We start from the raw sequence: 53855 nt of genomic DNA, 5'->3' as shown, positions 1-53855 counted from the left end.
ACGCGGGAGGCATCACCAGCGACGCCGCCCATCCGATCCTGCGGTGCCGGAGCTGCATGTGGCGCTGGCCCTGCCCGACATTTCGAGCGATGTCGGAGTCGTTCGGCACCTCCAGGGACACGACAGAGCCGGAGTTCCCCGAAAGCGCCTGAGTGGTGGCAGGGGGCGGTCAGCTGGTGACCAAGGGGAGCCGGATCTCGAACCGGCACCCTGGCCCGTCGTTGACCACCCCGATCACCCCGTCGTGCGCCTCCACGATCCCCTGCGCGATGGCGAGCCCCAGGCCCGCCCCACCGTCAGCAGTGGGCGTACGAGCGGCCTCCCCCCGGAAGGCGACCTCGAACACCCGGGGCAGGTCCTCCTCAGGAATCCCCCCGCAACAGTCCGCGACCGACAGACAAGCCATCCCCTCCTCGTCCACCCCGGCCCGCAGCACCACGGTCCGGTCCGACGGCGTGTGCCGGATGGCGTTGACCACGAGGTTGCGCAGGGCCCGCCCCAACGCCCCCGCGTCGGCCTCCACCGGCAGGGACGCCGACGCCTCACCCGTCAGGACCACACCCTTGGCCCTGGCCAGCGGCTCGGCCCCGGCGACGGTGTCGGCCACGAGGTCGGCCAGCCCGATGCGCGAACGCGACAGCCGCAGTGCCCCCGCGTGGATCCGCGACAGCTCGAACAGGTCGTCCACCATCCCCGAGAGCCGTTCCACCTCCAGCTTGATCTGCCCGTGGTAGCGCGCGACCGTGACCGGATCGGACACCACCCCGTCCTCCAGGGCCTCGACCATGGCCCGCATCCCGGCCAGCGGCGTACGAAGATCGTGGCTCACCCAGGCGACGAGCTCCCGCCGCGCCCCTTCGAGGGCCCGTTCCCGCGCGTACGCCTCCTCCAAGGTGTTCGCGATGGTCTGGAGCTCGGCCGGCAGCCCCTGGGGCGCGGTGAACGGCACGGCGCGCACGGCGTCCACCAGCCGCCGGCTCTCCGCGACCACCCGCCTGGCCAGCACGAACGCCACCCCGAGCCCCACCAGCCCGCCCACGGCCACCACGCTCAGCACGAAGTCCTTGACGGGCCCCTCAATGATCATCTTCATGATGATCGCCACGACCCCGGCCAGCGTGGCCGCCACGGCGACCACCACGACCACGGCCATCATCACCCCGATGGACCTGGTGCGCAGCCGCCACATCACCCCGATGCCCAGCAGCGCGATCACGAGCCCGAGCCCGGCCGCCACCGCGACGACCATGGGCAGCTCACCGGGCCGAGGCATCAGGAACCGCCCTCCATCGGCTCATACCGGTAGCCGACCCCCCACACTGTGACAATCCTCCGCGGCTCGGTCGGATCCGGCTCTATCTTCTCCCGCAGCCGCCTGACGTGCACGGTCACGGTGGAGGAGTCGCCGAACGACCACCCCCACACCTGGTTCAGCAGCGCGGAGCGGCTGAAAGCCTGCCGCGGATTGCGCATGAGGTGCGCCAGCAGGTCGAACTCCCGCGCCGTCAGCATCACCTCGTCCCCCCGCAGCCGGACCTCGTGGGCCCCCACGTCCACCACCAGATCCCCGTCACGCAGCACCCCGGTGCCGCCGGTGACGGACGCCCCCCGCGCCCGCCGCAGCACCGACTGCACGCGCAGCGCGAGCTCGCGCGGGCTGAACGGCTTGGTGACGTAGTCGTCGGCCCCCGTCTCCAGCCCGACCACCCGGTCGATCTCCTCGCCGAGCGCGGTCAGCATGATCACCGGTACGGGCCAGCGCTCCCTGAGCTTCCTGCACACCTGCAGCCCGTCGAGCTTGGGCAGCATCAGGTCCAGCACCATGAGGTCGGGCGGATGGGCCAGCGCCCTGCGCAGCGCCTCCACCCCGTCGCCGACGCACTCGACCTCGTGACCGTCGCGCTCCAGATAGCGCGCGACGACCTCGGAAACGGTCGGATCATCATCGACCACCAGGATGCGCGTGTTCACGCCTTCACGGTACGACTGAGGAACAGGTAAGTGTCATGTACGTCATTGCTTCGTAAGCCTCGCGGATCATGTCCGGAGGACGTACGGTGGCTGCATGGGTAGAGTCGTGATGCTCGTGCTGGGGACCCTGCTGGGTCTCTTCGTGCTGTTCAATTTCCTGCTGCCGATGCTGGCAGGCCTGATCAAGATCGCTCTGATCATCGGGGTGATCGCTCTGCTCGTCTTCGTCGCGGTCACCGTGGTGGGCAAGTCCTCCCGATCGCATTGACGTTCTTCCTGTTCGACCCGTGGCTGGTCGGGATCACCATGCTGGCGATCCTGCTGCTGGCCACGTGGGCAGCCACGCTCCTGCCCACCCTCAGTGGGGAGCCGCCGAGCTTTCCGCTGAGTTACGCGCGCCGTACGGCCTTCCAGCGGCAGCGCGACCCCGACGCGGCCGGCCGCTCGCGTCCACGAGCCCCTTAGGCATGCCCCGCTTCATCGTCAAGCGGGGCTCCTCGTACGAGTGAGCCCTTTTTCCTCGTCTCACTCGAAGTAGGGCTCATGATCGATTCTCTTGTCACGTTCGTCATCAGCATGTCCGGCGGCAGCGCCGCGCTCGGCATCGTGCTGTTCACCCTGGCCGTACGCCTCCTGCTGCTGCCCCTGAACGTCCGCCAGTCCCGGAGCATGAAGATCCGCCAGCGGCTCGCCCCCAAGCTGCGCGAGCTGCAGAAGCGCCATGCGCGCAACCCCGAGCGTCTGGCCAAGGAGACCTCCGCGCTCTTCGCCAAGGAAGGCACTTCGCCGTTCGCCGGGTTCCTGCCGATGCTGGCGCAGCTTCCGTTCATGTGGCTGATGTTCCGGGTGGCCACGCATCCGACCGCGCTGGCCGGACAGACCCTTTTCGGCGCTCCGCTGGGTCAGCAGGTCGCCGGGGTAGTGGCCAATTTCGGTCTGGTCAGCGTGCCGGTTTTGGTCTTTGTATTGGTCATCGCGCTGGTCGCGGTGGTGGCATGGTTCTCCGCCAGGAACATCAAGGTGACCGACGACCAGCCGGACTGGATGAAGCGGCTCCTGCCGTGGATGCCGTACGGCTCCGTGCTCGCCGCGCTGGTGATGCCGCTCGCGGCCGGGCTCTACCTGCTCGTGTCCACGGCATGGGCCACGAGCGAGCGGGCGGTGCTGGCTAGCCGGCCTCTCTGAGGGCTGTGACCTGCCCGTTCATCGACGCACGAGGAGCGGGCAGGATGGCCCACACCGTGGTCGTGTCACCGTCGTGCCGGACCCCCCAGCTCTCCGCCACGTACTCCACGATGCCGAGCCCCCGGCCCCCGAGCGACGACAGGGTCGGGCGGCCGGCGCGCGGCTCGGTCGCCGCACCCCCGTCGCTCACCGCCACTTCGATGTGATCGTCACTCCGCAACCACGCCACTCTCACCATCCCCGACGGAAGGGGATGCGCGTGCCTCAGCGCGTTGCTCAGCAGCTCGCTCACCACGAGCACCGCGTCGTCGATCGCCGCCGAAAAAACCCCGCTGTCCTGCAGCTCAGTGCTCAGGCGCTGGCGGGCAACGGCGACGCTGGACGGCGCGTACGGCAGCAGCACCACGCTTGACACACCCACCTCCCCGTTCCCTGTGCCCCCCGCGGGAACACTCCCCGGTACGACCGAAATGCCCCGTTACTCGATCCCAGAAACCGCATCTCGATCACAGCTTGTACACATTGGACGATAGATCAGCTCAACTGTGACCACCTCGTTACCGCCTCGGTGTGTCGTATCCGATAGTGGAAACTACGCACCGAAAGAGGCTCGTGCTTATGGCCTCACTTCGTGAGGCGGCTCGCTCGCAGCTCAAGACGCATTCGTGTGCCGCCTCCGGGTCTCGGATGCGCGCTCACGTCTCCGCCTTGGGCCCTGGCGAGGCTGCGGACTATGTAGAGACCGAGCCCCACTCCACCAAACCGTCTCCGGTCGCCGCTGTCCACCTGGACGAACCTCTCAAAGATCCTCTCTCGGTCAGTCGGGGCGATACCGACCCCTTCATCGTCCACGACCACGACGACGTTGTCGGCCTCGGGCCAGGCCTCCACGCTGATCAAGCCGCCCTTGGGCGAGTACTTGAACGCGTTCTCCAGCAGCTGCCCCAGCACGATGTCCGTGGCCAGCGCGTCCCCCAGGACGTTCGGCAGCCCGTCCTGGATGGCCACCTCGACCCGGTGCTTGTCCGACAGCGCGGGCAGCCCGAGCGTGGCCGCGTCGATCCGCTCGGCCAGGTCGAACTCCTCGATCCGCACCTTGAGCTCGTCCGCCCCCGCCCTGGCCCCGAGCAGCAGGTGGTCCATGAGCTCGCCCAGCGACCTGGACCGCTCGGCGATCGTGTGCACGGCCGAGCGGCGTTCGGGGTCGCTCATCTTGTCCCAGCGCCGGTCGAGCGTGCTGGCGAACCCCCGCACGATCGTGATCGGCGTACGCAGCTCGTGGCTGGTTGTGGCCAGGAACAGGTCCTTGGCCTCCTCGAGCTCCTTGGCCGTGGTCACGTCGCGGAAGTCGATGACCACCTCGCCGGTCTCCTCGATCCGCGCGCTCACCACGTCCAGCCACCGCCCGGTCTCCATCTGGAACGTGACCTTCTCGCCCGGCTTGGGCAGCGGGAACGGCGGCGGCCCGCCGATGACGGCCTCGGCCGGGAACGCGGTGAGCTCGGCGGCGGCCGGGTTCCAGCGGACGACCCGCCCCGATCCGTCGAGCACGGCGATGCCGTCGGCGCTGGCGTCGAAGACGGCCTGCTCGTGCGCCCGCTGCCGCACCGCCTCCTGGTAGGCCACCGCGTTGCCGACGGCGATGCCCGCGTGGCCCGCCAGGAGCTCCAGCAGCTCCAGTTCGAGGTGTCCGGGTGTGCTCTGGGCGAACAGCGCGTACAGGGCCCCGTACGGGCGCCCTCCGACGGCGGCCAGGCCCAGCGCGATCGTGTGCAGCCCCTTCAGCCGGGCCCACACCAGGTCCTCGAGCCCGTTCGACTCCAGCATGACGGTCTTGCCGGTGCGTAAGAGCTTGTCGACGAGGCTCGTGCGCAGGTCCGTGGTGGTGCCTCTGATGGCCTCCGGCAGCTGGTACGTGCTGACCAGCCGTAACCGTTCGCCCTCGATCAGCACGAACCCGCCCGCGTCCGCCCCGGTGAGCTCCGTCAGACTGGCCGAGATCCGGTCGAGCACGGCCGACAGCTCCAGCTCCGAGTTGATGTCGCCGACCACGTCGGTGAGCCGGCGCACCAGCCTGGCCCGGCGCGCCATGCGGTCCTTGGCCACCTGGTCGGCCCGCGCGAGGTGGTGCACGCAGACATATCCGGCCACGGCGCTGCCCAGGCGCAGCGCGCTGATGTCGACGCGCACGTCGAGCACGGTCCCGTCGTCGCGTAAACGCTTGGTGCGGACCGACACCTGGCCGCCGGTGCGTACGCGTTCGAGCACGGCGTTGTGCTCGGCGGTCAGCTCGCCCGGCACGATCGGCGCCCGGCGCCCGAGCATCTCCTCCGCCGTCCACCCGAACAGCCGCTCTGCCGCCTCGTTCCAGACCAGAACGCTCTGATCACGGTCGACGACCACGACGGCGTTGGGCGAACCGGCGAGGGCAGCGCGAGCTATCTCGTCGTCACTACCGGCCCATTCGTCCCCCACTCCTCCATAGTGCACGTGGCGTGGTGAGTGCGTCGGGCGATCCGTCCGATACGCTGCGGTCACGGTGATTCTCGGCGGCGGGGAGGCTGGTGGCATGTCGAGCGGCGATCTCGATGCCCTGTTGCGCGTGACCTCCAGCACCTATCGAGGTGAGACACCTCCTGACATCGCGTTCGGCACCTATGACGGCGCCGTCGGCCGGCTGGTGCTCGCGGTCACCGGCAAGGGCATCGCGGCGTGCAGCTTCGAGCCGGAAAACGCCGTGTTCGAGCTGATCACGAGGCACGTGGGCACGTTCATCGGGCCGGATGCGCGCCGGCTCGACCCGGTGCGCAGGGAACTGGACGCCTACTTCTCCGGCCGCCTGCGCGCGTTCACCACGCCCGTCGACCTGACGCTGGCGACGTCCTTCGCCCGCACGGTGCTGCAGAAGACGATGGCGGTCCCGTACGGCACCACCACGACGCTGGAGGAGATCGGCGCGAGCATCGGCAGGCCACGCGCGCTGCGGGCGATCGGCAACGCGCTGGCCTCCAACCCCGTGTGCGTGATCGTGCCGTGCCACCGGGTGGTGCGCGAGGACGGCGCGCTCGGCGACTACGCGGGTGGCGCGGCCGCCAAGCAGCACCTGCTCAACGTCGAAAAGCGCGTGTCGACCAGCCGATCAGCAGGGTGACCAGCCCGGCGACGATGGCCGCGCCGAGCGCCCCGTTCATCCACGGCTGCCGGGTGAAGCCGATGGCGTCGCGCACCCCCTGCCAGAAGCCGTCCCATGGCTTGACCGTGAGCGTGGAGGTCGTCAGCCAGTACGCCACGAAGCCGAGGGCCCACGGCACCAGCCTCGACCAGCGCGAGGGCGCGCGCTCCGCGGTGTTCCAGCTCCGTGAGCCGCCGAGCACGAAGTAGTCCACGGCCAGCACCGCGAACATCGGCACGAAGACCGCCCCGATCACCCCCAGGAACGCCCCGTACGAGTTGACGTCCACGACCAGGGCGATCGCGACGCTCAGCACGCCGATGGCGATGGAGAAGACGCGCCGGTCCACCCGCGGCATCAGGTTCTGCAGCGAGACCGTGGTGGAGTAGACGTTGGCGAAGGACTGGTCGGTCTCGCGCAGCACCAGGATCGCGAAGAACAGCGCGCCCAGCGGCACCGCCACGAACGGGCCGAACACCGACGTCGGATCGGCCGCCACCTTGCCCGCCCCCGCCATGGCCACTGCGAACACGCCCAGGCCCAGGCAGGCCACCTGAGCCAGCGAGTAGCCGCCGACCACACCGGTGAACGCGGACCTGCTCGACCTGGAGTGCCGGGCGAAGTCGGCCGCCATCGGCACCCACGACACCGACAGCGCGATGACGTAGTCCACGGCCGGGGCGAACGCCGTCCAGGACCCGCCCGTGTGCGCGGGCGCCCTGGTCAGGAAGAACCAGGCGAACCACACCATCGACACGATCACGCCGATGGTGACGTACCGCCGCAGCAGCCTGACGGACCCGAGCGGCCAGATCGTGAGCGCGGTGGTCAGCACCCCCGCCGCCACCACCCACACCTGGTACGGCACGGCGCCGAAGATCGCGCTGGCCGCCTTGGCGATCACCCACAGCTCGAAGGCGGCCCAGCCGAGCATCTGGACGATGTTGAGCACCGTGGGGACGTACGAGATCCGCGCCCCGAACAGGCCCCGCAGCAGCACCATCGCGGGCTGCCCCGTCTGGGTGCCGGGGACGGCGGACAGGCCCACCATGGCGGTGCCGATCAGGCTGCCGACCACGGTCGCCAGGAGCGCGGCGGTCAGGCTGAGCGGAGCGTTGCCCAGGGGATTGAGCAGGAGCGACGCTCCGGAGAAGCCCAGGAGGCTGACACCGAGGTTCGCCCAGAGCGCACCCTGGTCGAGCACGCCCAGGGTCTTCGGCGGCCTGCCTTCAAGAGTCAGCGGAACTTCGTCGACGACATGCGTCATCGCACACTCCCTACGCCGGCATTATCCGGACAGGTTCAGGCGGTCGGCAGCGGATCTGTTTGCTGCCCTCTCAGCCCGGCGAACCCCGAGCTCCCGCGACGATCTGCAGTTGGCGCCCTCATCATGCCTTAGTGACGGCAAAACCGCCACAGTGCGCCTTTACGCCACGAACGGCTGCTGCCCGGTCTCGCTCACCATCGGGCGGCGCGCGAACTCCCACGACTGCATGCCGCCGCCGACGTTGACGGCGTCGCGCCCGAGCTGGTTGAGCCAGGCCGCGACCTGCAGGGACCGGCCGCCCACCCGGCAGACGACGTAGACGGTGCGGTCGCCGGGCACCTCGTCGACCCGACCCTGGATCTGGGTCATGGGGATGTGCACGGCCTCCGGGGCGTGCCCCGCGACCCACTCGTCCTGCTCACGGACGTCGAGCAGGTAAGCGTCTGCGGGAACGGCATTGGCCTCGATCTCAGGAACGGTCATGACTCCATCATCTCGCGCCTGGCGTCGTAGGCAGCACGCGCCGCGGCGATCTCCTCCTGGTGCGCCTCCGTCCAGGTGACCAGCGACTTGATGGTCTCGTGCAGCGTGCGGCCGAGCGGCGTGAGCGCGTAGTCCACCCTGGGCGGCACGACGGGGTGGACCGTGCGGCTGACCAGGCCGTCGCGCTCCAGCTGGCGCAGGGTCACGCTGAGCATGCGCTGGCTGACGCCGTCGATCTCGCGGCGGAGCTGGGTGAAGCGCAGGCTCTGGCAGTCGAGCAGGGCGATCACGAGCAGCGACCACTTGTCGGCGATGCGGTCGAGGATCTGGCGTACCTCGCAGTCCTCGCGCGTGTCCCACTGGCGCACGTCGTAGTCGTCGAGCGGTTCCACCGTGTCTTCTTCCATCGGGCTCACTTGAGAAGGCGGGACAGCCGGCGGTCGGCGAGGGGCTTGCCGCCGGTCTGGCAGGTGGGGCAGTACTGCAGCGAGGAGTCCGCGAAGGACACCTCGCGGATCGTGTCGCCGCAGACGTCGCACGGCTGCCCGGTCCGGTTGTGGACCCGCAGTCCCGACTTCTTCTCGGCCTTGAGGTCCTTGGCCGCCAGCCCGTGCGCCCGCTCCACCGCCTCCACCAGGGTGGCGATGATGGCCTCGTGCAGGTCGGCGATCTGCGCGTCCGTCAGCGTGGCCGCGATCTTGAACGGGGACATCTTGGCCGCGTGCAGCACCTCGTCCGAGTACGCGTTCCCGATGCCGGCGATGATCTTCTGGTCGCGCAGCAGCCCCTTGATCTGGGTGCGGTTGCCGCCCACGATGCGCTTGAGCGCGTCGACGGTGAAGGACTCGTCGAGGGGGTCGGGGCCGAGTGCGGCGACGCCGGGGACGTCGTCCGGGTTCTTGGTGACGTAGACGGCCAGGCGCTTCTGCGTCCCCGCCTCCGTCAGCTCGAACCCGGGTGCCAGGCCCTCCTCGTCGGGCGCCAGCCGGACCCGTACCGCGAGCGGACCCTTGCCGGGACGTACGGGCTTCGCGCCCGAAAGGTCGTCGCGCCAGCGCAGCCACCCCGCCCGGGCCAGGTGGATGACCAGGTGGAGGCCGTCGCAGTCGAGGTCGAGGAACTTGCCGTGCCGCGCCACGCCGGTGATGGTCAGCCCGCCGAGCGCGGTCACCGGCGGGTCGAACGTCTTGAGCGCCTGGATGGCCACCACGTCGACCCCCAGGACCGTACGGCCCACGGCCCGCTCGCGCAGGAAATGGGTGAGCGACTCCACTTCGGGAAGTTCCGGCATGTCCCCAGGGTACGTGCGCGTCCGGCCGTCCACAGCCTGTGGACGGCTACGGCACGCTCCAGAAGGCCAGCTCGTGCGCCATCCCCTCGGCGAACAGCTCCTCGGCCCGCGCCGGGTCCGGGCCGACCTCGTCGATCATCTGCGCGATCCGCGCGGTGAGCGCCGCGAACCCCGGATCCGCGTACGTGTCCACCCACGCCCGATATCTCGGCTCAGCAGGCGGATTTTCCGCCAATATCTGCCCGAGACTCGAATATCCCCACATACACGGATAAAGCGCCGCCAGCCCCTCCCCATACGACGCCGCCGACTCCAGCAGGAACGCCGTGTACGCCGCGCACGCCGGCCCCTTCCCCGCCCCCTCCAGATCGGCGCCGAACTCCGCCGACAGCGACCTGTGCAGGCTCAACTCGTCGTGGTACGTGGTGTGCGCCAGGTCCACCAGGTCACCCAGATGCCCGTCGGGCGCCTGCCAGGCCAGCCGCGCGAACACCCGTACGTAGTCGAGCAGGAACAGGTAGTCCTGCTCCAGCCACGACCTGAACACCGGCTCGGGCAGGTCGCCACGCGCGATGCCGGCCACGGTCGGATGCTCGAGCTGCGCCCGCAGCAGCGGGCGGCCGACGGCGTGCAACTTCTCCGAGACACTCATGGCTGGGAGGTTAGTGTCGAAGCATGACTGTGACGATCGCCGAGGAACTGCTGCTGCTCGCCTACAACGACGAGAAGGGCACGCAGCTCGTCGCGGGGACCCAGCTCGACCCGGCCCTCGCCGGCGCGCTCCTCGCCGAGCTGGCCGTCAACGACCGGCTGGAGCTGTCGGACAGGAAGGTGACGGTCAAGGACCCGTCCCCGCTCGGCGACGCCGAGCTGGACGCCACGCTGGCGCGCATCGCCGAGGAGGGCAAGGAGCGCAAGCCGGCCTGGTGGGTCCAGCGGCTGCAGTCGGCCAAGCTGCGCAAGCGCCTGCTCACGAGGCTGGCGGAGTCGGGCGTGCTGACCGAGCAGCGCGGCAAGGTGCTCGGCGTCTTCCCCACGACGCGCTGGCCGGAGGCCAACCCGGACGTGGAGGCCGAGGTCAGGGACCGGGTGATCAGCGCGCTGGCGGGCGCCGACCCGGGCGCCCGCACGGCCGTGCTGATCGCCATCGCGCACGCGGCCAAGCTCGACCGCAAGGCCTTCCCTGGGGCGAGCAGGCAGCGCGTCAAGCAGATCGCGGAGGGCGCCTGGACGGCCGACGCGGTCGCCCAGACCATCGCCGCCATCAACGCGGCCATGATCGCGGCGGTCACCGCGGCGACCGCCGCCGCGACGACCTCCACGACCGGGTGAGCCGCTCCTAGTTGCCGGTGTCGATGACGTCCTTCGGCACCGGCTTGTCCTCCTTCAGGGCGTTGAAGAGGGCCAGCGCCTTGGGCCGGTCCGACTTGATCGCCTCGCCGCCGTCCGAGAGCCGCTCGGTTCCGCCGAACGGGACCACCGTCGTCACGGGGCTGTCGCCCATCGCCAGCCCCAGCGACAGCAGGTCGAAGGCGCCGGTGCCGCCGTCGACCGAGACCGCGTCGGTGGCGCTCATCGCCAGCGGGATCGACGTGAACGGGTTGATCAGCACTCCGGGGCTGGCCGCCTTCTTCACGACCGCGCCCAGGAACTGCCGCTGCCGCTTGGTCCGCTCGAAGTCGGGCAGCGCGCCGCCCTTTCTGGTCCGTACGTAACCCAGGGCCTGGGCGCCGTTGAGCACCTGCGTGCCCTTCTTCAGCTTGAGCCCGGCCTTCGGGTCGTCCACGGCGGCCCGTACGTTGATCTCGACGCCTCCGATGGCGTCCACGATGCCGACGAACCCGGCGAACCCGATCTCCATGTAGTGGTCGATGTGCACGCCGGTGACCGACTCCACGGTGCGGACCAGCAGTTGCGGCCCGCCGTTGTAGGCGGCGTTGAGCTTGTCGCGCCTCTTGCCCGGGATGTCGACGGCCAGGTCACGCGGCAGGCTGACCAGCGTCGGCTTGTCGCTGCCCTCGGGGATGTGCAGCAGCATCATCGAGTCCGTACGGTTCCCGCCGGTCGCCCGGCCCGTGGCGAGCTTCTTGCGCTCGGCGGCCGACAGGCCCTTGCGGCTGTCGGAGCCGACGAGCAGCCAGTTGGTGCCGGGAGTGTCTGCGGGACGGCCCTGATAGTCCTCGAGCACGCCGTCGATGCCGGCGATCCTGGAGTTGATCCAGAAGAACATGCCCACGCCCGCCACCAGCAGCACGACCAGGAGTCCGGCGACGATCTTCAGGATCGTCCCGCCGGACACCCGCCTGCGGGGCTTGCCCGGGTCGGAGGGGCCGCGCTTCGACCGCAGCGGCTGGACCGGGCTGCCGCCGGAGCGAGCTCGGCCGTACACGCGCGAGCGCCCCTGGGGCGGCTCGTCCGGGGCGGAGCCGGGAGAGGCGGCGCCTGACCCCGGATCGGGGTACTGCGGGGCCACAGGCAGCTTGTGCGTGGGCGCACCCGCACCCCCGGCGGGCGCGGACGGGACCTGGTGAGCCGGCGCACCCCCGGCGCGCAGGCCGTCACCTGGCCTCGGCGGCAGCGGGCGGCCGTCGCCTGGCGAGCGCATGGCCCGCGTCCGGTCGTCCTCAGACACTTCGCCTTCTTCCCTTCGATTTGTCATAAACGCTACGTCGAACCCCCCACCAGTGAAGACACTCCGCCAAGGTTTTCCCATGGAAAAGTACGCGGAACCAGGGAAGAGTCACCGCGGAAACATAGATGCCACCAGCATCGTTACGGTTATGGACGACCTCTATCGAAGGGAAGATCGTGTCCGCTCCGGACCCGTGGAGTCTTTGCCCGTGCGCTGGCACGGGTTCCTCTGAGAGCTCACCATGGTGAGCGCCTATCTGGGCCTCCTGGCCCTCATCCTCCTCACGGCGGCAACCGGCTACTTCGTCGCTCAGGAGTTCGCCTTCGTAGCCGCCGACCGCGCCCTGCTCCGCGAGCAGGCGGCGGCGGGCGACCAGGCCGCCGAAAAAGCGCTCCAGGTCACGTCCCGCCTCTCTTTCATGCTCTCCGGCGCCCAGCTCGGCATCACCGTGACCGCGCTGCTGGTCGGCTTCCTGGCCGAGCCCGCGATCGCCACGATCGTACGACCATGGCTGGCGGACACCGGACTGTCCGACACCGTGATCACCGGACTCTCGGTCGCCATCGGCGTCTTCGTGGCGACCGTCGTCCAGATGGTCCTGGGCGAGCTCGCGCCCAAGAACCTGGGCATCGCCAGACCGGAGCCGGTGGCCAAGTTCCTGGCGGGTTCGACCCTGGTCTACCTGGCCGTGGTGGGCCCGGTGGTCAAGCTGTTCGACTCGGCGGCGACCGGCCTGCTCAGGCGCGTGGGCATCGAGCCGGTGGAGGAGGTGGAGCACGGCGCCACGCCGGAGGAGCTCTCCCGCATCATCGAGGAGTCGACCATGGCGGGCGAGCTCCCGCCGAGACTCTCCGACCTGCTCGAACGGGCCCTGGAGTTCGGCGACCGCACGGCGGAGGAGATCATGGTCCCCCGCCCGCGCGTCGTCGTGCTGCGTTCCGAACAGCCCATCTCGGACCTGATCGAGATCATGCGCAGCTGCGGACACTCCCGCTACCCGGTCATCAACGAGGACGGCGACGTCACAGGCGTGACGGGCGTACGCGAGCTCCTCTCTTCGGGTCTGCAGGAGGGCGAGATAGCGAGCATCACCCGCCCCGCCCTGCTGGTCCCGGACTCGGTCCCGCTCCCCGCCGTGCTCGACCGGATGCGCGTGTCCAAGGACGACATCGCCTGCGTCATCGACGAGTACGGCGGCCTGGCCGGCGTGATCACGGTCGAGGACCTGGCTGAAGAGCTGGTCGGCGAGCTGGTCGACGAGAACGACCCGGAGCCCGCCGGCGTGGTGGAGCACCCGGGCGGCATCTGGGAGGTCCCGGGCACGCTGCGGCTGGACGAGGTCGAGCGCGCCACGGGCGTCGCGCTTCCGGAGAGCGACGACTACGACACCCTCGCGGGCCTCGTCCTGGCCAAGCTGGGCAGGATGCCCGACGAGGGCGACACGGTGACGGTGCCGATCGAACAGGACACCGACCCCTTCGCAGAGGACGAGCAGGAACACCTGGCAGAACTGACCGTGATGTCTCTCAACCGCAGAGTGCCCGAATGGGTCCGCGTGGCCCCCGTCCAGCACGCGGAGGTGGCCCGATGACCATGCTCGTCGTCAGCCTCGCGCTGCTGGCCTTCAACGCGCTCTTCGTGGCCGCGGAATTCGCCTTCGTCTCCGCCCGGCGCCACCGCCTGGAGGAGATCGCCTCCCGCAACAACCGCCTGATCAGGCTGGCGGCCAGGTCGGCGGTCGGAGGCACCAAAAAGCTCTCACTGATGTTGGCGGGCGCCCAGCTCGGCATCACGCTGTGCACCCTGGGCCTCGGCCAGGTGACGGAGCCCGCGATCGAGCACGCCCTGGAGCCGGTCTTCGCCGTCCTCGGCGTCCCTGAGGGCCTGCGCATGCCCATCGCGCTGACGATCGCCCTGGCCCTGGTGACCTTCCTCCACATGGTGGTGGGCGAGATGGCGCCGAAGTCGTGGGCCCTGACCCACCCGGAACGCTCGGCCCTGCTGCTGACCGTCCCGTTCCGCGCCTTCACCTGGGTGATGCGCCCGCTCCTGTCGACCCTGAACGGCCTGACCAACCTCATCCTGCGCCTGTTCGGCGTCCAGCCCAGGGACGAGCTGGCCACGACCAGAACCCCCCGCCAGCTGGCCATGCTGGTGGGCGAGTCAGGCCGCATGGGCCTCCTGGACCGCGACGAGCACGACCTCCTGACCCGCGCCCTCCGCCTGGACGACGAGGGCATAGAGCGCCTGATGATCCCAATAAACCAGGCGGTGATGGTCCCACCCCAGGCGAACGCGACAGAGATCAAGGAAGCAGCGGCAAGAAGCGGCCATCTCAGACTCCTGGTAGGCACGCCAGGAAACGTCAGAGGCGCCCTCCACGCAAGAGACGCCCTCCTGAGGCCGGCGAGCAAGGCAGAAGACCTGTGCCGCCCCCTACCGAAGCTGCCTTGCGTGACCCAGGTCCCAGAGGCGGTGACGGCCCTACAGGAGGCCCGAGCCCACCTGGCCCTGGTAACAGCTCAACCTGGCGACGTAATCGGCATGGTGAGCCTCACAGACCTTCTCGGCGAACTCCTGGACACCAGAACCCTGGCGACTGTGACGTAAAACACACCGACAAGCCACCCGAAAGCAGGCTGCAACCAAACGGGCGTACCGTCAAAACACGGCACGCCCGTTACCAACAGGTTCTTGAAAAGAGAGACAGCCCCTCTTGCGATCCAGCAAACACTTCGCCAATGTGGGTCTGCCATGACACAAGACAGACGCAGCGATGGAGGGTCCGGGAGCCCACTCCCGGATAGGGGGGTTCCGGCGGGACTCCCCCGGAAGACGCTGGGGGTCCGGGGGTTATCCCTCGGGAGAAATGACGAGAGGACCCGAGGGAGCAAGCCTGCAAGGCTTGCGACCAAGAGTCCCCAGTCATCGAGTGGGCGAGGAGGGATTTGAACCCTCACGTCCTTTCGGACACACGGACCTGAACCGTGCGCGTCTGCCGTTCCGCCACCCGCCCTTGTGGGTGCGGAAAGAACACTAGCACGGAACAGCCACTGGTACTGAACCCGGATACGATCGCATAAGACACGGGAGCGGAGGAGCTGGGCGCGACAGCCGACGAGCGCCAGGGATGCCGTGACGTGGAACGAGCGGAAACCGGGCGCCGGACGCGTCTGGGGGCCGCGATCATATGCACGGAGGAAGGGAGGTACCCGGTGGGAGTCCTTCAGCGCTTCGAGCGAAGGCTCGAAGGCTTGGTTGAGGGGGCCTTTGCGCGGGCGTTCAAATCTGACCTTCAGCCGGTCGAGGTCGCCAGCGCGGTTCAGCGGGAGATGGATGAGCGTGCGGCGATCGTCGCTCAAGGTCGCACGCTCGTGCCCAACGACTTCGTGGTTGAGCTGTCCACGACCGACAGCGAACGGCTTGAGGTCTACGCCGACAGCATCAGTCACGAGCTGGCCAACCTTGCCAGGGAGTACGCCAAGGAACAGGGCTACTCCTTCGTGGGACCGGTCCGGGTTCGCTTCGAGACCGCCGGCGACCTGGCTGTGGGGCTGTTCCGCATCAGGTCCGGCGTCATCCGCGGCGCGACGGTCGAGCAGGACGAGATTCGCCAGCCGGCGAGCGACCTGCCTCCGTCGAGGCCGAATGCGTTCAACGGGCGGCCGAGGCTGCTCGTCTCCACCCAGGACGACCCGCAGGGCGACCGTTCCTACGAGCTCACCACTCCGGTGACCTTGCTAGGCAGGGGCACCGACTGCGATCTTCGTCTGGTCGACCCGGGTGTCTCGCGGCACCACGCGGAGTTGCGGGTCGAGGGCCAGTTGGTGGTCCTCGTCGATCTCGGGTCCACCAACGGCACTTTCGTCAACGGCCAGCCGGTACGCAGGATCGAGCTCCAGAACGGCACGCGAGTGACGTTGGGGCGTACGACTCTGGTGTTCCGGCGCGATTAGGGGTAGACAAACGGTCCATGTCCGAGCTCACGCTGCTGCTGATCCGGCTCGCCTTCCTGGCGGTGCTGTGGTTCTTCGTCATTGCCGCAGTCGGCGTGATCCGGACTGACTTGTTCGGGTCACGCACGGCTCCCGCGGGTCCACGCAAAGGCGTGAAACCCGCCAAACCGGTGGCCAAGCCCAAGAGCAAAAAGGGCGAGCCACGCCAGCTCATCGTTACCGGTGGCCCCTTGCAGGGCACCACCATTAATCTCACGGAGACGCCCATCACGATTGGCCGGGCCAATGACGCCACGCTGGTAGTCACCGACGACTACGCTTCCAGCCGGCATGCCCGGCTCTTTCCTCAGGACGGTCAATGGATCGTGGAAGATCTTGGGTCCACCAACGGCACGTATCTCGACCGCTCGAAAGTCACCCGCCCGACCCCGGTGCCGCTCGGTGTTCCGATCCGCGTCGGCAAGACAGTCATTGAATTGCGCAAATGACCATCGCACTCCGCTACGCCGCCCGCTCGGACGTCGGCCTCCTCCGCGAAGGGAACGAGGACTCGGCGTACGCTAGCGGCCGCCTGCTCGCCGTCGCAGACGGTATGGGCGGGCACGCACACGGCGAGGTGGCGAGCTCAGTCGCCATCGCCGCCATGGCCTCTCTGGAAGAGGCCCAACAGGGGGGTGACCTGCTCAACGCCATCGAGGCAGCGGTACGCGACGCCAACCGCAAGCTGCACGAAATGGTGGGGCGGGATCCCAGCCTCAAAGGCATGGGCACGACTCTGACGGCCATGCTCTGGCACGGCACCCAGGTCGCTCTGGTGCACGTCGGCGACTCGCGCGCCTACCTGCTCAGACGCGGGGAGCTCTACCAGATCACCCATGACCACACGCTGGTGCAGCAGCTCGTCGACGACGGGCGCATCACGCCGGAAGAGGCGGCCACGCATCCGCAGCGCTCGATCCTGCTGCGCGCGCTCGACGGCAGCGGTGAGGTCGATCCCGACCTGACCCTCCGCGAGGCGCAGATCGGCGACCGCTACCTGCTGTGTTCCGACGGCCTGTCGGGCGTGGTGAGTGCGGAGACGCTGCACGCCACGCTCACCAACATCGACGACCCCGAAGAGGTCGTTCGCCAGCTCATCGACCTGGCGAACAGAGGTGGCGGGCCCGACAACATCACGTGCGTGCTGGCCGACGTGCTGGAGATCACCGATGGGCAGCAGGTGCCCGCCGAGGCCGCCATCGTCGGCGCCGCGGGCATGAACCGGCTGCGCGGCAATCCCCAGGACACCCAGCCGGGGCGAGCCCACGCGGTGACCGCGCCCCAGCCGGTCCTCACCGACGACGACTTCGATGAGCCGGTCGCCGAGGCGCCCCGGCGCAGGCGTCGTCGCGTGTGGCCCGTGCTGGTCACCGTGTTCGGCATAGGCGCCGTCGCCGTCGGCGTCGGCGGCTATTTTGGATATCAGTGGACCCAGGACCAGTTCTTCGTCGGTGCTAGGGGCGACGAAGTGGTCGTGTTCCAGGGGGTCCAGAAAGAGCTGGGCCCCTTCCAGCTCTTCAAGGTCTCCAAAGCCACAGGCCGGCAGCTCTCCAAACTGTCCGATGCCGACCAGGCGCTGATCAAGAGCGGCATTCCGGTCACCAACGTCGACGAAGGCATCACGAAGATCAACGCCTTGAAGTTCGCCCAGGAGGACGACAAGGACAGCGACACCCCCGCCACGACCGCCAGCTCGTCGCCCACGCCATCCGTGAGCGCGACCAAGACGAAGCAACGGTAAATGAGCGAAGTCGCAGAATCCCCCGTACCGATGCCGGCCAAGCGCCGCGTGGCCCAGCTCGTCATGCTGGCCCTCGCGGTGCTGATCATCATGGGCGCCTACGCCAACGTGGGTCTGGCCATGACGGGCGAGGTCCCGGTGGGCATGCTGACGTACGGTCTGAGCCTGGGCGGCCTGATGCTGGCCGCCTATCTGGTGCTCGCCAAGTTCGCCCCGTGGGCCGATCCCTTGATCCTGCCACTGGTGACGCTGGTCAACGGTCTCGGCCTGGTGATGATCTACCGGCTCTCCGTGTCCGACTCGAACCTGCCGTCCGCCAAGCTCGCCTCACCCAGCTCCCAGCTGCTGTGGACGCTCATCGGCATCGTGCTGTTCAGCCTCACCCTGATCTTCCTGCGTGACCATCGTGTCCTGCAGCGGCTGACCTACACCGCGGGCGCCGTGGGCCTGTTCCTGCTGGTCTCACCGCTGATCCCGTTCCTCGGCCAGGAGATCAACGGTGCTCGCATCTGGATCGGCATCCCGGGCCTGGGCCAGCTCCAGCCGGCCGAGTTCGCCAAGCTCGCGCTGGTCATCTTCTTCGCCGGCTACCTGGTGGCCAAGCGGGACGTGCTCGCCCTCGCCGGGCGCCGGCTGCTGTTCATCGACCTGCCGCGGGCCCGCGACCTCGGGCCGGTGCTCATCACCTGGGGCGTCAGCCTGGGCATCCTGGTGATGCAGAAGGACCTGGGCTCCTCGCTGCTCCTGTTCGGCACGTTCATCGCGATGCTCTACATCGCCACCCAGCGCGTCTCCTGGGTCATCATCGGCATTCTGCTCTTCGCGGGCGGCGCGATCCTGGCCGGCACGATCTTCGATCACGTCCACCAGCGCTTCGTGGTCTTTCTCAACCCCGGCGACCCCGAGCTGTTCCGCGCTGTCGGCGGCAGCGAGCAGCTCATGCAGGGCCTGTTCGCCATGGGCTCCGGCGGCATCCTCGGCACCGGGCTCGGCCAAGGGCACCCCGAGCTCATCCCGCTGGCCTTCTCCGACTTCATCTTCAGCGCCACCGGCGAGGAGATCGGCCTGACCGGCCTGATGGCGCTGCTCATGATCTACGCCCTGATGGTCGAGCGCGGCCTGCGCACCTCGCTGGCGGCCCGCGACCCGTTCTCCAAGCTGCTGGCGGGCGGCCTGTCGTTCATCCTGGCCTGGCAGGTCTTCATCATCGTCGGCGGTGTGACGAATCTCATTCCCCTGACCGGCCTGGTCACCCCGTTCATGTCCCAGGGTGGCTCGGCGTTGCTGGCTAACTGGATCCTTATCGCGCTCTTGGTACGCATGTCAGACGCGGCTCGGCGGCCTCCGCCCCAGGCGATCCAGAACGAAGGACTGACGCAGGTGTTCCAGCGATGAACAGCACTCTGAAGCGCGTGGCAGTGGCCTGCCTGGCCATGTTCGCGCTCCTGATGATCAACGTGAACTACCTGCAGGCCGTGAAAGCGGAGGGCCTGCGCGGCGACGCCCGCAACACCCGCAACTTCTACGAGCGCTACGCCATCGAGCGCGGCCGCATCACGGCGGGCGGCAAGGTGCTCGCGCAGTCGGTCGAGACGAAGGACCCCAGGTTCAGGTTCCTCAGGCAATACCCCGAGGCCAAGCTCTACGCCCACGTCACCGGCTTCTTCTCGCCGGAGAGCGAGAGCGCCATCGAGAGGTCCGAGAACCAGCTGCTCAACGGCTCCAGTGCCGACCTGCTGCTGCGGCGGAGCATCGACCTGTTCACCGGCGAGCCGACCAAGGGCGCCAACGTCGATCTCACGATCAACCCCAAGGCGCAGAAGGCGGCCTACGACGCGCTGCGGCAGAGCGGCAAGCGCGGCGCGCTCGTGGCGCTCGACCCGAAGACGGGCGCGATCCTGGCGATGGTCTCGCTGCCCACCTACGACCCGACCGAGCTGTCCGGCACCGACAAGGGCAAGGTCTTCCCCCGCTTCGACGAGTTGGCCAAGGAAAAGGGCCAGCCGCTGCTCAACCGTACGATCGCGCAGACCTACCCGCCCGGCTCGACGTTCAAGGTCGTGACCATGGCGGCCTACCTCGAGGACGACTCCTCGCGCGGGCCGCAGACCAACGTGGACGCGCCGCAGCGGCTGCCCCTGCCCAACACGAACATCAGCCTGCCCAACTACGGAGGCGCGGCCTGCGGCTCCGGCTCGGTCACGCTGACGTACGCGCTGGAGAAGTCCTGCAACACGCCGTTCGGCAAGATCGGCATGGAACTGGGCTACGACAAGATGAAGGAGCAGACCGAGAAGTTCGGCATGGGCCAGCCGCTCGCCGTGCCGATGTCGGTCACCGCCAGCGACTTCGGCCCGGAAGAGGACAAGGCGGCCCTGGCCATGGCCTCGATCGGGCAGCGCAGCAACCGCATGACCCCGATGCAGATGGCCATGATCGCCGCGGGCATCGCCAACGACGGCAAGGTGATGAAGCCGTACCTGGTCAACAAGATCAGCGACGCCAAGGGCGACGCGATCAAGCAGGCCGACCCCGAGGAGCTGTCGGAAGCTGTCAGCTCCGAGACGGCGGGCAAGCTGCGTGAGATGATGGTCAGCGTCGTCCAGAACGGCACCGCAAACCTGGCGCAGGTCCCAGGCGTCCAAGTAGCGGGTAAGACGGGCACCGCGGAGACGGCCGACGGCCAGCCACCGCATGCCTGGTTCATCTCCTTCGCGCCCGCCGAGGACCCGAAGGTGGCCCTCGCGGTCATCGTCGAGTCCGGTGCTGCCAACGTCGGCGCGGAGGCGACCGGCGGCCACACCGCCGCGCCGATCGCAAAGGCCGTGCTGGAGGCGGTGCTGAACAAGTGAGTGACGGTAACCTGCTGGGTCATGCGGCTCCGTAACCGCTATCTCCTGATCTCCCGCATCGCCACGGGCGGTATGGGCGAGGTCTGGCGTGCCCGTGACGAGTTGCTCGGGCGCGAGGTGGCGGTGAAGATCCTGCGCAGCCACATCTACGCCGACCCCACCTTCCGTGAGCGGTTCAGGAACGAGGCGCGCATCACCGCGGCCCTGGCCGACCCGGGAGTGGCGCAGATCTTCGACTACGGCGAGCAGAGCGATCTGGCCTATCTCGTGATGGAGCTGGTGCACGGCGAGCCGCTGTCGGCGATCCTGGCGCGCAACGGCTCCATCGGGCCCGAGGTGACGCTCGACGTGGTGGGCCAGACGGCCAAGGCGCTGCACGCCGCGCACACCGCCGGGATCATCCACCGCGACATCAAGCCGGGAAACCTGCTGGTCACCTCAGAGGGGACCATCAAGGTCACGGACTTCGGCATCGCGCGGGCCCTGGAGGCGGCTCCGGTCACACAGACGGGCACCGTGCTGGGCACCGCCCAGTACGTCAGCCCCGAGCAGGCCCAGGGGTTCCCGCTCACTCCCGCGACCGACCTCTACTCGCTGGGCGTGGTGGCCTACGAGTGCCTGGCCGGGCGCACGCCGTTCCGCGGCGACAGCCAGGTGGCGATCGCGCTGCAGCATCTCAACGAGCACCCGCCGCCCCTCGGGGTGGACGTGCCCGCGCCGGTGCGCGAGCTGGTCATGTCGCTGCTGTCGAAGGACCCCGCGCGGCGCCCGGCCTCGGCGCTGGAGGTGGCCGACCGGGCCTACCTGCTGCGCGAGTCGCTGGCCAGCGTCGAGCAGGGCGCCGACCTCAGCATGCTCACCGATCCGGGAGGCTTCCGGGTACGCGAGCCGGCTCCGGAGGACGAGCAGGAGACGGACCACCTCCACTCGGCCACCACGCCGCAGGCGCCGGCCGTGGGAAAGCGTCACAGGAGGACGCTGGCCCTGGTCGCCACCGCGGGCTGTGCGGCCGCGGTGGGGCTCAGCGCGATCACGTTCGCCGACCGGCAACCGCCGCAGCCGACGCCGGACGTGGCCGAGCCGACGAAATCAGCGGTGTCGCCGCCGGACCGGGCGACGCCCTCGCCCACGAAGAGACGCACCAAGCGGCCTGCCGTGGTTCCGGTGAAGTCACCGAGGCCTATACCCTCACGGTCAGCTACGGTAAGCAAGTCGGCAACTCCCACCAAGAAGCCGACACCGAAACCGACCCCGACCACCCGTACCCCTACACCCACACCGACCCCAACGCCCACCACTACACCCAAAACTCCGACACCCACCGCCTCGCCGGAACCGGGTGATACAAACCCGCCCAAGGAGGAGACGTGATGCGCTATGGGGTCGATGATGGACACCGGCGGCCCCCCGAGCAGGCCGGTACCCAAGATGAACGGTAAGGGACAGTGCAGGAAATGACTCAGCCTCGGCTACTCGGAGGTCGCTACGAGCTCGACGGTGTCGTCGGGCGCGGCGGCATGGCCGAGGTGTATCGTGCCCGAGACATCCGGCTGGACCGCATAGTCGCGATCAAAACCCTCCGGTCCGACCTGGCGCGCGACCACACCTTCCAGGCCCGCTTCCGCCGCGAGGCACAATCGGCTGCCTCTCTGAACCACCCGGCCGTCGTCGCGGTCTACGACACCGGCGAAGACACCACCGACGGCACCCCTGTGCCGTACATCGTGATGGAGTACGTCGACGGCCGGACGCTGCGCGACCTGCTGCGCCAGGACCGGCGGTTGCTGCCGGAGCGCGCGGTCGAGCTCGTCGACGGCATCCTGCGGGCGCTCGACTACAGCCACCGCGGCGGCATCGTGCACCGTGACATCAAGCCGGCCAACGTGATGATCACGCGCGCCGGCGACGTCAAGGTGATGGACTTCGGCATCGCGCGCGCGATGGCCGACTCCGCGGCCACGATGACGCAGACCGCGCAGGTGATCGGCACCGCCCAGTACCTTTCTCCCGAGCAGGCTCGGGGCGAGCGGGTCGACGCCCGCAGCGACATCTATTCCACCGGCTGCCTGCTCTACGAGCTGCTGACCGGGCAGCCGCCGTTCACCGGCGACTCTCCCGTCGCGATCGCCTACCAGCACGTGCGCGAGGACCCGATCCCGCCGTCGCAGATCGACCGCGACATCCCCGCGTGGGCCGACGCGATCGTGCTCAAGGCCATGGCCAAGGACCCGGCCCACCGCTACCAGGGCGCGGGCGAGATGCGGGCCGACATCCAGCGGGCGATGTCCGGGATGCCGACCGACGCCCAGACGATGGCCATGAGCGGCGGCAACTTCAACCAGGGCACGCGGATGATGACCGCGACCCAGGCGGCGCAGGGCCCGGCCACGCAGCGCACCACAGCGGTCCCCCCGTACGAGTACGACGACGGTGGCGGCGGCCGCGGCGGGCGGCGCAGGGCGAGCGGCGGCGGCAACAACGCCGTCAAGACCGCGTTGTGGATCATCGTTCCGCTCCTGATCATCGGTGCGTTCGTCGGGGTCGGCTACTCGGTGTTCGGGTCGAAGAACACGCCGACCGACACGCAGGTCACCATCCCGTCGCTGGCCAGCCAGGAGCGCGCGTACGCGGAAGACCAGCTCAAGAAGCTCGGGCTCACCGTCCAGGTGGTGCAGGAGTCCAGCGACGACATCGACAAGGGCAGCGTCATCAAGACGGACCCCGCCGAGAACAGCAAGGTCGACAAGGGCTCCACCGTCAAGCTGGTCGTGTCGAAGGGCCCGGCGAAGGTCAAGGTGCCCGACGGCCTCATCGGCCAGTCGCAGGCCGACGCCATGAAGGCGCTGGAGGACGCGGGCCTGCTCGGCACGGTCAAGACCAAGATCTCCAGCAAGTCGCAGGGCACGGTCATCGAGACCAAGCCCAAGGCGGGCGAGGAGATCGAGAAGGGTGGCACGGTCACCCTCTACGTGCCCAAGGAGCTCGGTGAGGTGCCCAGCGTGATCGGGCTCACCCAGGAGGACGCCACGGCCCAGATCAAGGGCGCGGGCTTCAAGGTCAAGGTCGTCCCGCAGCCGAACGAGCAGCCCGAGGGCACGGTCGTCCAGCAGAACCCGGGTGAGGGCACCAAGGTGAATCCGGGCACGACGATCACGATCGTGGTGTCCACGGGCCCCGGCCTGGACACGAACAATCCGCAGCCCACCACGGACGTGCCGACGGACACGCCCACGGACGACCAGACGGACTTCCCGTCCGAGGACGAGCCGCCGACCGACGACAACCCGATCGGCGACGACGGCCTCGGAGGCACCGGCAACTGAGACATGAAGAAGGGCCGCCCGCGAACGGGCGGCCCTTCTTCATGTCGTCGCTGACACGAGAACGCCCCCGCCGCTCGGGGGCAACGGCGGGGACGCTCACTTGGTAGTCGCTCGCCGGGGGACATTTGTTACAAGATTCCTCGCAGCCAATTCTGGAGCAGCCGGTGGCCGTGCTCCGACAGCACGGACTCGGGGTGGAACTGGATGCCCTCGATGGGCGCCTCACGATGGCGCAGGCCCATGATGACGCCGTCGCCGGTGCGGGCGGTCACGTCGAGCACGTCGGGGACGGTCTCGGGCAGCACGGCGAGCGAGTGGTAGCGGGTCATCCGCACGGGCGAGGGCAGCGTCTCGAACACGCCCTTGCCGTCGTGGGTGACGGCGCTGGTCATGCCGTGGACGAGCTCGGGCGCGCGGGACACGGTGGCGCCGTACGCGACGGCGATGGCCTGGTGACCGAGGCAGACGCCGAGCAGCGGGCGGCGGCTCTCGGCCGCGTGGTGGACCAGGGGCACGCTCACCCCGGCCGCCTCGGGGGTGCCCGGGCCCGGGCTGATGAGGACGCCGTCGAAGCCGTCGGCGTCGCTCACGCGTACGTCGTCGCGCGGCCGTACGTCGCAGTCGGCGCCCAGCTCGCGCAGGTACTGCACGATGGTGTGGACGAAGCTGTCGTGGTTGTCCACGACCAGCACGCGGCTCATTTCCTCACGCTCACCTCGTCGAGCGTCACCATGGGCTCGAGTAGCGGAAACACGACATACCAGAGTACGACCCCCGCGACGGCGACCATCACGGCGGCCGTCAGCAGCTTGGTCCGGGCGGTGCCGGGCAGCTTGCGCCAGAGCCAGGCGTACATGTCACTCCTCGTCCTCGACGGCGTCCTTGAGCACCCCGTAGACGATCAGGCGCTCGGCGGCCGAGTATTCGGGGTGGCAGGTGGACAGCGTGATGAAGGCCCGGATGGGGCGGATGTCGGGCTTGCCGGGCACGGGGGCGAACACGTCGACCTCATCGGGTGTCACGATGTCCTGAGAGGTCACCCGGTACGTGTACGTGGTGCCGCCGGCCTGCACGACGATCTCGTCGTCGCGTTCGAGCTCGTCGATCTCCTTGAACGGGGCCGCGTACGTGGTGCGGTGCCCCGACACCACGAAGTTGCCGACCTGGCCCGGCATGGCGCTGTCCGGGTAGTGCCCGGGGCCCTTCTTCAGGTGCTCGGTGTCCACACCCTCGATCACGGCGTACTCGTAGTCGCGACCCAGCTCGGGGATGCGCAGCAGCGCCATGGGCTTGCCCGGCTCGGGCTTGACCGCCTTCCGCGCCGCCAATTCGCGCTGGAGCAGCCGCTGCTGGCTCTGGGTGTACGCGCCGGTGCCCCAGAGCAGGTACGCGCAGAACAGCATCATGATCAGGCCCGCGGTGATGCTCGTCTCTCCCACGGCCCGCAGCGTGGCCCGCATGCGATCAGCGTATTCGGGTCAGATGCGGCAATCCGGGATCGCCATGTCCCGCGCGTGGCGGCTATCCTTGGCCACACTTCAATTAGGCTTAACGAAGAGCCTGTGGACGATCCGGATGCCCAGGCCCTCAGCAGGAGTTACCAGTGCCCAAGTCCAAGGCTCGCAAGAAGGCGGTCTACACCCCGCCGCAGAGATCACAGCAGGTCAAGGTCAGCCCGCGCTGGCTGGCCCCCACGATGGTCGCGGCGTGGATCATCGGCATCCTGTGGATCGCGATCTACTACGTCGCACCACAGGCGCCCTTCTTCAGCGACCTCCAGAACTGGAACCTGCTGATCGGGTTTGTTTTCATCATCTTCGGGGTGGTTCTTTCCACCCGCTGGCGTTAGTTCTTTCCACAGCCTTTTCCACAGCCTGGGGAAGTCAGACCGCGCTCATGATGGCCGACACCCTGACCATCACGAGCACGGCGAGCACGGCCAGCGCTCCCGCGATCGCCAGCACCTGCCACAGGGTCCTGCTGTTCTTGGGGGCGTAGGCCAGCGCGCCCGCCAGCACCGATCCCGTGATCAGGCCGCCGATGTGGCCCGTCCAGCTGATGCCGGGCACGATGAACGTGATCGCGAGGTTGATCGCGATGAGCGCGGCGATGCCGCGTACGTCCATGTTGAGCTTGCGCCCGACCACGAACACGGCGCCGAACAGGCCGAAGATGGCCCCTGACGCGCCGACCGTGGTCTGGTTGGGCGCGTCGATCCACAGGCTCAGCACCGAGCCGCCGAGCGCGCTGATGACGTAGATCGCGATGTAGCGGACGTGGCCGAAGGCGCGCTCGAGGTAGGGGCCGACGACGTAGAGCGCCCAGCAGTTGAACAGGATGTGGAAAACGCTGCCGTGCACGAACGCGGCGGTGATCAGCCGGTAGAACTCGTCGAGCACGGCCACCCGCGCCGGGAACATCTCCAGCTCCGCGGTGACGCGCTCGCCGGTGAGGTATTGGGCGCCGAAGACCAGGACGTTGAGGACCAGGATGGTGTACGTCACGATCGGCGTACGTACGACGCTTCCGCCGAAGGTGGACTTGGCCTGACGGATGTCCCTGTTGCCCTCGGCCACGCACTCAGGGCACTGGAAGCCCACGGCGGCGTCGCGCATGCAGTCGGGGCAGATGGGGCGCTCGCACCGCTGACACCGGACCCAGGTCTCCTTCTCGGGGTGCCGGTAGCACCTGGGCACCGCCTCAGCGGGCTGCTCGGGCTGCGGGGGCGGGCTGGGCGGCTGGCTGGTCATGACCGAAAGCCTATGGCGTACACGCCCTACCCGCGTGTCCCCACCCCTCCCCCGGAACCACCGCCGCCGGCCCCGCTGAACGCGGTCGGCGGAACGCGGACAACGGTGGGCGGGCAGCGAACGCGCACGGCGCAACGCGGACAACGAGCAGCGGGCGGCCGCGGGCGGGCGGCGGAGCGGCGGGCGGCGGAACGCAGCGGCATCAAGGCCCCATCGCGCGGCAGCCCGGCCGCGCGCCTTCGGGACGCCCCGCCCACCCTCACCGCGCCGCATCGGTGAGGCGGGGTGCGATGGAGCCCAGCGCACTCGTGCGGCGGCCAGCGGGCCGGCTCGTTCATGGCGCCGCGTGGGTCCTGTGGGCGCCCGCCAGGACGCCGGCGCAGGCGTGACCCCATGCCGCTCCGAGAGCGCCCGGCGCGGTGTGACCCCCGAACCGCCCTCAAAAGCGGCCCGGTGCGGACGCGGTCCTGAGGCGTTCCCGGAGGGCCCAGCACCGGCGCGGCCCGAGCCGGGCCGGTGGGCGGGCCGGTGAAGGCGTGGTAGGGCCGCCCCAGGGCCTTGTGGGTGGGTTGGGGCGGGGGTGAGTGGGTTAGGCGGGGACGCGGTCGATGGTGACGGACTCCAGGACGATGTCCTCCGCCGGGCGGTCCCGGCGGTCGGTGTGGGTCTTGGCGATGGCGTCCACGACCTCCTGGCCCTCGATCACCTCACCGAAGATCGTGTGCCTGCCGTTCAGGTGCGGCGTCGGCACGACCGTGATGAAGAACTGGGACCCGTTGGTCCCCTTGCCGAAGCGGACGCCCGCGTTGGCCATGGCCAGCAGGTACGGACGGTTGAAGTACAGCTCCGGGTGGATCTCGTCGTCGAACTCGTAGCCCGGGCCGCCGATGCCCTGGCCGAGCGGGTCGCCGCCCTGGATCATGAATCCGGAGATCACCCGGTGGAAGATCGTCCCGTCGTAGTAGCGCGCGGTGCTCTTCTGGCCGGTGCCCGGGTGCGTCCACTCTTTCGAGCCTTCTGCGAGCTCGACGAAGTTGCGCACCGTTTTCGGGGCTCTGTTGGGGAAGAGCTCCACCTTGATATTTCCACGGTTGGTCTGCAGGTTTGCGATCAGCTTCTCAGCCACGAGACAGCCGCCCCCTCTATGTACAGGGTTGGTTCTGTGATGTTTTGAGGACTATGGCCGTAAGGCCTCCAGTGCCATCCTCCCACGGTGGCCATGATTGAGCCGCCTTGTCCAGGGAAGGTCAGGCTCGGGGCCCCAACGACAGGGGAGGTTGTCGTGTCCCTGACAATGAAAAGACGCCGCGTGGTCATAGAGGTACCCACCACGTGGACGGGCCGCATGAAGGCCCGGGCCGTGCGAACCGGCCACCTGATGGCGCCCGTGGCGGACCAGGCCAAGATGGCCGCCGCCCAGCGCATCGAGGACGCCCGCTACTGGGCGGCGCCACGGATTCACTCCGCGGCGCACGGGTTCGAGGATCAGGTCGCTCCCATGGTCAGTTCCATGCTGACCGCGGCGGCCAACAAGATCGACCCCACGCCCACGCGATCACGGCGATGGCCGACGCTCGTTCTGCTGAGCGGCCTCGCGGTGGGGGCGATCGGTTACATGTTCTACCGCCGCAATGCCCAGCAGTGGACCGAGCACATGAAGGACTCCGCCTCCGATGCGTCACGCTGGGCCGGCGAGAAGGCCGACAGGGCCGCCGAGTCTGCGGACCGGATGGCGGGCCGCGTGTCCGACAAGGCAGATGAGGCATCTCGCAAGATGTCCTGATTCGGAGCTGCCGGAAGGGAAGCGCGTCCTCGGTTGATCCCGAGGGCGCGCTTCCCGTTTCAAGAGCCCATTGACGGGCCACCAAGCGCTTGCTACAAACCCGGGCATGGCGCTGTCTCCATTAGACGACTACCCCGTCCACCAGGCCGCCCAGGTCATGCGGCACGTCGCCACCTCCGACCGCAACTTCTACGACCGCTACTACTTCAACTGCCACTCCGGCACCGATGAGCTCATGCTGATCGTCGGCCTCGGCCAGTACCCCAACCTGGGCGTCACCGACGCCTTCGCCTGCGTACGCCACGGCGACCTGCACCGCGTCGTACGGGCCTCCCGCGAGCTGGGAACCGACCGGATGAACACCGAGATCGGCCCGTTCCGCGTCGAGGTGCTCGAAGGGCTCAAGCGCCTCAGGGTGGTCCTGGAGCCGAACGAGCACGGCCTGTCCTTCGACCTGCTGTGGGAGGGTACGATCCCGGCCACGCTGGAGCCGCGGCACTTCCTGCGGTGGCAGGAGCGGGTCATGTTCGACTCGGTACGCCTGGCGCAGACGGGGCGCTGGTCCGGAAATATCAGGATCGGCGAGGAGGACATACCGGTCACGCCCGACCGCTGGCAGGGCACCAGAGACCGATCCTGGGGCATCAGGCCGGTCGGCGAGCCCGAGCCGCCCGGCATCCAGACCAAGAACGCGGGCACGTTCTACTGGCTCTACGCGCCCATGCAGTTCGACGACCACGCCATCCTCTGCATCGTCCAGGAGGACGAGCGCGGCCGCCGGATGCTGGAGGAGGCCGTACGCGTCTGGTCCGACGGCCGCGAGGAGGAATACCTCGGCAGACCGGAGTACCGCCCGGTCTACGCCCCCGGCACCCGCGACGTCGTGGAGGCCACGATCACCTTCTCGCCTCCCGGCGGCAAGCCGTTCGACGTGCGCTGCACCCCGATCCTGCCGGTGCACCTCATGGTGGGCACCGGGTACGGCCTGGAGCCCGACTGGAAGCACGGCATGTACCAGGGCGAGGGGCCGGTCGTGCAGGGCGTGACGTACCGGCTGCCCGACGACGCCGCCAGGATGTGGGGCATGGTGGACGCCGTCGGGCGCTTCGAGTACGACGGGCTCGTCGGCCACGGCCTCTACGAGTACTGGGCGCTCGGACCGCACCCGTCCTTCCCGGAATGATCTAGTCGGCCTTCTCGCAGATGATCTTCACCGCCTTGATGGCGACCGACGGCGCGTCCAGCTTCTCCCCGGGCTTCGCCGGCTGGGCGGGCACGGCCTGCACGCCGTCAGGCAGCTTGCCGTCCTCCGGGAGGGGCACGGTCTTGGTCACCTCCAGCATCTCGCCGTCCTCCGGGACGGGCACGGCCTTCGTCACCGCCAGCCCCTCGCCCTCCTGCGTGACGGTCCCGGCGTGGGCCCCATCCAGCGGTGGCGCCTCTCCGTCGGGAAGGGCGTCGACCTTCACCGTGTCGCTGGGCTTGAACTCGCGCACCTTGCCGTCAGGACCGACGATCTTGCCGGCCGGAGCCGTCCGCGCGAATTCGGCCACCTCGACGGTCTTGCCGTCGGCCGTCTTGCAGGTCACCTTGGCGCCGGCGGGGCCGGGGGTCTCGTCGGCCATGGCGGAGCCGGTCAGACCGGTGATGGCGAGTACGGCGACCGCGCCGAGCAGCGCGAGACGTCGCTTGAACATGGGTTCTCCTCACTGAGGTCGGTCGAACGCCTCCGAGACTGGCCCGGCGTACCTGAAGTGATCCTGAAGAGGCCCTAAATGATCTTCAGGTTGGCTTTAGGTGACCTGAGGCACTCTGGTCGGTGTGCGAGTGCTACTGGTGGAGGACGAGGAGCGGCTGGCCGACCTGGTGAAGGGCGGCCTGGCGGGCGAGGGCTTCGCCGTGGACGTGGCCCACGACGGGCGTGACGGCCTGTGGATGGCCACCGAGAACACGTACGACGTGATCGTCCTGGACGTGATGCTGCCCAGGATGAACGGCTACGCGGTCTGCGCCAAGCTGCGCGAGGCGGGCGACTGGACGCCGATCATGATGCTCACGGCCAAGGACGGCATCTACGACGAGGCCGAGGCGCTCGACAACGGGGCCGACGACTACCTGGCCAAGCCGTTCTCGTACGTGGTGCTGCTGGCCAGGTTACGGGCGCTGGTGCGGCGGGGCGGGCGGGAGCGGCCCGTGTCGATCACCGTGGGCGACCTGGTGATCGACCCGGCGGCGCTGAAGTGCCGCCGGGGTGAGGTGGAGATCGGGTTGACGCCCAAGGAGTTCGCGGTGCTGCACGCGCTGGCCCGCCGGTCCGGCGAGGTGGTGTCCAAGAGCGAGCTGCTGGCCCAGGCCTGGGACTTCTCCTACGACGGCGACCCGAACATCGTCGAGGTCTACATCAGCGCCCTCCGCCGCAAGATCGACATGCCTTTCGGGCGGACGTCGCTCATGACGGTCCGCGGCGCCGGCTACCGGCTGGAGGCGGCATGAGCCCACTGCGGAAGGCGTCGGCCGCGCTCTCGTCCGTGCGGCTGCAGGCGACCGCCGCCGCGACCCTGGTGGTGGCCCTCGCCCTGGGCCTGGCCGCGCTGGCGCTGGTGGCGGTGCTGCGCGGCACGCTGGTGAGCAACGCCGACGCCGAGGCCACCAGGAAGGCCGTGGCGGCGGCGCCGTACGCGGAGACGCTGGACTTCGTGCGCGCCACCCCGCTCTCGCCCGGCGTCACGGCGCCCGCGGACACTCTCGGCGAGAGCTCGATCGCCATAACCAAAGACGTGCCCAAGCAGGGCAAGGCCGAGCCGCTCGCGATCGTCGGGAAGAGCGGCACGGTCCAGCTGCGCGACGGCACGACGGCCACGGTCGCCGACCCCGACGTCCTGCTGACCGACGACAAGAGCGCCTCCACCACCGAGTGGGCGGAGCCGCAGAAGTACGCCGTCGCCGGCGTCAAGGTGGCCACCGCGGGCGGCCCCGCCATGGTCTGGTCGCGGTTCCCCCTGGAGGGCACCGAGAAGGCGCTGCAGACGCTCTACGGCGCGCTGCTGCCCGGCGTGCCCGCCGTGCTGCTCGTGGTGGCCGGGATGACGTGGTTCTCGGTGGGCCGCGCGCTGGCCCCCGTGGCCGCCATCCGGGCCAAGGTCGCCGACATCACGGCCCGCGACCTGCACCAGCGCGTGCCCGTACCCGGCTCGAAGGACGAGATCGCCGCACTGGCCTCCACCGTGAACGGCACCCTCGACCGCCTGGAGACGGCGGTGGACACGCACAAGCGGTTCGTCGCGGACGCGGCGCACGAGCTGCGCAGCCCCATCGCCACCCTGCGCGCCCGCCTGGAGCTGGCCGAGCCCAGCGAGCTGACCAGGGAGGCCCTGGCCGACGTCGAACGCCTGCAGTCCCTGGCCGCCGACCTGCTCATCCTGGCCAAGCTGGACGCGGGCGAGCCGCTGCGCGCGGCCGAGCTGGACCTGGGCCAGGTGGCCGCCGAGGAGTCGGTACGCGCCGGGCGCCGGCCCGAGGTGCGGCTGGAGCTGGACATCGAGCCGGACGTGGTGATGAAGGGCTCCCGCGCCCACCTCGACCGCCTGGTGACGAACCTGGCCGACAACGCGGTCCGGCACGCCGCCTCCACCGTGCGGGTGCGCGTACGCGCAGAGGAGGACCAGGCCGTGCTGGAGGTGCAGGACGACGGGCCCGGGATCCCGCCGGAGCAACGGGAGGCGGTGTTCGCCCGGTTCACCAGGCTGGACGAGGCGCGTGCCAGGGACGCGGGCGGCGCCGGGCTGGGGCTGCCGATCGCGCGGGACATCGCGCACCTGCACGGCGGCACCCTCATGTACGAAGATTCCGGATTTATCGCCAAATTTCCTCTGAACCACTGATGATCTGCAAACGTGTGAGTGGTTGAAGGAGGCAACAATGCTCACACGCCGCGCATTGATCACCAGAAGTAGCGCCGTGGGCGCAGGAGTCGTGTTCCTGTGGCCCCGCCCGGCAGAGGCGGAAGCGGAGGCGGCCAAGCCCGTCCTCGCCACCACTAAGAGCATCCCGGTGGGGGGCGGGAAGATCGTCCAGGGCAAGTACGTGATCACCCAGCCGAGGAAGGGCGTCTACAAGTGCTTCAGCGCCAAGTGCACCCATCAGGGCTGCACGGTGGCGAGCGTGAGCCGTGGCACGATCAACTGCCCGTGCCACGGCAGCAAGTTCAGCGCCTCGACGGGCGCGGTGGTGAACGGCCCCGCCAAGAAGCCGCTCGCCGGCAAGAAGATCAAGGTGTCGAAGGGGAAGATCAGGCTGGCTTGATCGGCAAGGCGTAGGTGGTGCTGCGCTTGGTGATCTCGAAGCCGGCGCGGGCGTACACGCTCACGGCCCCCGTGGGGTTGTCGGCGTCCACCCCGAGCCCGGCACTCTCGTAGCCCTGATCTCCGAACGTGGCAAGGGCGTGCCCGATCAGCGTGCTCGCCACGCCCTTGCCGCGCCACTCCCGCAGCGTGCCGATGATCTGGATCCATGCCTGGCGCTCGCCGCGCCGGGCGGAGCCGGCCTCGAAGAAGTGCGTGATCAGCACCCCGACCGGGCGGCCGCCGGCCAGAGCCACGAACGACGATTCGGGGCGGAAGTTCCTGGAGCCGCTGATCATGGCGCGCCAGCTCTCGGACGTGTGCCGCACGCTGCCCCAATGGTCGCGGAACGACTCGTTGCGCACCTGGCGGGCGCCTTCGTCGAGCTCGGGCGACCAGGCGGCGATGGAGACGCCCTCCGGCGGCCGCACCGCGGGCAGGCCGCCCGACAGGCTCCGCTCCATCCGGGCGAACCACCGTACGGCCGTGAACCCGGCCACCTCCACCAGCGCGGCGAGGTCGGGCCGGCCGTCGAAGACGTCGACGTGGAGCTCCAGCGGGACGCCGGGGTGAGCCCGCTCGCTCACCCCGGGCGCCGTCCGGATGCTCCAGTCCATGATGTGCCTGCCGAGCCCCTGCCTGCGGTAGGCGGGGTGCACGCCGCCCGACAGGCGCATCATCCGCGGTCAGCGGCCCCCATTCCATGCCCGGCAGCCTAGGCGAGCCTGGTGGAGCACCCCAACCGGTTTCCGATATGGGCCAGGCCCTCGGCGAACGACCGGCGCGTACGTACGCGGAACCCGAGGAACAGCCGGTTGGCCAGGGCGACGGCCCAGTGGTGGCCGGCCACGTTGTAGACGCGGTGGACCAGGCGCGTGCCCCCGGGGACGGGGGTGACCGACCATTCGCCGCGGTACCACCAGCCGCCCTGGTAGGCCAGGACGTGCTCGCCCAGCTCCGTCCTCGGTATGGCCCGTACGATCTCCGGCCACACCCGCTCGACCGGAGCCTCGATCACTCCGGCGACCTCGGTGATGAGCCGCCTGCTCACGGCGCGCTCACCCTCGTGTTCTGGAAGGAGGCGAAGCGCCAGCCCTCGGGCGTGCGGAGCGCGGTCAGCGTGACCACGGACCGGCGGCTCGGGTCGGCCGCACCGTTCACGGACGAGCCGCCGCCCACGATCACCAGCGCGACGTCGTCGGTGAGCGGCTTGATCAGCGGTTCGCCGCCGCCCCCTTCGAGCTTGATGTCGAGCTTGAACAGCTCGCGGTGGGCCTCCTCGATGGCCTGCCGGCCCTCCAGGTGCTGACCGAAGAACGTGATGTAGTCGGCGTCCTCGGTGAAGAGCCCGGCGTAACCCTCGGCGTCCCCGGAGTTCCAGGTCTCCGCGATCCGCACGAGCAGCCGAACGATCTCTGTGGACATGGCACTGCTCCCTCTGTCGCGGCGCCTATCCTGTGAATGCGAGTTCGGGCAGGGCAGGCGCCTTGTTCGGATTTCCGGCCGCCGGGGTGTTGGCGCACCTCGGCGGCCTTCTCACATCTCGGCCCTTTTCACATCTCGGCCGTGGTCTCCCAGTCGAGCTCTCCCCTGTCGAGCCGGTCGAGCAGCCCCTTGATCCAGCCGAGCTCGGCGGTGTAGAGCGCCTGCTCGCACTCCACCTCCAGCATGAGGATCGCGGGCAGGCCGCTGTCGGCCATGGCTCGCAGGTGGGCCTCCATTCCGGCGAGGGCACCCTCGATCGTGGCCGCGCGCCCCCGCAGCGCCCGCTGCGCCTCGGGCAGCGGGAGGCAGCCCATGAGCGAGACGGCCGCGACGAAGGCTCGCCGGTCGGGGTCGGGTTTCTCCAGGAGCTGCCGCAGCCGGGTGACCAGCTCCTTGCGGCCCTCGTCGGTGATCTCGTAGACCGTGCGCTCGGGCCTGCGGCCCTCGCGGTCGGTCTTCGAGGGGACGATCAGCTCGTCCTTGGCCAGCCGCTCCACCGCGTGGTAGAGGCTGCGCGGCAGGCCGGTGATGTAGTCCTTGTGCGTGTCGATGATGAACCGGTGCAGCTCGTACGGGTGGCTCGGGCGCACCGTGAGCAGGGCCAGCACGGTCACGCCGACCAAGCTGTGGCGTTGCGCCATGATGCCTCCCCCCATATTGCAACTTGCAATATAACTCAGACATCCAGCTGCAGGAAGGCCCTCTCAATCGCCTGCCTGGTCACGTCCTCCGGATAGGGGAAGAGCTTGATCAGGTCACGCAGGCCCTCCACGTGGGCCCGCCTGGCCAGCTCGGCCACGAGGGCCAGCTCGGCCTGCTGCGCCTGCGCGTACGCCCGGTCCACGACCGCGCCGTGCCCCGGCACGATCACCTGCTCGGGCAGCTCGTCCAGCATCGCCGCCGTGGTGAGCGGCCAGTCGAGCGGGTACGAGTCGCTGAACGCCGGCGGCGCCCCCTCCTCCACCAGGTCACCCGCGAACACCACGCCCGCGTCCGGCACGTGCACGACCACGTCGTTGCTGCTGTGCCCGAGCCCGAAATGCCGCAGATGCACGAGCCGGCCGCCGATGTCGAGGCTGGCCGCGCTCGTGAACGTGTGGTCCGGCGGCACGATCGTGACCTCCTCGAACTCCTCACGCCGCTCGGGCCGCCCTTCGATCATCACGCCGCGCTGCTGCTCGCCGTACCGCTCGATCTCCTCGGCGCACCTGACGTGCCCCCAGATCTCGGCGGGGCGGAAGATCGCGTTGCCGAAGTAGTGGTCGAAGTGGGAATGGCTGTTGACGACCGTCCACGGGCCGGCGGTGATGCTCCTGACCGCCTCGACCAGGTCACCCGCCTCCCTGTGCGAGCTACGCGTGTCGAGGACCAGGCAGTGCCCGTCGCCCACGACCAGACCCACGTTCATGTCGTACGACTTGTGGCGCCGGACATAGACCCGGTCGCCGACCTCCTGCCACTGCTCGTTCATGCCAACGAACCCTACTTTTAAGCCGCGTCATTTGAGGTATTCGAGCACCGCCAGCACCCTTCTGTGCCCGTCCGCGGCGGGCGGGAGGTCGAGCTTGGCGAAGATGTTCGCGATGTGCTTGGCCACGGCCGCCTCGGTGACGAACAGCTCCTTGGCGATCGACGCGTTCGTCCGGCCCTCGGCGATCAGGCCGAGCACCTCCTGCTCGCGCGGGGTGAGCCGGGCCAGCGGGTCGCGGCGCCGCCTGAGCAGTTGGCGGACCACCTCCGGGTCCACGACCGTGCCTCCGGCGGCCACCCGGTCGAGCGCGTCGACGAACTCGCGTACGTCGCCGATGCGGTCCTTCAGCAGGTAGCCGATCCCGGCGCCGGCGCCCGACTCCAGCAGCTCGGCGGCGTAGGTCTGCTCGACGTACTGGCTGAGCACCAGGACGGCCAGGTCCGGATGCCGCTCGCGCAGCTCAAGCGCCGCCCGCAGCCCCTCGTCGGCGAAGCCGGGCGGCATGCGCACGTCGGTCACCACGGCGTCGGGGCGGTGCTCGGCTACGGCGGCGAGCAGGGCGGGCGCGTCGCCGACCGCGGCGGCCACGGTGTGGCCGAAGCGGTCGAGCAGCCCGACCAGGCCCTCCCGCAGCAGGACGGCGTCCTCGGCGATCACTACGCGCACGGTATCTCCACTCTCATCAGGGTCGGACCGCCGATCGGGCTGGACAGGGACAGCCTCCCGCCCACGACGGACAGCCGGTCGGCCAGCCCGGTCAGCCCCGTGCCCTTGGCGGGATCGGCCCCGCCCACGCCGTCGTCGCGCACCTCCACGACCAGCGTGCCGCCCTCGACCCGCCCGGTGACGGCGCCCCTTGTGGCCCGGCTGTGCTTGGCCAGGTTCGCGAGGGCCTCGCTGACGACGTAGTACGCGGTCACCTCCACCGGGGCGGGCAACCGGCCGGCCAGCTCGACGTCCACGTCCACCGGCACGGGCGAGCGCCCGGCCACGTCGCGGACCGCCGCGCCCAGCCCGCGGTCGGTGAGCACCTGCGAGTGCACGCCCCTGATCAGCTCGCGCAGCTCGGCGAGCGCCCGCTTGGCCTCCTCGTGGGCCTGCCCGACCATCCGGCCCGCGGGCGAGTCGTCCGGCAGGTCGAGCCGGGCCATGCCGAGCGCCATCGACAGGGAGACCAGCCGCTGCTGTGCGCCGTCATGCAGGTCCCGCTCGATCCTGCGGCGCTCCATCTCGAACGCGTCCACCAGCCGCGCCCTCGACCGCAGCACCTCGTTCAGCTCGGAGCCCTGCGGCGCGAGCATCGCGCGTACCATCGCGCCTCGGGCACCGCCCCAGGCGGTGATCGTGTACGCGGCGACGGGCAACAGCAGCGCGCCCGCCACGGAGCCCACGACGGCGAGCCCGGGCTCCGCCTCGGGCTGTACGACCGGCGACAGCATCAGGACCACCGGCCCGCCCACCGTGAACCCCAGCATGATCAGGTCGATCCACCACAGCGCGAGCACCGTGACGACGGCCAGCCCGGCCTCCCGCCTGCGCCCGCCGGGCACCTCGGGCAGCGGCACGCCGTCCACCAGCCGCAGCCTGCGCCGCTCGAACCAGGCGACGAGCGGCAGGCACAGCGCCAGCACGACCGGGGCCGCGAGCACGCCGAGCGGGATCGTGGCGAACACCGCGGCCCCGACGGCCATGCCGGGGACGGCGCTGGCCAGCAGGTACGCCGCGCACCGCCAGGGCCACGCGGAGCCCAGGAACGGCAGCGGCCGCTGCGTGAGCGCCTCCAGCGCGGTTCGGTTGAGCACTTTCTGACGGTATCCGCCAGTTGGCGGGCAGGCAGTAGTGCTGGGTCTACTGTCCGAGGAAGCGGGTGAGCACCGGGGCCAGCGCCTTCGGGTCCACCATGTGCGTCTGGCCCTCGATGATCTCGCGCACGGCGCCCGGGACGAGCTCCGCGATCGCGTCGGCGGCCCGGGCGAAGAAGCCGCCGCCCCCGCCCACGAACGAGTCGGCCCCGGCCCCGCCCGTGGCCACCAGCGTGGGGCAGGCGATGCCGGCCAGGCGGTCGGCGGGCGGGCGGCCGTCGCCCAGGCAGGCGGCGTCGTACGCGAGCGTGGGCGCGATGGCTTCCAGGCCCGGCCACATGGGCGACTCGCGGGCCTGCTCCACCATCTCCTCGGTGGCGCCCGCCGTCACCATGAACAGCGCGAACGCGTCGCCGCGGCGGCCCTCGGCCAGCAGCGCGTGCAGCCGGTCGGCGTACTCCCGCGAGCGCCGCGGCGCGTCCGGCGCCATGTCGTAGGGCACCTCGTACACGGCCAGTCTCGCGATCGGCAGCCCCGTGGCGGCGGCTTCGAGCGCGAGCGCGCCGCCCGACGAGATCCCGAACAGGTGCGCCGCCCCGCCCGCCTCGGCGATGAGCGCGGCGATGTCCTCGATCTCGCGTTCGACCTCGTAAGGGAGGGTGTCCTCGCTGTCGCCCCGGCCGCGCCGGTCGTAGTTGTAGACGGTGAACCGCTCCGCCAGCTCGCGCGCGAGCTGCGCGTTCGCCGAGCGGTCGACCGCGGCGCCGCCGACCAGGACGATCGCGGGGCCGACGCCCAGGCGGTCGAACGCGATGGACGTGCCGTCTTTCGCCGTGACGCGGTGCATGTGACTCCTCCGGAGGCCCTGTGACCACCCGATCTCGATGGGTGACTATCGGCGGCGGCGTTATGGGACTACCGTCGTGCGTATGGCGATCCCCATTCCATCACGGCGGAATTCCGCGGACAACGACAATACCCCTGACACCCCCGCGCCACCGTCATGGCCGATGTCGACTCCCCGCCTTTCTGCCGAACCCAAGGCACAATCCGGGGAAACAGCATCAATCATCGTAAATTTAGACAAGGCGACACTTGATGCGGTTCATCAAAAAGCGCGCTCCGATGGCCGTATGATTTCCGATGTGATTCGCGCCGCGGTGGAGCGCGAAGTGGGAAACATGACGCACGCGACAATCTTGATCCAGCGCTGGAACCTGCAGTGCGACGACCTCGACAGAGCGGCCGACGCCCTTCAGGTGGACCGGATTTCGGACGATGTGATGCTCAGGCTCGGCCTGCATCGGAATCAAGAGGACTGACCATGCTTCCTGGGCGCGTTCTCGATGTGGGAGCGCTCGTCGACATAGCGGTCGCGAAAACGAATCATTCTCGCAGCATCGCGGCGCTGTGCCTTTATCGGGGCGGCGGGCTGTGCATTCCCACGACCGCACTCACGCTCGTCTATTCGATCGTCCCGCTCGCCACCAAGGTCGAACTCTTCGATCTGATCAGCAGTTCCGCCGTCCAGGTCGACGACCTCACCGCGGGAAAGGTGCCCGACATCGCCGAGATCCTAGACGGATCGAGCGACATCACCGCGGGCCACGTGATCTTATGCGCGCGGGCCACCCAGTGGCCGATCCTGACCGACCGTCCCGGCATACTGCGAAATCTGGACCCGGCGATCCTCGTCGATCCCCTGCCTGAGCAGAACTGACCTCTCGGGCCAGGCTGATGTCCGGTTCACCCACTATTGTGGGGGCCCGGACACACGAGGAAGCGGATCCACCTTGGCACATCGCGCCCTGGTCATCGCCCTGCTGCCCGCGATAGCGCTGCGGGCGCTCGCCGTGCTCGGATATCCGCCGTCGATCCTCTTCTACGGCGACTCGTTCGCCTTCCTGCGCGAGGAGCTGACCCCCGGCACCACCCGGCCCTCCGGATACTCGCTGCTGCTGGCGCTGCTCCGCCCCGCGCACAGCCTCACGCTGGTGACGGTCCTGCAGCACCTGCTGATGCTGGCGCTGGCCGTGGCGGTGTACGCGCTGCTGAGGCGGCGCGGCCTGCCGGGCTGGGGCGCCGCGCTGCTGGTCACCCCGCTGCTGTACGACGAGTTCCTGGTGCTGCTCGAACACATGATCATGGCGGACGCGGTCTTCGTCGTGCTGGTCACGGTCGCGATCCTGCTCGTGGTCTGGCGCGTCACCCCCGCCACTGCCGCCGTGGGCGGCCTGCTGCTCGGCCTGGCGGGGATCACCAGGACGGTCGGCCTGCCGCTGCTGATCCTCACGGCCGCGTACCTGCTGATCAGGCGGTACGGCTGGCGCCCCCTCGTGGCGCTGCTGGTGGCGGGCGCGATCCCGCTGGGCGCGTACGCCACCTGGGCGAAGGTGGAGAAGGGGAAGTTCGCGCTGACCGAGGCGGACGGGAACTTCCTGTGGTCCAGGACCATGAGCTTCGCCGACTGCTCGGTGATCAAGCCTTCGGAGCGGCTGGCCGTGCTCTGCCCGAACATGCCGGTGGAGCAGCGGCCGTACCCGCCGTACTGGCTGTGGGAGAGCTTCTCCCCCCTGCTCAAGGTGCCGGGGACGGCCAACCGCAACCAGCTCGCCGGGGAGTTCGCCAGGGCGGCCATCCTCGCCCAGCCCGGCGAGTACGCCGCGGCGGTCGCGACCGATCTCACGCAGTTGCTGCGCTGGGAGCGTACGGCGGTGGACGAGAAGACGCCGTACAAGTTCCCCTCCGCGGAGCGGCCGCTGAGCGAGTCGGTGCGGGGCATCGCCGAGTCGTACGAGGCCGGACCGGCCGCCACCCGGGTCGTGGAGCCGTTCGCGGGGTGGCTGCGGGCGTACCAGCGGTTCGGGTACGTGCCGTTCCCGCTGCTCATGCTGGCCCTGGTCGGGGCGCTGGCGACGGCGCTGGTGCGGCGGCGGTGGGACGCGCTGCTGCCCGGGGTCACGGCGCTCGCGCTGGTCGCCTCGCCACCGTTCCTGGCGGCCTACGACGTGCGGTACGTGATCCCGGCGATCCCGCTGATCTGCCTGGCGGTGGGGCTGGCCCTCGGCGCCCGGTCGCCGTCCCGGCAGGAGCACGCGGGGACGCCCAGCCCTGAGCTTTCCCGGACCGCCACCTGAGTGCTAGGGTCACGTGTAAGGAAATTATTACATGTGACGGGAAGCCATGACAGTGCCGGGGCCGACAGGTGACGACCTGGTCGAGATCTTCGCGGCACTGGCCAACCCGCTGCGGCTGCGCATCATGGCGGTGCTGGCGGACAGGCGTGACTACGTCAGCCACCTGGCCCGCGAGATCGGGGTGAGCCGCCCGCTCCTCCACATGCACCTGCAACGGCTGGAAGCGGCCGGGCTGATCGTCGGCACGCTGGAGCTGTCCGACGACGGCAAGGCCATGAAGTACTACGAAGTCACGGACTTCAGCCTGCACCTGACCGCGTCGGCGCTGGCCGAGGCGGCCAGGACACTCACCAGGCCGGACCCGGGGAAGGGTCCAGGACCCAAGGAGCACTCCTGATGATCGATTCTTGGCCCGCGGCGATCTTCTCCTTAGGGGTGCTGCTCGTGGTCGGCTTCCTGATCGCCCTTTTCGCAGTGGGGATGTTCGAGATGCGCAAGGCCAAGCTCGACGCCCATCAGGCCGACGACCTGCGGCAGCTCGTGCGCCGGTTCGAGCAACTCGCCGAGAACACCATGGACGCCCAGCAACGGATGGCCGCCGACCTGGCCGAGCTGCGCGCCCGCACCACGTCGATCGAGCAGATCCTAAGAACCGTCGAATAAGGCGACGAAGCGGCGTTGCCAGGGGGTCTCGACGGCGTGCGAGTCGTAGTGCTCGCGTACGTAGGCGACGGCCCGGTCGCCGGGCACCCCGTCGAGCACGGCCAGACAGGCCAGGGCCGTGCCGGTGCGGCCCCGGCCGCCACCGCACGCGACCTCGACGCGCTCGGACTCGGCGCGGGCCCACGCCTCGCGGAACGCGTCGGCGGCCGCACCCCGGTCGGACGGCAGCCAGAAGTCGGGCCAGCGCACCCACCGGTGCTCCCAGTCGACGGCCGGGGGCCGGCGGCCCAGCAGGTAGAGGGCGAACGTGGGAAGCGGACCCTCGGGGAGCGGGCGCCGCAGACCCCGGCCCCGGACGAGCCGGCCCGAGGGCAGCCGCAGCACACCCGCCGTCGTGGGCTCCCAGGTCGCTGTCATGATGCGAGCGTAGCCGCGGGGACCGCCGGGGCTCGCGATCTTCAGCTCTCGGCAGACTCGCCTTTCATCGGCGGACTCGCCTTTCAGAGGCCGAAGGCGCCGCCCTCCACGAGGATGGCCACGCCGAGCCCGATCAGGACGAGGGGCAGCAGTATGTGCCCCCATCGGCTGAGCGCCTTCGCGATCAGCGGGCGGGTGGCGAAGAACCTCCCGGCCAGGCACCAGACGGCGACCAGAATCAGGAAGACGGCCAGGCCGCCTTGAGACCCAGGGCGAGGGGGAGCAGGCCGAGGTACGGGGCGGCGGACTCGGGCAGGAACGTGGCTCCGAAGGCGGCCGCGACGGCGACCACGAGGATGCCGGCGAAGCCGATGTACTGCCCGAGGACGATCCGCAGGTGCCCGGCCCCCTGGGCGAAGAAGAGCGCCAGGATGACGATGTCGTCGATATTGGTGACGGCGAACAGGCCGGCGGCTTGCCCGATGATGCCCGCATTCATGCGTGGCACCGTACCGGAACTGCACAAGGTTGGAACGATCCCTGCTGGGCTTCCTCCCTTGATGAATCGCGCACCCTTGGCCATTCCCTGAGCATTTTCATTCCGTTATTCAAGGGGCCGGCATTTGCGGCGCGAAACACCGGCGGCGCGGCCCACCGACCGTCCCCAGGTTGACAGGCGTCCTGACACCTGGGCCTCCAGCTTTCTGACGCAGATTGCGGCGTATGTGGTCACACGTGGTGAACTCTCGCTCATCCTTTGTTATGGTCACTCACTGTCCAGAAACGGACACCCTTTACCCGAGGAGGATCATGAGGACCCCGAGGACCGTCGCCATCACTGCGGCTGTGGCGGCGACAGTCGCTCCCCTGCTGGCCATCGCGACCCCGGCGAGCGCCCAGCAGTCCACCGAGACCACCAAGAGCGTCCAGAGCATCCCCGTGCTGGACTGGCTCTCCCTCGATAGCCTCAACCCGACCGAGCAGCTCAAGAAGGTCAAGCAGCTGCTCGGCACCGGCTACGTTCCCGAGGCGTTGAGCGTGACCAACGCCGCCAACCCGCAGTACACGTCCGTCTGGATCAAGGACGCCACCCGCAAGGTAAGTGTCCTGCAGGGCCTGTCGGCGACCGACCTGCCGACGCGCATCACCGAGCAGGCGAAGAACGGCTTCCAGCCGACCATGATCACCGGCACGGGCACGGGCGCCGGCGCCATCTTCGCGGCGGTCTTCGAGAAGACGACCGAGAAGGTCCAGTCCAAGCTCAACATGACCAAGGACGTCTTCGCGTCCGTCAACGCCCAGCTCTCGGCCGCCGGCTTCAGCGTCGCCTCGCTGGACGTCTACGGCACCGTCGAGAAGCCGCTCTACGCGGCCGTCTGGGTCGCCGGGGCCGCGTCGGGTGCCGTCCAGGTGACCGCCGGCCAGACGGTCGAGCAGCGCGGCAAGGAGCTCCTGGCCAAGACCAAGGAAGGGCTGCGCCCCGTCCTCATGGCCGTCGAGCCCGGCAAGCTCTACACCACCGTGTGGAGCAAGGGCAGCGCGACCGGCCTGAAGGAGTACCTGAACCTGTCCAAGCTGACCTACACGCTCAAGGCCACCGAGCTGAAGGCGCTGGGCTACCGCCCCGAGGTCCTGGACACCGAGGGCAGCACCATCGCGGCGATCTGGAGCAAGGGCTAAGACCCGGATCGTGGTGCCGTGCACCGGCGATCAGCGAACACCCCGTCTGATCGCCGGAACGCGCGACACCTGGCTCAGCGGTCGAACCAGCGGGCCGCCGACGGGGTCAGCAGCAGGACGACCACCGCCAGCCGGAAGACAAGCCCAAGCGGTGTGGTCCACCTGAGGTCGCCGTCGACCGCTTTGACGATCAGACCACCGCCACTGAGGACCAGTTCGAGGGCCACGGCGCCCCAGCGCACCGCCTTTTTCCGCGACGTCCAGCGGGAGATCAGCCAGCCCATGAGCGCGGTGGTCGAGACGGCATACAGAAGCAGCAGGACGTATCCAGGGCTGAAGGCGACGGCCGACGAACGCGGCATAATGGCGGCCGATGCCGGAAAAACGGGAATTGTCGGAGTATGCGGTGGCGATCGCGCCCGTCATCGACGCGGCCCACGTCAACGTGCACGCCTCCGCCCGCAGAGCGATCACCGCACTGGCCGAGACCGCCGGCCTGAGCACGGGACTGCTGTACGACCTGAGGTTCGTGCTGCCGCTGCGCCCGCTGACCCGAGCCGGACTGGGCGCGATCTACCGCTACCGCAGCGAGCCCGAACGAGAGGCCGGGATCCGGGAGCACCTGAGCGAGGGCACCCTGGCCGAGGACGGCGACGGGGCACTGAGGGCGACCGCCTCAGGGCTGGCGTTCATCCAGCAGTTGTACGAGGCGCACGGCGCCGCCGCCGAGCGGGTCTGGGCAGGGCAGGACCTGCACCGGCTGGCGCACCTGGCCGGCAGGGTGCTCGACCGGGCCGAGCGGCTGCCGGGCGGCGCGCTCGAACTCGTCGCACCCCCCTACGAGCCCGAGGGGAGCGGGCCGGGCCTGCTCCTGTTCAACCGGCTCGCCGTCCTCCGCTACCACCGGGCCGACGCCCACGCCCGGGCCTGGCAGGCGGAGGGCCTGTCCGCGGCCGAGATCGTCGGCCTGCGGGACGGGCCCGTCCGCGCGCGGATCGAGGCGGAGACCAACCTGCGGGCCGCGCGGCCGTACCAGGTCCTGGCCGGGGACGAGCGGCAGGCGCTGTACGACGGCCTGCTGAAACTGATCTAAAGCGCCGCCAGCAGGCGGCCCACCTGGGTGCGGTCGTTCACGCCGAGCTTGTCGTAGGCCGCCTGCAGGTGATTGGCGGCCGTACGCGTGGACAGCGTGAGCCGGTCGGCGATCTGCCGGTTCGTCAGCCCGGCGGCCGCGAGCTGGAGGATCTCCCGCTGGCGCGGCGTCAGCTCGGGCGTGGCCAGCTCCACCAGCGCCGGGGTCGACACGCCGGGGCAGCGCCTGGCCAGCGCCCACGCCCTGGTCTGCGCGCCCTTGGCCAGCGTGCCACGGCCCGCGTTCCGGTGCGCCGCCGCCTCCTGGGCCGTGGCCTCGGCCGCGTACAGGAGCATCCCGCGCCGCTCGAACTCCCCGGCCACCGCCCGGAGCTCGTCCGGGTCGCCGATCGCGCGGGCGTGCCTGGCCAGGAGCCCGGCCAGGGGGCCGTCCACCCGGCCGGCCAGCCTGGCGAACCGGTCCGGGACGCCGAGCCGTACCAGGTCGTGCAGCGCGAACATCAGGCCGGCGTGCAGCTCATGCTGCTCGGCGTGGTCCGCCGCCGCGAGGCACAGCCGTACCGCCTCGTCGAGCTCGCCGCCGGAAGCCGCCACCCACACCTCGGCCTGCAGCACGTGCTGCCGGGTGAAGGCCCATCTGGACGCCGTCGCGCCGGCCTCCGCCAGCACCTCCCGAGCCTGTTCCGTACGGCCCAGCAGCGCCAGTGCGTGCGCCTGCTCGGCCAGCACCCGCCCCAGGTACGGCTCCCGACCGGGCATCCTGGCCAGGTCGTCGCGGCACCAGCGCAGCGCTCCCGCGACGTCCCCGCGCAGCCGGCCTACCATCGCCCGGTACGCCGCGAACCCCGACACCGACAGCTCGGCGGCCGGCAGCTCCATCCCCTGCTCCGCCGAACGGTCCGCCGCCTCCAGCAGGCCCGCGAACGTCTGGGCGGCGCAGAGCGCGTCCAGGAAGCTCGGCAGCGCGTGCGGCGCCTCGTCCCGCCAGCTGTCCACGCTCTCCAGCGTGCGCGCCGCGATGGCGAGGCTCTCCCCGGTACGCCCCGCGTACGCCGCGACCCACGCCTCCATGGCAGCCGCGTGCGCGTCGGCGCGCGGCGACATCGGCCCGTACGTACGGGAGCGCGCCAGCGAGCGGGCCGCCCCGGTCAGCCGCCCGGCGAAGCAGTCCGTCACGGCGCGGTAGACGTGCGCCTCCTGCAGCCAGGCCGGCTCGGTCAGCGTCGCGGCGGCCAGGTCGAGCACCTCGCACGCCTCGGCGTCCGCGCCCGCCCACGCCAGGTTGATCCCCAGGCTGAAGGAGTGCTGGGCACGGTCGGCCTCGGTGACCGCGTCGCGCGCCGCCCGCCGCAGCGCCGCCAGCGCCGCGTCCGCGTCGCCCAGCACCATGAGCACCTCGCCGAGCACCGCGACCGCGGCCACGCCCCCGCCCGCGTCGATCGCGGCCTTGGCCAGGCGTTCGGCCAGGTGGGGATCCTGCCTGCCCCAGGCCAGCCGGGCGGCCGACACCAGCATCCCGGGGGCCGTGACCGAGCCGGAGTCCAGCCGCCACACGGCCGCGCGCAGCTCGTCCTCGCGCCGCCGTAGCCCGCTGGCCTCCAGCGCGTCGGCCAGCATCCGCAGCCGCCGCCGCGTCCGCAGCGTGCCGCAGCCGCCGCGGACGACCTCGCCGTAGAGGGGGTGGCCGAGCCGCAGCTGCTCGCGCCTGCCCTCGCTGACGGCCACGACCAGGCCGCGGTCCTCGACCCGCTCGACCGCCCGGGCCGAGGTCAGCGACACCAGCAGCTCCGTGCCCAGCGGCTCCCCGAACGCCACCAGCTCCAGCACCTCGCGTTCGTCCTCGTCGAGGTGGCCGATCCGGTCGCCCACCAGCTCGCGCAGCCTGGTCGTCATGGACAGCTCGCCCCGCCAGCGCCACTGCCCGTCCCGCTCGGCCAGGCAGCCCGCGTTGCGCCCCGCCTGCACGACCTCGCGCAGGTAGAGCACGTTCCCCTCGCTGACCCGCGCGAGGTGCCGTACGGTCTCCGCGGCCACCTCGCCACCGAGCGCGCCCGCGAGCACCTGCCCGACCTCGGCCCTCGTCAGCGGCGGCAGCTCGATCCGGTCGAGCAGCTCGTCCTTCCACAGCGCGGCCACCGGAGCCGGTTGCGGCTCCCCTGACCGCACCGTCACCAGGACGCGTGCCGTGCCGCTGTCCGCCAGGTAGTGCACCAGCGCCGCCGATGCCGGGTCCAGCCGGTGCGCGTCGTCCACGCTGACCAGCAGCTCGCCCCGCGGCGCGCGCTCGCGCAGGTGGCGGGCGGCCCAGCGCAGCAGGTTCTCCCCGCCCTCAGGCGGCCCGGTCAGCACGTGCGCGAACGCCCCGAACGGGATCATCGACGCCGTCTCCGTGCCGAGCGCGCGCACCACCGCGTACCCCGGTAACCCGGCCAGCGCCTCCGCCGCCAGCCTGCTCTTCCCGACGCCGGCCTCACCGGCGATCATCACGCCCGCTCCCGACCGCAGCGCCGCCCGCACGGTCGTGAGCGGCCCCCCTCGCCCGACGAACGGCCAACCGCTCCCCTGCTCGCTCATCGCGCCTCCTCTCGACACCCATCGTCGTCACGGAGGTTCGCGCGAGGTTCAAGTCGGGTTGGTGCTCAGCCCGGCGGCGGTACGCAGGAGGTCGAGGAGGGCTTCCGTGCCGCTGAACGGCACCGGCTCGCCCCCCACCTCTTCGAGCAGCCCGCGGAGCTGGCCGCCGGATTGCTCGGGCTCGACCAGCCGGACGATGACCGTTCTCATCTGGAAACCATCTCGCCGGGCGGTTCAGGTCTGGTTCAGGTGGGATACGGGGCGGGCTCGACCTCCAGCTCGCGCATGCGTTCGGCGTAGAGGTGGTAGCGCCTGCGGGCGTCGCCGCGGCGGCCCGCCAGGTCGAGCACCCGCACCAGGCCCAGATGGGCGCGCTCGTCGTAGCGGTCGCGCTCCAGCAGCCGCAGCCAGTAGCGGGCGGACTCGTCGTAGCGCCGCTCGCCCGCCCGCGCCGCCGCGAGCCTGGCCGCCGCCTGCGTGTAGGCCAGCCGGGCCTGCTCGCGCAGCCCCACGGCCCAGTCCGCGTAGGGGTCCTCCTCGCAGAACTCCCCGCCGTACGCGCTCTCGGCCGCCGTCCACCGCTCCAGCGCCTCGGCCGTACGTCCTGCCTGATCCAGCCGTACGGCCTGAGCCACCAGATCCAGAAATTTCTCGACATCGACGTCGACGTTGGACAGGTCAAGCCGTAACGCGCCCTCGTCCGAGACCACGATCTCGTCCGCCGGACTTTCGTGCGCCGGATCCAGCACCGCGCGCAGCGTGGACACCATGACGTTCAGCCGGCGCAGCCCGACCGCCTCGCCCTCCTGGTCCGGCCAGAGGATCTCGACCAGCCGCTCCCTGCCGATCCCGCTTCCCCTGCGGCTGACCAGGATCTTCAGCAGGTCGCGCGCCTTGCGCGACTGCCAGGCCGTACGCGGGACCGGCACGCCGCCCCGCAGCACCCGGAACGTTCCCATGGTCTCGACGATCACCCTCGCGCCCGGCGCGGGGGCGGCACGGGCGATCAGCGCGTCGATCCGGTCGTCGAGCGCCCGGCAGCCGATGGCGTGCATGCGCTCGCGCACCCCGGCCGCCAGCTCGCCGCCCGTCGCCGGGTCGGCCAGGGCCGCCCTGACCAGCTCGGCCCTGGCCTGCCCCACCGGGTCGCCGAGCATCGTCCACGTGCGCACGGCCTCGTCGGCCGGCCGCGTGTCGCCGTCCAGCTCGGCCCGCAGCTCGGCGATGGCGGCCTGCGCGGCGTGGTCCCTGCGGCTCATCGCGACGGGTTCGGTCTCGTCGAGCAGCGTCCTGGCGTCGTCGTGCCGCCCGCCCGCCAGCGCCACGCGGGCGGCCACGACCCTGGCGGTCACCCCCGCGATGCCTTCGGTGTGTTCGAGCGCCTGCTCGGCGACGCGCGCGGCCTCGGCCGGATCGTCGTCGGCCAGCAGCTCGGCCAGGCCGTTGAGCGCGTTGGACAGCGACTGCACCTCGCCCGACGGCGCCGAGTCGGCGATGACCCGCCGGTAGATCGCCGCCGCCGTCCTGCGGTCGCCGCGCAGGACGTTGATCTCGGCGAGCCGGTTCAGGGCGGTGCTGACCAGGCGCGAGCCCATCGCCTCCCACCTGGCCACCGCGTCGGCGGCCTCGGTGGCCGCCTCCTCCAGGCGGCCCAGCCCGATCAGGGCCTTGGCGCGGTTGGAGACGTTCAGGGCGGCATAGGGGGCGAACGACACCAGGTCGGACAGCCGGCCCCCGATCTCCGTCTCGGCCAGCGCCTCGGCGTAGGCGCCCTCGTCCACGTGGCGGGAGGCCCGGTTGGCGTGGATGCGGATGAGCTGGACGATGTCGCCCGCGCGTTCCGCGTACTCCAGGGCACGCAGGTAGTGGGCGTCGTTGGCGCGCCGGTCGCCGTCGAGCGCGGCGAGCATGGCCAGGACCGTGTTGGCCATGGCCAGCGCGCTCGGGTCGCCCAGGCTGCTGGCCTGCTCGAGCGCCTTGTCGGCGAGCTCGGCGCAGCCTGCCCGGTCGCCCTTCAGCCAGAGCACCGACGCCGTGGACGCGGCGCACATGGCGGCGTCGGCGGGCGGTAGTCCGTACTCGTATCCCCTGGCGTACACGGCCAGGGCCGCGTCGAGGTCGCCGCGCAGGTGGTCGATGAGGCCGAGCCGCCTGGCCACGAACGCGTCGAACGCCGGGCCCTCGGCAGCCTGGGCGAGCAGGTCGCGGGCGCGGGTCCAGTGGCCGCGGTTCTGCTCGGCGACGCCGGCCAGCTTGATCATGGTGGGCGCGTTCCTGGCGGGCTCGGGCAGCAGCTCCAGCGCCGCGACCACGTCCCCGCGCTCGGCCAGGCGCAGGCCGTACGAGTCGAGGAGCGCGGCCGCCAGGCCCGGGTGCTCGGTGGCGACGGCGGCCCGCAGGGCCAGCTCGGGCTGGTCGTGCTCGACATACCAGCGGGACGCGACCGCCGCCGCGTCGTGGGCCTCGTGCCGGTCGAGCGGCGCGTGCTTGGCCAGCACGTGGCGGCTGGTCAGGGTCAGGCGGTGGCCGTCCTGACCGGCCTCGAGGAAGAGGCCGCGGCTGGTGAGCGAGTCGAGCGTGTCGGGAGGGGCGCCGAGCGTGGCGGCCAGCCCGGCGGTCAGCACGGGCAGGACGGTGGCGGCGCGCAGCAGCTCGCGCATCGCCGGCGGCAGGTCCTTGAACGCGGCCAGCGTGAGGCGTTCGAGCGTGGCGGAGTTGGCGGCCAGGCCGGCGGCCGTGCGCGGCCAGCCGGACGGGTCCTCCCGGGCCAGCGCGTCGAGCGCGGCCTGCACGGCGGCGGGCCAGCCGCCGCAGGCGTCGTGGAGCGTGGCGGCGACGGACTTACCCTGCTCGCCCAGCCGGTCGCGCGCCCAGGCGGCCGTCTCGTCCGGGGTGAGGGCGAGATCGGTCGCGTCGAGGTCGAGCACCTCGTGGTCCTGGCGCAGCCGGGCGGTCGGGAACGGCAGCGGCGCCCGCGACGCGGTGACCAGGTGCAGGTGCCTGGGGGCGACGCGGACCAGCGTCTCCACGTAACGCACGGAGCCCGGGGCGCCCGCGATGGCGTCGATGCCGTCGAAGACCAGCGCGAGGCCGCGCCGCAGCCGCCTGGCCAGGGCCTCGGCCAGCGCGCCCGCCAGCGCCGCGGCCCTGGACAGCTCGTCGGCGTCTGGACCGAGCGGGGCGTCCGCGGCGGTCACCAGGTCGGCGGGCAGCCCGGCCACCCGCTCCGACAGAGCTGATGCCACCGCTCCCGCCAGCGTGGGAAGATCACGATCAGCGGGCCCGAGCCGGTGCAGCACCGCGCCGACGGCCTGGCTCCAGCCCGCCAGAGCAGTCGACTTCCCGTAGCCTGTAGTTGCGACGAGCGAGGTGAGCCTGTACGTAAGCGCCCCGTCCAGCCGCCGGTCGAGGGCGGGACGGGGTCGCACCCACCCTCGTTCCACCCCCGCATGCTACGCCGGGGTTCGCGAGGGACTCCATAGTTCGAAAAGTGCCACCTCCCGGTAACACACCGGCGGGCGCACTATGGTCGTACTTCTTAACAGGAGGCACCGTGGAACAGGAACTGCCCGGCGGTGCGAGGCTGATCGTGGGGGTGGACGAGTCCCCGGCCTCGCGCTGGGCGCTTGCCTGGGCCATCGGTGCGGCCAGGCTGCACCGGATGGCCCTGGTCGCCGTACACGTCAGCCGCGCGCCCGTCCACCCATTCCCCGAGGCTCTGCCCGTCCAGCACGCGCTCCGAGCCGGCGAGGAGGCGCGCTGCGGCGAAGTGATCGCCGGCGTGTTCGACGACGTCGCGGGCGGCGTGCCCGACGACATCAGAACGGCGGTGATCGGCCGGGTCGGTGATCCCGGCTACCACCTCGTCGACCTGGCCCGCGAGGGCGACCTGCTGGTGCTGGGGCGGAGCCGGCGCGGGCTGCTCAGCCGCATCTTCCTGCCCTCGACCAGCATGTACTGCGCCCGCCACGCGCGGACCACGGTCGTGATCGTGCAGCAGCCGGCGCCGCCCGACGACCCTGAGCTGTCAGGGGAGCGGGCCCGCCGGTTCTGGAGCCGTCGCCATCCGTAGGCGCCTCAGTCCTTCGGGGATGTCGTCCCGGGTGATCCCGCCGTAGCCGAGGACCACGCCGGGCTGGGCCGGGCTCTCACCGCAGTACGCCTCCAGCGGCTCCACCGCCAGATCCGGCGCGGCACGTACCTCTATACCCGGGGCGAGCCGGGCGCACAGGTGCAGGCCCGCCGTGGACGGGACCACTCGCAGCCGCTCGTCGCCCGCCAGCGTTTCGGCGATCATGGCGTGCCTGGCGGCGTACTCGCGGGTCGCCTTCCTGATGTGCCTGGACAGGAGCCCCTCGTCGATGAAGCGGGCCAGGGCGGCCTGCGCGGGCACGTCGCAGTGCCAGTCGGACAGCTGCTTGGCCACGCTCAGCGCCGGGGCCAGCGAGGCCGGGGCGACGAGGAAGCCGAGCCTGAGCATGGGGAGCAGCGTCTTGGAGAACGAGCCCACGTAGATGACGCGGCCCGCGCGGTCGAGGCTCTGGAGGGGTTCGAGCGGGCGCTCGCCGAAGCGGAACTCGCTGTCGTAGTCGTCCTCGATCACCACTGCCCTGCGGCGCTCGGCCCAGGCCAGCAGGGCGGCGCGGCGGGCCAGCGACATGGGCGTGCCCAGGGGGAACTGGTGCGACGGGGTGACGTACACGACGCGGGCGGCATTGGGAATGGCCCGGACGTCGATGCCCTCCGCGTCCACCGGCACCCCGGCCACGCGGGCGCCGAGCGAGCGGAACAGCAGGCGGGCGGGCGGGTAGCCGGGCTCCTCGACTGCCACGCAGGCGCCCGGCTCGATCAGGACGCGGCCGATGAGGTCGAGCGCCTGCTGGGCGCCGTTCGTGATCAGCACGTCGTCGGGGCCGGCGTGGACCGAGCGGCTGATTCCTATATGACGTGAAATAGCCTCTCTCAGCGGCTCATAGCCGGATGGGCTGCTGTACGCGGCGGCGCTCACCCGCAGCTCGCGGGCCACCAGCCGGCGCCACGTCTCCATGGGGAACAGGCGCGGGTCCGGCATGCCGACGCGGAAGTCGTACCGGGCTCCCCGCATGGCCTGCGGGGCCTCGATCCCCTGCCAGAACGCCCTCGGCCGCACCACGCCCTTCGGGGCCGCCCTGCCGCGCACCGGCTCCGCCGACACGAAGGTGCCCGCCCCCGCCCGCCCCACCAGAAAGCCGTCGGAGACCAGGCGGTCGTAGGCCACGGCGACCGTGTTCCTGGAGATCTCCAGCCTGCGTGCCAGCTCCCTGGTCGGGGGCAGCCGCTCGCCTGATCTGAGCCGGCCGTCGAGAATGGCGTCGAGCAGCTGCCGGTAGACCTGTGCGGCCAGGTCACCCCGGCCTCGGAGGCTGATGTGAACGTCCAACTTGGCCCAATCACTTTGCCGGAAATTGGAGCTTATATCGGGACAATGGGGGATCGAAGATAAGGGTATGGCACCCCGGCGCATCCTGGCTCAGGCCCAGCTCGCGAACTCCATCGGCGACGGCGTCTACCTCGTCACCTCAGCGTTCTACTTCGCCAGGATCGTCGGCCTGTCGGCCACCGAGATCGGCCTCGGCCTCACGCTCGGCTGGGCCGTCGGCATGGTGGCCGGCGTGCCGCTCGGCCACCTGGCCGACCGGCGCGGGCCGCGCGGCGTCGCCGTACTGCTCGCGCTCACGACGGCCACGGCGGTCGCCTCGTTCCTCTTCGTCCGCTCGTTCGCGCTCTTCGTGCTGGTGGCCTGCCTGTACGGGACCGCGCAGACGGGCCTGTCGGCCGCCCGCCAGGCCCTGCTCGCCGGGCTGATCGCCCCCGCAGAGCGCACGGTCGTGCGGGCGGTCCTGCAGTCCACGCTCAACGGCGGCCTGGCCGTCGGCGCCGCGATAGGCGGGCTCGCCCTGCATGTCGGCACGCGGCCGGCTTATCTGGCGGTGTTGACGCTCGACGCCCTGAGCTTCCTGGTCGCCGCCGGGCTGCTGCTCAAGCTGCCTCCCGTACGGGTCCCGCCGGCCGCGCCCGGCCCCCGGCTGGCGGTGCTCAGAGACCGGCCGTACGCGCTGATCACGCTGATCAACGCGGTGATGCTCTTCTACATGCCCCTGCTCAGCCTGGTCGTGCCGCTCTGGATCGCCTCACGTACGAGTGCGCCCACCTGGATGGTCTCGGTCCTCCTGCTGCTCAACACCGTCACCGTGCTGCTCTTCCAGGTGCGGGTGGCCCGGCGCGTGAAGGGGCTGCCGTCTGCCGCCCGGGCGGTGCGGTACGCGGGCCTGGTGATGTTCGCGGCCTGCGCGGTGTTCGCGCTGAGCCCGTACGGCTGGCTGTTCCTGCTCGTGGCGGCCGGCCTGCAGGTCCTCAGCGAGATGCTGCTGGCCTCCGGGTCCTGGGAGATCAGCTTCGGGCTCGCCCCCGACCACAAGCAGGGCCAGTACCAGGGCTTCTTCGGCACCGGCGTGGCCGTGGCCAGGATGCTCGGGCCCGTCGTGCTCACCACGCTGGTGCTCGGCGGCGGCACGCTCGGCTGGCTGCTGCTCGGCGCGGCGTTCGCGGCGGCCGGCGCCGCGATGGCGCCGGCCGTCAGCTGGGGGCAGCGGTCACTTGAAGCGGCGCAGCCGCAGGCTGTTGCTCACCACGAACACGCTTGAGAACGCCATCGCCGCACCCGCGATCATCGGGTTGAGCAGCCCCAGCGCGGCCAGCGGCAACGCGGC

Annotated in this window: 62 protein-coding genes, 1 tRNA gene and 1 riboswitch (1 of these 64 running past the window's edge); of the genes, 30 read left to right on the top strand and 33 right to left on the bottom strand. The window is 70.3% G+C overall.

The annotated features are described in order from the left end of the window. A protein-coding gene (locus ACIBI9_RS51690; protein WP_397234627.1) for a hypothetical protein crosses the window boundary here: on the top strand, window positions 1-152 show its 3' end. 259 nt of this gene lie to the left of the window's left edge; 152 of the gene's 411 nt are visible here — the last part of the coding sequence; its start codon lies off the left edge, out of view; its stop codon occupies window positions 150-152. A 17-nt stretch (window positions 153-169) separates the two neighbouring features. Here the strand turns inward: ACIBI9_RS51690 and ACIBI9_RS51685 are convergent, their stop codons facing one another. Together ACIBI9_RS51685 and ACIBI9_RS51680 are read right to left on the bottom strand one after the other, a co-directional pair. After that, entirely contained in the window at window positions 170-1273 is a 1104-nt protein-coding gene (locus tag ACIBI9_RS51685; RefSeq protein ID WP_397234625.1) for a sensor histidine kinase, read from the bottom strand. Further along, complete coding sequence (locus ACIBI9_RS51680; protein WP_357751989.1) at window positions 1273-1971, bottom strand: response regulator transcription factor; 699 nt, start codon at window positions 1969-1971, stop codon at window positions 1273-1275. Before ACIBI9_RS51680 ends, ACIBI9_RS51685 begins: the two co-directional genes overlap by 1 nt. Window positions 1972-2065: 94 nt before the next feature. Between ACIBI9_RS51680 and ACIBI9_RS51675 the strand changes: the two genes are divergently transcribed. The 3 genes from ACIBI9_RS51675 (at window position 2066) to ACIBI9_RS51665 (ending at window position 3156) form a co-directional block, all read left to right on the top strand. Beyond that, on the top strand, window positions 2066-2239 hold the full coding sequence (locus tag ACIBI9_RS51675; RefSeq protein ID WP_397234623.1) for a hypothetical protein: 174 nt from the start codon (window positions 2066-2068) through the stop codon (window positions 2237-2239). After that, window positions 2236-2436, top strand: coding sequence for a DUF6412 domain-containing protein (locus tag ACIBI9_RS51670; RefSeq protein ID WP_397234621.1), 201 nt, complete (start codon window positions 2236-2238; stop codon window positions 2434-2436). The genes ACIBI9_RS51675 and ACIBI9_RS51670 overlap by 4 nt, the downstream gene beginning before the upstream one ends. A gap of 78 nt (window positions 2437-2514) precedes the next feature. Then, a complete protein-coding gene (locus tag ACIBI9_RS51665; protein ID WP_397234619.1) occupies window positions 2515-3156 on the top strand; it encodes a YidC/Oxa1 family membrane protein insertase in 642 nt (213 codons plus the stop codon). On the opposite strand, the gene ACIBI9_RS51660 is transcribed toward ACIBI9_RS51665, so the two are convergent. Continuing rightward, entirely contained in the window at window positions 3140-3571 is a 432-nt protein-coding gene (locus tag ACIBI9_RS51660) for an ATP-binding protein (protein WP_394494738.1), read from the bottom strand. The two genes, ACIBI9_RS51665 and ACIBI9_RS51660, sit on opposite strands and share 17 nt — an antisense overlap. 209 nt (window positions 3572-3780) lie before the next feature. Continuing rightward, window positions 3781-5631 carry an ATP-binding protein gene (locus ACIBI9_RS51655; protein ID WP_397234616.1) on the bottom strand — a complete coding sequence of 617 codons (1851 nt, stop codon included), beginning with the start codon at window positions 5629-5631 and terminating at the stop codon, window positions 3781-3783. 94 nt (window positions 5632-5725) lie between these two features. Here ACIBI9_RS51655 and ACIBI9_RS51650 point away from each other — a divergent pair, with 94 nt between their 5' ends. After that, a complete protein-coding gene (locus ACIBI9_RS51650; protein ID WP_397234614.1) occupies window positions 5726-6307 on the top strand; it encodes a methylated-DNA--[protein]-cysteine S-methyltransferase in 582 nt (193 codons plus the stop codon). On the opposite strand, the gene ACIBI9_RS51645 is transcribed toward ACIBI9_RS51650, so the two are convergent. From ACIBI9_RS51645 to ACIBI9_RS51625, 5 genes are all read right to left on the bottom strand, one after another. Then, window positions 6264-7595 carry a purine-cytosine permease family protein gene (locus tag ACIBI9_RS51645; RefSeq protein ID WP_397234612.1) on the bottom strand — a complete coding sequence of 444 codons (1332 nt, stop codon included), beginning with the start codon at window positions 7593-7595 and terminating at the stop codon, window positions 6264-6266. The two genes, ACIBI9_RS51650 and ACIBI9_RS51645, sit on opposite strands and share 44 nt — an antisense overlap. Continuing rightward, a riboswitch (TPP riboswitch) is annotated at window positions 7583-7702 on the bottom strand. (Overlaps the previous gene by 13 nt.) A 52-nt stretch (window positions 7703-7754) precedes the next feature. After that, entirely contained in the window at window positions 7755-8078 is a 324-nt protein-coding gene (locus tag ACIBI9_RS51640; protein WP_397234610.1) for a rhodanese-like domain-containing protein, read from the bottom strand. Further along, entirely contained in the window at window positions 8075-8485 is a 411-nt protein-coding gene (locus tag ACIBI9_RS51635; RefSeq protein ID WP_394494732.1) for a winged helix-turn-helix transcriptional regulator, read from the bottom strand. Before ACIBI9_RS51635 ends, ACIBI9_RS51640 begins: the two co-directional genes overlap by 4 nt. Before the next feature lie 5 nt (window positions 8486-8490). Beyond that, window positions 8491-9369 carry an Fpg/Nei family DNA glycosylase gene (locus tag ACIBI9_RS51630; protein WP_397234608.1) on the bottom strand — a complete coding sequence of 293 codons (879 nt, stop codon included), beginning with the start codon at window positions 9367-9369 and terminating at the stop codon, window positions 8491-8493. Window positions 9370-9415: 46 nt separating this feature from the next. Then, entirely contained in the window at window positions 9416-10021 is a 606-nt protein-coding gene (locus ACIBI9_RS51625) for a TenA family protein (protein ID WP_397234606.1), read from the bottom strand. A 23-nt stretch (window positions 10022-10044) separates the two neighbouring features. Between ACIBI9_RS51625 and ACIBI9_RS51620 the strand changes: the two genes are divergently transcribed. Further along, on the top strand, window positions 10045-10701 hold the full coding sequence (locus ACIBI9_RS51620; RefSeq protein WP_397234604.1) for a GPP34 family phosphoprotein: 657 nt from the start codon (window positions 10045-10047) through the stop codon (window positions 10699-10701). A gap of 7 nt (window positions 10702-10708) precedes the next feature. On the opposite strand, the gene ACIBI9_RS51615 is transcribed toward ACIBI9_RS51620, so the two are convergent. Then, complete coding sequence (locus ACIBI9_RS51615) at window positions 10709-12001, bottom strand: LCP family protein (protein WP_397234602.1); 1293 nt, start codon at window positions 11999-12001, stop codon at window positions 10709-10711. Window positions 12002-12242: 241 nt separating this feature from the next. Between ACIBI9_RS51615 and ACIBI9_RS51610 the strand changes: the two genes are divergently transcribed. Beyond that, window positions 12243-13592, top strand: coding sequence for a hemolysin family protein (locus ACIBI9_RS51610; RefSeq protein ID WP_397234600.1), 1350 nt, complete (start codon window positions 12243-12245; stop codon window positions 13590-13592). Beyond that, window positions 13589-14611, top strand: coding sequence for a hemolysin family protein (locus tag ACIBI9_RS51605; RefSeq protein WP_397234598.1), 1023 nt, complete (start codon window positions 13589-13591; stop codon window positions 14609-14611). Before ACIBI9_RS51610 ends, ACIBI9_RS51605 begins: the two co-directional genes overlap by 4 nt. A 323-nt stretch (window positions 14612-14934) precedes the next feature. Here the strand turns inward: ACIBI9_RS51605 and ACIBI9_RS51600 are convergent. Further along, window positions 14935-15017: transfer RNA gene (locus ACIBI9_RS51600), tRNA-Leu, on the bottom strand. 199 nt (window positions 15018-15216) lie between these two features. On the opposite strand from ACIBI9_RS51600, the gene ACIBI9_RS51595 reads away from it, so the two are divergent. The 7 genes from ACIBI9_RS51595 to pknB all read left to right on the top strand — a co-directional run bounded on the left by ACIBI9_RS51595 (window position 15217) and on the right by pknB (window position 23912). Then, on the top strand, window positions 15217-15957 hold the full coding sequence (locus ACIBI9_RS51595) for a DUF3662 and FHA domain-containing protein (protein WP_090946111.1): 741 nt from the start codon (window positions 15217-15219) through the stop codon (window positions 15955-15957). A gap of 17 nt (window positions 15958-15974) precedes the next feature. Further along, window positions 15975-16445 carry an FHA domain-containing protein gene (locus ACIBI9_RS51590; protein WP_355379658.1) on the top strand — a complete coding sequence of 157 codons (471 nt, stop codon included), beginning with the start codon at window positions 15975-15977 and terminating at the stop codon, window positions 16443-16445. Continuing rightward, on the top strand, window positions 16442-17737 hold the full coding sequence (locus tag ACIBI9_RS51585) for a Stp1/IreP family PP2C-type Ser/Thr phosphatase (protein ID WP_397234596.1): 1296 nt from the start codon (window positions 16442-16444) through the stop codon (window positions 17735-17737). Before ACIBI9_RS51590 ends, ACIBI9_RS51585 begins: the two co-directional genes overlap by 4 nt. Beyond that, window positions 17738-19132: an FtsW/RodA/SpoVE family cell cycle protein gene (locus ACIBI9_RS51580; protein ID WP_397234594.1), complete on the top strand. Its 1395-nt coding sequence runs from the start codon at window positions 17738-17740 to the stop codon at window positions 19130-19132. It abuts the gene before it with no gap. Continuing rightward, entirely contained in the window at window positions 19129-20589 is a 1461-nt protein-coding gene (locus ACIBI9_RS51575) for a peptidoglycan D,D-transpeptidase FtsI family protein (RefSeq protein ID WP_397234592.1), read from the top strand. The genes ACIBI9_RS51580 and ACIBI9_RS51575 overlap by 4 nt, the downstream gene beginning before the upstream one ends. 21 nt (window positions 20590-20610) lie before the next feature. Continuing rightward, window positions 20611-21960, top strand: a complete 1350-nt coding sequence (locus ACIBI9_RS51570) for a serine/threonine-protein kinase (protein ID WP_397234590.1) — start codon at window positions 20611-20613, stop codon at window positions 21958-21960. An 83-nt stretch (window positions 21961-22043) separates the two neighbouring features. Further along, a complete protein-coding gene (gene pknB / locus ACIBI9_RS51565) occupies window positions 22044-23912 on the top strand; it encodes a Stk1 family PASTA domain-containing Ser/Thr kinase (protein WP_397234588.1) in 1869 nt (622 codons plus the stop codon). Window positions 23913-24040: 128 nt separating this feature from the next. On the opposite strand, the gene ACIBI9_RS51560 is transcribed toward pknB, so the two are convergent. Genes ACIBI9_RS51560 through ACIBI9_RS51550 form a run of 3 tightly spaced genes read right to left on the bottom strand, consistent with a single transcriptional unit; the run spans window position 24041 to window position 25372 of the window. Continuing rightward, a complete protein-coding gene (locus ACIBI9_RS51560) occupies window positions 24041-24613 on the bottom strand; it encodes an anthranilate synthase component II (protein ID WP_397234586.1) in 573 nt (190 codons plus the stop codon). Further along, window positions 24610-24768 (bottom strand): hypothetical protein, encoded by a 159-nt coding sequence (locus tag ACIBI9_RS51555; RefSeq protein WP_397234585.1) that lies wholly within the window; start codon window positions 24766-24768, stop codon window positions 24610-24612. Before ACIBI9_RS51555 ends, ACIBI9_RS51560 begins: the two co-directional genes overlap by 4 nt. Window position 24769: 1 nt before the next feature. Continuing rightward, entirely contained in the window at window positions 24770-25372 is a 603-nt protein-coding gene (locus ACIBI9_RS51550) for a class E sortase (RefSeq protein ID WP_397234583.1), read from the bottom strand. 143 nt (window positions 25373-25515) lie between these two features. Between ACIBI9_RS51550 and ACIBI9_RS51545 the strand changes: the two genes are divergently transcribed. Further along, the gene (locus ACIBI9_RS51545; protein ID WP_148442372.1) at window positions 25516-25761 is read left to right on the top strand and encodes a cell division protein CrgA; all 246 of its coding nucleotides are present in this window, start codon (window positions 25516-25518) and stop codon (window positions 25759-25761) included. Window positions 25762-25795: 34 nt separating this feature from the next. Here the strand turns inward: ACIBI9_RS51545 and ACIBI9_RS51540 are convergent, their stop codons facing one another. Continuing rightward, the gene (locus ACIBI9_RS51540) at window positions 25796-26662 is read right to left on the bottom strand and encodes a rhomboid family intramembrane serine protease (protein WP_397234580.1); all 867 of its coding nucleotides are present in this window, start codon (window positions 26660-26662) and stop codon (window positions 25796-25798) included. 589 nt (window positions 26663-27251) lie between these two features. Beyond that, on the bottom strand, window positions 27252-27788 hold the full coding sequence (locus ACIBI9_RS51535) for a peptidylprolyl isomerase (protein WP_397234578.1): 537 nt from the start codon (window positions 27786-27788) through the stop codon (window positions 27252-27254). 219 nt (window positions 27789-28007) lie between these two features. Between ACIBI9_RS51535 and ACIBI9_RS51530 the strand changes: the two genes are divergently transcribed. Both ACIBI9_RS51530 and ACIBI9_RS51525 read left to right on the top strand, forming a co-directional pair. Next, window positions 28008-28445 (top strand): hypothetical protein, encoded by a 438-nt coding sequence (locus tag ACIBI9_RS51530; protein ID WP_397234576.1) that lies wholly within the window; start codon window positions 28008-28010, stop codon window positions 28443-28445. 106 nt (window positions 28446-28551) lie between these two features. Next, on the top strand, window positions 28552-29628 hold the full coding sequence (locus tag ACIBI9_RS51525; RefSeq protein WP_397234574.1) for a hypothetical protein: 1077 nt from the start codon (window positions 28552-28554) through the stop codon (window positions 29626-29628). 1 nt (window position 29629) lies between these two features. Here the strand turns inward: ACIBI9_RS51525 and ACIBI9_RS51520 are convergent, their stop codons facing one another. Continuing rightward, window positions 29630-30142 carry a hypothetical protein gene (locus ACIBI9_RS51520; RefSeq protein ID WP_397234572.1) on the bottom strand — a complete coding sequence of 171 codons (513 nt, stop codon included), beginning with the start codon at window positions 30140-30142 and terminating at the stop codon, window positions 29630-29632. A 124-nt stretch (window positions 30143-30266) separates the two neighbouring features. Here ACIBI9_RS51520 and ACIBI9_RS51515 point away from each other — a divergent pair, with 124 nt between their 5' ends. The 3 genes from ACIBI9_RS51515 to ACIBI9_RS51505 are packed head-to-tail and all read left to right on the top strand — an operon-like array spanning window position 30267 to window position 32747. Then, the gene (locus ACIBI9_RS51515) at window positions 30267-30938 is read left to right on the top strand and encodes a response regulator transcription factor (protein WP_397234570.1); all 672 of its coding nucleotides are present in this window, start codon (window positions 30267-30269) and stop codon (window positions 30936-30938) included. Beyond that, window positions 30935-32326, top strand: coding sequence for an ATP-binding protein (locus ACIBI9_RS51510; RefSeq protein WP_397234568.1), 1392 nt, complete (start codon window positions 30935-30937; stop codon window positions 32324-32326). Before ACIBI9_RS51515 ends, ACIBI9_RS51510 begins: the two co-directional genes overlap by 4 nt. 37 nt (window positions 32327-32363) lie before the next feature. Next, complete coding sequence (locus ACIBI9_RS51505; RefSeq protein ID WP_394494697.1) at window positions 32364-32747, top strand: Rieske (2Fe-2S) protein; 384 nt, start codon at window positions 32364-32366, stop codon at window positions 32745-32747. Here the strand turns inward: ACIBI9_RS51505 and ACIBI9_RS51500 are convergent. From ACIBI9_RS51500 to ACIBI9_RS51465, 8 genes are all read right to left on the bottom strand, one after another. Further along, window positions 32734-33465 (bottom strand): GNAT family N-acetyltransferase, encoded by a 732-nt coding sequence (locus ACIBI9_RS51500; RefSeq protein WP_397234566.1) that lies wholly within the window; start codon window positions 33463-33465, stop codon window positions 32734-32736. The genes ACIBI9_RS51505 and ACIBI9_RS51500 overlap by 14 nt on opposite strands. A gap of 35 nt (window positions 33466-33500) precedes the next feature. After that, window positions 33501-33836, bottom strand: coding sequence for a hypothetical protein (locus ACIBI9_RS51495; protein ID WP_397234564.1), 336 nt, complete (start codon window positions 33834-33836; stop codon window positions 33501-33503). After that, the gene (locus tag ACIBI9_RS51490) at window positions 33833-34210 is read right to left on the bottom strand and encodes an SgcJ/EcaC family oxidoreductase (protein WP_397234562.1); all 378 of its coding nucleotides are present in this window, start codon (window positions 34208-34210) and stop codon (window positions 33833-33835) included. Before ACIBI9_RS51490 ends, ACIBI9_RS51495 begins: the two co-directional genes overlap by 4 nt. Before the next feature lie 128 nt (window positions 34211-34338). After that, window positions 34339-34911: a PadR family transcriptional regulator gene (locus ACIBI9_RS51485; RefSeq protein WP_397234560.1), complete on the bottom strand. Its 573-nt coding sequence runs from the start codon at window positions 34909-34911 to the stop codon at window positions 34339-34341. A 35-nt stretch (window positions 34912-34946) separates the two neighbouring features. Then, a complete protein-coding gene (locus ACIBI9_RS51480) occupies window positions 34947-35741 on the bottom strand; it encodes an MBL fold metallo-hydrolase (protein WP_397234558.1) in 795 nt (264 codons plus the stop codon). Window positions 35742-35768: 27 nt separating this feature from the next. Next, window positions 35769-36407: a response regulator gene (locus ACIBI9_RS51475; protein WP_397234556.1), complete on the bottom strand. Its 639-nt coding sequence runs from the start codon at window positions 36405-36407 to the stop codon at window positions 35769-35771. Beyond that, window positions 36398-37543, bottom strand: a complete 1146-nt coding sequence (locus ACIBI9_RS51470) for a histidine kinase (RefSeq protein WP_397234554.1) — start codon at window positions 37541-37543, stop codon at window positions 36398-36400. Before ACIBI9_RS51470 ends, ACIBI9_RS51475 begins: the two co-directional genes overlap by 10 nt. 46 nt (window positions 37544-37589) lie before the next feature. Next, window positions 37590-38390, bottom strand: a complete 801-nt coding sequence (locus tag ACIBI9_RS51465) for an alpha/beta fold hydrolase (RefSeq protein WP_397234552.1) — start codon at window positions 38388-38390, stop codon at window positions 37590-37592. 82 nt (window positions 38391-38472) lie between these two features. Between ACIBI9_RS51465 and ACIBI9_RS51460 the strand changes: the two genes are divergently transcribed. The 5 genes from ACIBI9_RS51460 to ACIBI9_RS51440 all read left to right on the top strand — a co-directional run bounded on the left by ACIBI9_RS51460 (window position 38473) and on the right by ACIBI9_RS51440 (window position 41343). Continuing rightward, window positions 38473-38865: a hypothetical protein gene (locus ACIBI9_RS51460; RefSeq protein WP_397234550.1), complete on the top strand. Its 393-nt coding sequence runs from the start codon at window positions 38473-38475 to the stop codon at window positions 38863-38865. Between the two features lie 2 nt (window positions 38866-38867). Next, window positions 38868-39263: a hypothetical protein gene (locus ACIBI9_RS51455; protein ID WP_350732342.1), complete on the top strand. Its 396-nt coding sequence runs from the start codon at window positions 38868-38870 to the stop codon at window positions 39261-39263. Window positions 39264-39336: 73 nt separating this feature from the next. Continuing rightward, window positions 39337-40680, top strand: coding sequence for a hypothetical protein (locus ACIBI9_RS51450; RefSeq protein ID WP_397234548.1), 1344 nt, complete (start codon window positions 39337-39339; stop codon window positions 40678-40680). Window positions 40681-40726: 46 nt separating this feature from the next. Then, on the top strand, window positions 40727-41077 hold the full coding sequence (locus ACIBI9_RS51445) for an ArsR/SmtB family transcription factor (RefSeq protein WP_397234546.1): 351 nt from the start codon (window positions 40727-40729) through the stop codon (window positions 41075-41077). Then, window positions 41077-41343 (top strand): hypothetical protein, encoded by a 267-nt coding sequence (locus ACIBI9_RS51440; protein ID WP_350732337.1) that lies wholly within the window; start codon window positions 41077-41079, stop codon window positions 41341-41343. The genes ACIBI9_RS51445 and ACIBI9_RS51440 overlap by 1 nt, the downstream gene beginning before the upstream one ends. On the opposite strand, the gene ACIBI9_RS51435 is transcribed toward ACIBI9_RS51440, so the two are convergent. The 3 genes from ACIBI9_RS51435 to ACIBI9_RS51425 all read right to left on the bottom strand — a co-directional run bounded on the left by ACIBI9_RS51435 (window position 41326) and on the right by ACIBI9_RS51425 (window position 42259). After that, on the bottom strand, window positions 41326-41760 hold the full coding sequence (locus tag ACIBI9_RS51435) for a protein phosphatase (RefSeq protein WP_397234544.1): 435 nt from the start codon (window positions 41758-41760) through the stop codon (window positions 41326-41328). The two genes, ACIBI9_RS51440 and ACIBI9_RS51435, sit on opposite strands and share 18 nt — an antisense overlap. Before the next feature lie 83 nt (window positions 41761-41843). Next, complete coding sequence (locus ACIBI9_RS51430) at window positions 41844-41978, bottom strand: hypothetical protein (RefSeq protein WP_397234762.1); 135 nt, start codon at window positions 41976-41978, stop codon at window positions 41844-41846. Window positions 41979-41998: 20 nt separating this feature from the next. Continuing rightward, window positions 41999-42259, bottom strand: coding sequence for a cadmium resistance transporter (locus tag ACIBI9_RS51425; RefSeq protein ID WP_397234542.1), 261 nt, complete (start codon window positions 42257-42259; stop codon window positions 41999-42001). A gap of 311 nt (window positions 42260-42570) precedes the next feature. On the opposite strand from ACIBI9_RS51425, the gene ACIBI9_RS51420 reads away from it, so the two are divergent. Beyond that, window positions 42571-43440: a hypothetical protein gene (locus ACIBI9_RS51420; RefSeq protein ID WP_397234541.1), complete on the top strand. Its 870-nt coding sequence runs from the start codon at window positions 42571-42573 to the stop codon at window positions 43438-43440. A 74-nt stretch (window positions 43441-43514) separates the two neighbouring features. On the opposite strand, the gene ACIBI9_RS51415 is transcribed toward ACIBI9_RS51420, so the two are convergent. Beyond that, window positions 43515-43802 carry a hypothetical protein gene (locus ACIBI9_RS51415; RefSeq protein ID WP_397234539.1) on the bottom strand — a complete coding sequence of 96 codons (288 nt, stop codon included), beginning with the start codon at window positions 43800-43802 and terminating at the stop codon, window positions 43515-43517. Window positions 43803-43813: 11 nt separating this feature from the next. On the opposite strand from ACIBI9_RS51415, the gene ACIBI9_RS51410 reads away from it, so the two are divergent. Beyond that, entirely contained in the window at window positions 43814-44533 is a 720-nt protein-coding gene (locus tag ACIBI9_RS51410; RefSeq protein ID WP_397234537.1) for a hypothetical protein, read from the top strand. On the opposite strand, the gene ACIBI9_RS51405 is transcribed toward ACIBI9_RS51410, so the two are convergent. The 3 genes from ACIBI9_RS51405 to ACIBI9_RS51395 are packed head-to-tail and all read right to left on the bottom strand — an operon-like array spanning window position 44530 to window position 50534. Continuing rightward, on the bottom strand, window positions 44530-47106 hold the full coding sequence (locus tag ACIBI9_RS51405; protein ID WP_397234535.1) for a LuxR C-terminal-related transcriptional regulator: 2577 nt from the start codon (window positions 47104-47106) through the stop codon (window positions 44530-44532). The two genes, ACIBI9_RS51410 and ACIBI9_RS51405, sit on opposite strands and share 4 nt — an antisense overlap. A gap of 48 nt (window positions 47107-47154) precedes the next feature. Next, window positions 47155-47316 carry a hypothetical protein gene (locus ACIBI9_RS51400; protein ID WP_397234533.1) on the bottom strand — a complete coding sequence of 54 codons (162 nt, stop codon included), beginning with the start codon at window positions 47314-47316 and terminating at the stop codon, window positions 47155-47157. A 35-nt stretch (window positions 47317-47351) separates the two neighbouring features. After that, window positions 47352-50534: a BTAD domain-containing putative transcriptional regulator gene (locus ACIBI9_RS51395; protein ID WP_397234531.1), complete on the bottom strand. Its 3183-nt coding sequence runs from the start codon at window positions 50532-50534 to the stop codon at window positions 47352-47354. Window positions 50535-50659: 125 nt separating this feature from the next. Here ACIBI9_RS51395 and ACIBI9_RS51390 point away from each other — a divergent pair, with 125 nt between their 5' ends. Beyond that, window positions 50660-51178: a universal stress protein gene (locus ACIBI9_RS51390; RefSeq protein WP_185069673.1), complete on the top strand. Its 519-nt coding sequence runs from the start codon at window positions 50660-50662 to the stop codon at window positions 51176-51178. Here ACIBI9_RS51390 and ACIBI9_RS51385 read toward each other — a convergent pair. Then, window positions 51134-52525, bottom strand: a complete 1392-nt coding sequence (locus ACIBI9_RS51385; protein WP_397234529.1) for a PLP-dependent aminotransferase family protein — start codon at window positions 52523-52525, stop codon at window positions 51134-51136. The two genes, ACIBI9_RS51390 and ACIBI9_RS51385, sit on opposite strands and share 45 nt — an antisense overlap. A gap of 67 nt (window positions 52526-52592) precedes the next feature. On the opposite strand from ACIBI9_RS51385, the gene ACIBI9_RS51380 reads away from it, so the two are divergent. Next, window positions 52593-53789 (top strand): MFS transporter, encoded by a 1197-nt coding sequence (locus ACIBI9_RS51380; protein WP_397234527.1) that lies wholly within the window; start codon window positions 52593-52595, stop codon window positions 53787-53789. The last annotated feature ends 66 nt before the right edge of the window (window positions 53790-53855 follow it).

It is taken from the genome of Nonomuraea sp. NPDC050451 (assembly GCF_044458585.1).
This window is presented reverse-complemented; position numbering and strand designations above follow the sequence as displayed.

Coding starts and splice junctions, on each gene's coding strand:
- ACIBI9_RS51685 (WP_397234625.1), bottom strand. CDS start 1,273: ATGCCTCGGCCCGGTGAGCTGCCCATGGTCGTCGCGGTGGCGGCCGGG.
- ACIBI9_RS51675 (WP_397234623.1), top strand. CDS start 2,066: ATGGGTAGAGTCGTGATGCTCGTGCTGGGGACCCTGCTGGGTCTCTTC.
- ACIBI9_RS51665 (WP_397234619.1), top strand. CDS start 2,515: ATGATCGATTCTCTTGTCACGTTCGTCATCAGCATGTCCGGCGGCAGC.
- ACIBI9_RS51650 (WP_397234614.1), top strand. CDS start 5,726: ATGTCGAGCGGCGATCTCGATGCCCTGTTGCGCGTGACCTCCAGCACC.
- ACIBI9_RS51645 (WP_397234612.1), bottom strand. CDS start 7,595: ATGACGCATGTCGTCGACGAAGTTCCGCTGACTCTTGAAGGCAGGCCG.
- ACIBI9_RS51640 (WP_397234610.1), bottom strand. CDS start 8,078: ATGACCGTTCCTGAGATCGAGGCCAATGCCGTTCCCGCAGACGCTTAC.
- ACIBI9_RS51635 (WP_394494732.1), bottom strand. CDS start 8,485: ATGGAAGAAGACACGGTGGAACCGCTCGACGACTACGACGTGCGCCAG.
- ACIBI9_RS51630 (WP_397234608.1), bottom strand. CDS start 9,369: ATGCCGGAACTTCCCGAAGTGGAGTCGCTCACCCATTTCCTGCGCGAG.
- ACIBI9_RS51625 (WP_397234606.1), bottom strand. CDS start 10,021: ATGAGTGTCTCGGAGAAGTTGCACGCCGTCGGCCGCCCGCTGCTGCGG.
- ACIBI9_RS51620 (WP_397234604.1), top strand. CDS start 10,045: ATGACTGTGACGATCGCCGAGGAACTGCTGCTGCTCGCCTACAACGAC.
- ACIBI9_RS51610 (WP_397234600.1), top strand. CDS start 12,243: ATGGTGAGCGCCTATCTGGGCCTCCTGGCCCTCATCCTCCTCACGGCG.
- ACIBI9_RS51605 (WP_397234598.1), top strand. CDS start 13,589: ATGACCATGCTCGTCGTCAGCCTCGCGCTGCTGGCCTTCAACGCGCTC.
- ACIBI9_RS51590 (WP_355379658.1), top strand. CDS start 15,975: ATGTCCGAGCTCACGCTGCTGCTGATCCGGCTCGCCTTCCTGGCGGTG.
- ACIBI9_RS51585 (WP_397234596.1), top strand. CDS start 16,442: ATGACCATCGCACTCCGCTACGCCGCCCGCTCGGACGTCGGCCTCCTC.
- ACIBI9_RS51580 (WP_397234594.1), top strand. CDS start 17,738: ATGAGCGAAGTCGCAGAATCCCCCGTACCGATGCCGGCCAAGCGCCGC.
- ACIBI9_RS51575 (WP_397234592.1), top strand. CDS start 19,129: ATGAACAGCACTCTGAAGCGCGTGGCAGTGGCCTGCCTGGCCATGTTC.
- ACIBI9_RS51570 (WP_397234590.1), top strand. CDS start 20,611: ATGCGGCTCCGTAACCGCTATCTCCTGATCTCCCGCATCGCCACGGGC.
- pknB (WP_397234588.1), top strand. CDS start 22,044: ATGACTCAGCCTCGGCTACTCGGAGGTCGCTACGAGCTCGACGGTGTC.
- ACIBI9_RS51560 (WP_397234586.1), bottom strand. CDS start 24,613: ATGAGCCGCGTGCTGGTCGTGGACAACCACGACAGCTTCGTCCACACC.
- ACIBI9_RS51555 (WP_397234585.1), bottom strand. CDS start 24,768: ATGTACGCCTGGCTCTGGCGCAAGCTGCCCGGCACCGCCCGGACCAAG.
- ACIBI9_RS51550 (WP_397234583.1), bottom strand. CDS start 25,372: ATGCGGGCCACGCTGCGGGCCGTGGGAGAGACGAGCATCACCGCGGGC.
- ACIBI9_RS51540 (WP_397234580.1), bottom strand. CDS start 26,662: ATGACCAGCCAGCCGCCCAGCCCGCCCCCGCAGCCCGAGCAGCCCGCT.
- ACIBI9_RS51530 (WP_397234576.1), top strand. CDS start 28,008: ATGAAGGCCCGGGCCGTGCGAACCGGCCACCTGATGGCGCCCGTGGCG.
- ACIBI9_RS51525 (WP_397234574.1), top strand. CDS start 28,552: ATGGCGCTGTCTCCATTAGACGACTACCCCGTCCACCAGGCCGCCCAG.
- ACIBI9_RS51520 (WP_397234572.1), bottom strand. CDS start 30,142: ATGTTCAAGCGACGTCTCGCGCTGCTCGGCGCGGTCGCCGTACTCGCC.
- ACIBI9_RS51510 (WP_397234568.1), top strand. CDS start 30,935: ATGAGCCCACTGCGGAAGGCGTCGGCCGCGCTCTCGTCCGTGCGGCTG.
- ACIBI9_RS51505 (WP_394494697.1), top strand. CDS start 32,364: ATGCTCACACGCCGCGCATTGATCACCAGAAGTAGCGCCGTGGGCGCA.
- ACIBI9_RS51500 (WP_397234566.1), bottom strand. CDS start 33,465: ATGATGCGCCTGTCGGGCGGCGTGCACCCCGCCTACCGCAGGCAGGGG.
- ACIBI9_RS51490 (WP_397234562.1), bottom strand. CDS start 34,210: ATGTCCACAGAGATCGTTCGGCTGCTCGTGCGGATCGCGGAGACCTGG.
- ACIBI9_RS51485 (WP_397234560.1), bottom strand. CDS start 34,911: ATGGCGCAACGCCACAGCTTGGTCGGCGTGACCGTGCTGGCCCTGCTC.
- ACIBI9_RS51480 (WP_397234558.1), bottom strand. CDS start 35,741: ATGAACGAGCAGTGGCAGGAGGTCGGCGACCGGGTCTATGTCCGGCGC.
- ACIBI9_RS51465 (WP_397234552.1), bottom strand. CDS start 38,390: ATGCACCGCGTCACGGCGAAAGACGGCACGTCCATCGCGTTCGACCGC.
- ACIBI9_RS51460 (WP_397234550.1), top strand. CDS start 38,473: ATGGCGATCCCCATTCCATCACGGCGGAATTCCGCGGACAACGACAAT.
- ACIBI9_RS51455 (WP_350732342.1), top strand. CDS start 38,868: ATGCTTCCTGGGCGCGTTCTCGATGTGGGAGCGCTCGTCGACATAGCG.
- ACIBI9_RS51445 (WP_397234546.1), top strand. CDS start 40,727: ATGACAGTGCCGGGGCCGACAGGTGACGACCTGGTCGAGATCTTCGCG.
- ACIBI9_RS51440 (WP_350732337.1), top strand. CDS start 41,077: ATGATCGATTCTTGGCCCGCGGCGATCTTCTCCTTAGGGGTGCTGCTC.
- ACIBI9_RS51435 (WP_397234544.1), bottom strand. CDS start 41,760: ATGACAGCGACCTGGGAGCCCACGACGGCGGGTGTGCTGCGGCTGCCC.
- ACIBI9_RS51425 (WP_397234542.1), bottom strand. CDS start 42,259: ATGAATGCGGGCATCATCGGGCAAGCCGCCGGCCTGTTCGCCGTCACC.
- ACIBI9_RS51420 (WP_397234541.1), top strand. CDS start 42,571: ATGAGGACCCCGAGGACCGTCGCCATCACTGCGGCTGTGGCGGCGACA.
- ACIBI9_RS51415 (WP_397234539.1), bottom strand. CDS start 43,802: ATGCCGCGTTCGTCGGCCGTCGCCTTCAGCCCTGGATACGTCCTGCTG.
- ACIBI9_RS51410 (WP_397234537.1), top strand. CDS start 43,814: ATGCCGGAAAAACGGGAATTGTCGGAGTATGCGGTGGCGATCGCGCCC.
- ACIBI9_RS51405 (WP_397234535.1), bottom strand. CDS start 47,106: ATGAGCGAGCAGGGGAGCGGTTGGCCGTTCGTCGGGCGAGGGGGGCCG.
- ACIBI9_RS51400 (WP_397234533.1), bottom strand. CDS start 47,316: ATGAGAACGGTCATCGTCCGGCTGGTCGAGCCCGAGCAATCCGGCGGC.
- ACIBI9_RS51380 (WP_397234527.1), top strand. CDS start 52,593: ATGGCACCCCGGCGCATCCTGGCTCAGGCCCAGCTCGCGAACTCCATC.